Raw genomic sequence first — 55,823 nt, 5'->3', positions numbered from 1 at the left:
AGCAAAAGCGTTAATTGCTCTTGGATTGAGCCCGGAGAAAGTGCAAAAAGAGGTAGAAGCGTTAATTGGACGTGGAACAGAAGCTTCTCAAACTGTACATTATACACCTCGTGCTAAAAAAGTTATTGAATTGTCTATGGATGAAGCGCGTAAGCTAGGACATTCTTACGTTGGAACAGAACATATTTTACTTGGCTTAATCCGTGAAGGTGAAGGTGTAGCGGCACGTGTATTAAATAATTTAGGTGTAAGCCTCAATAAAGCAAGACAACAAGTGTTACAACTTCTTGGAAGTAACGAAGCAAGTTCAGGTCACCAAGGTGGTTCATCGACAAATGCAAATACACCGACACTAGACAGTTTAGCGCGCGACTTAACAGTTGTTGCACGTGAGAATCGTTTGGATCCTGTTATTGGACGTAGTAAAGAAATTCAACGTGTAATTGAAGTGTTAAGCCGTAGAACAAAAAACAATCCAGTGTTAATTGGAGAGCCTGGTGTAGGTAAAACAGCAATTGCTGAAGGGTTAGCACAGCAAATCGTAAATAATGAAGTTCCTGAAACGTTAAGAGATAAGCGTGTTATGACACTAGATATGGGAACAGTGGTAGCTGGGACGAAATATCGTGGTGAGTTTGAAGATCGTTTAAAGAAAGTAATGGATGAAATACGTCAAGCAGGGAATATTATTCTATTTATTGATGAACTTCATACATTAATCGGTGCAGGTGGAGCAGAAGGTGCAATCGATGCATCAAATATTTTAAAACCATCTTTAGCACGCGGAGAATTACAATGTATTGGTGCGACAACTTTAGATGAGTATCGTAAATATATTGAAAAGGATGCAGCTTTAGAGAGACGTTTCCAGCCAATTCATGTTGATGAGCCGAGTCTAGAAGAATCAACTCAAATCTTGAAAGGTTTACGCGATCGTTATGAGGCCCATCACCGTGTGTCTATTACAGATGATGCAATTGATGCAGCTGTGAAACTTTCCGATCGTTATATTACGGATCGTTTCTTACCAGATAAAGCAATTGATTTAATTGATGAAGCTGCTTCAAAGGTTCGCTTACGTTCTTATACAACACCACCAAACTTAAAAGAGCTTGAAGTGAAGCTTGAGGAAATTCGAAAAGAAAAAGATGCGGCTGTACAAAGTCAAGAGTTTGAAAAGGCTGCTTCCTTACGTGATATGGAACAACGCTTACGTGAGAAATTGGAAGATACAAAGCGTCAGTGGAAAGAACAACAAGGAAAAGAAAATTCAGAGGTTACGGTAGAAGATATTGCAAATGTCGTTTCTACATGGACACGTATCCCTGTTTCTAAACTTGCACAAACAGAGACTGATAAATTATTAAACTTAGAATCCATTCTTCATGATCGTGTCATCGGCCAGGATGAAGCGGTAGTGGCTGTAGCGAAAGCTGTTCGTCGTGCAAGAGCAGGACTGAAAGATCCGAAACGTCCAATTGGTTCATTTATTTTCTTAGGACCAACAGGTGTAGGTAAAACAGAATTAGCAAGAGCATTGGCAGAATCTATGTTCGGTGATGAGGATGCAATGATTCGCATTGATATGTCTGAGTATATGGAGAAACATTCAACTTCTCGCTTAGTTGGTTCTCCTCCAGGATATGTTGGGTATGAAGAAGGCGGACAATTAACAGAGAAGGTTCGTCGTAAGCCGTATTCAGTTGTCCTATTAGATGAAGTAGAGAAGGCGCATCCTGATGTATTTAATATTTTACTACAGGTATTGGAAGATGGTCGTTTAACTGATTCTAAAGGACGTACAGTTGACTTCCGTAATACGATTGTTATTATGACGTCTAACGTTGGTGCTGAGGCGTTAAAACGTAACAAACATCTTGGATTTAACGTACAAGATGAAAGCCGTGATTATTCGGATATGAAAGGTAAAGTAATGGATGAGCTGAAAAAGGCATTTCGTCCAGAATTCTTAAACCGTATTGATGAAATTATCGTATTCCATATGCTTGAGAAAAAACATATTCAAGAAATTGTGACTCTTATGGTAAATCAGTTAGTGAATCGCTTAAAAGAACAAGAAATTGAATTGCAATTAACAGAAGGGGCGATTGCAGCTATTGCTGATAAAGGGTTTGATCGTGAATATGGTGCTCGTCCACTACGTAGAGCAATTCAGAAGCATGTAGAGGATAGACTATCGGAAGAACTTTTAAAAGGTGCTATTGAGAAAGGACAAAAAGTTATCTTTGATGTAGAAGGGGAAACATTTGTCATTCATAGTGCTGAAAAGGTAAAATAAGTATAGACAAACTAAGAGGGCTACGAGATAGCCCTCTTTCTTGTACGAGAAGGTCAAATGTTTATAGATGAAAGCGAAGTGAAATATAAAAAGATATGGCTAAAAAGAAAACAAAATTCACATGTCAAGAGTGTGGTTATCAATCACCAAAATATATGGGTAAATGTCCAGGGTGTGGTCAATGGAATTCGCTTGTTGAAGAGATGGAACCAGTTGTATCATCCAGACGCCTAAATTATGCAAATGCAATTCAAACAGAAGTAACAAAACCAAGACGTCTTACAGAAGTAGAAACAAAGTCTGAGGCACGTATTGAAACAAAATTTCAGGAGTTTAACCGTGTACTAGGTGGCGGAATTGTAGATGGATCTTTAGTACTTATTGGTGGGGACCCTGGGATTGGAAAATCAACGTTATTATTACAGATTTCCTCGCAATTAGCAGATGCTTCATATGATGTATTGTATATATCAGGTGAGGAGTCAGCAAAGCAGATTAAACTTCGTGCAGATCGTTTACATGTAAATGGTAGTAATCTATTTGTTGTATCAGAGACAGATTTACAGCGTATTGCAGCACATATTGAAGAGATGAATCCTGCTTTTGTTGTTATTGATTCTATTCAAACGATACATTTACCTGAGGTGACATCAGCTCCTGGTAGTGTGGCGCAAGTACGTGAATGTACAGCAGAATTAATGAAACTTGCAAAAACAAAGGGAATCCCAATTTTCATCGTAGGGCATGTGACAAAAGAAGGTGCAATTGCGGGACCGCGTATGCTAGAACATATGGTCGATGCAGTTCTTTACTTTGAAGGAGATCGACACCATACATATCGTATTTTACGAGCTGTAAAGAATCGTTTTGGTTCTACGAATGAAATGGGTATCTTTGAAATGAAAGAACTTGGCCTTGCAGAAGTCTTAAATCCTTCTGAGATTTTCCTTGAGGAAAGACCAGTTGGAGTTGCAGGTTCAACAGTAGTTGCCTCAATGGAAGGAACAAGACCAGTTTTAGTAGAAATACAGGCATTAATTTCCCCTACTAGTTTTGGAAACCCTCGAAGAATGGCGACAGGAATTGATCATAATCGTGTCTCGCTTATTATGGCGGTACTAGAGAAAAGAACAGGTTTACTATTACAAAATCAAGATGCGTATTTAAAAGTAGCTGGTGGTTTGAAATTAGATGAACCGGCAATTGATTTAGCTGTTGCCTTAAGTATAGCTTCAAGTTTTAGAGATAAATCTACGGCACCAACTGATGCGGTAATAGGAGAAGTTGGATTAACTGGAGAAATAAGAAGAGTATCAAGAATCGAACAACGTGTACAAGAAGCAGCTAAATTAGGATTTCAACGTGCTATCATTCCTAGAAAAAATTTAGGGGGGTGGACAATTCCAGAGGGGATTGAGGTTGTAGGTGTTTCTAATTTAGGAGAAGCGCTTCGTTTGACATTAGGAGGCTAGGCTATGGAAGAAAATAAGCAACGTGTCAAAAGTATAATTAATATTTTACAGCTCGTGGCCCCGGGAACACCACTGCGCGAAGGGATAGATAATGTACTTCGCGCACAAACAGGGGGACTAATTGTTCTTGGGTATAATGAGCAGATTAAAAGCATTGTTGATGGTGGTTTTCATATTAATTGCGCATTCTCTCCTGCTAGTTTATATGAATTAGCAAAAATGGATGGAGCACTTATTTTAAATGAAACTGGAAGTAAAATTTTAATTGCAAACGCACAGTTAGTTCCGGATTCATCTATTGATTCTATTGAAACAGGTATGCGTCACCGAACAGCAGAGCGTGTAGCAAAGCAGACGGGCAGCCTTGTTGTGGCCATTTCACAAAGACGTAATGTAATTACGCTATATCAAGGGAACTTACGTTATACATTAAAAGATATAGGTGTCATTTTAACAAAAGCAAATCAAGCAATTCAAACGCTAGAAAAATATAAGGCTGTATGGAATGACGGCATTACGAATTTGGGCATTCTAGAATTTGAAGAGGTCGTTACAATGTCCGAGGTGGTTCACGTTTTACATAGTGTTGAAATGGTGCTGCGTATAAAAAATGAAATATTGAGCTATATTCATGAGTTAGGAACAGAAGGTAGGTTAATTCGTTTACAGCTTACAGAATTACTAGCTGATTTAGAGGCAGAGGCAGCATTGTTAATTAAAGATTATCACCAGGAGAAAACACAAGACCATCATCAAATCTTGAAAAAGTTACAAGATCTTGCAAATACACAACTTTTAGAGGATAGTGATTTAGTTAAATTACTTGGCTATCCAGGACAAACAAGTTTAGAAGAAAGTGTGACACCTAGAGGGTATCGAATTACAAGCAAGATTTCTCGTGTTCCGCCACTTATTATAGAGAATTTAATTAATCGATTTAAAACATTGCAAGGTGTTTGCCGAGCAACTATTAATGAATTGGATGATGTGGAAGGAATTGGAGAAGTGAGAGCGAAGAAAATACGAGAAGGTCTAAAAAGAATTCAAGAGCATCTCTATATGAGTAGACACAATTAAGAATATTACATTGATTCTATAATATAACGACACTAGAACATTTTTGGTATATGATATGATATATTGGTAAATAAAACTATTTACAAAAAAACACGTCCGCTTTTGCATTCGGCGTTTTGATTAGCGAAACAATGGTTAATAATGAGTAGGAGGTGGTTGGATGTTAAAACGGATTGTACAGCTCTTCTTTTTAGTGATCGGGGGAGCGTTAGGGATTTACTTAATCCCAAAAATTATTAATGTATTAGATATCGGTGCGGTTCCTTTGTTGGAAGGATCGTATGTTCGTGCAATTATTGGTGCAATTATTTTATTTTTAACAACATTTTGGCTTGTAGATTATATTGTTCAACTTATTAAGCATATTGAAGAGGCTCTTGTAAAGGCGCCTGTAGCAGATGTTTTATTTGGTACATTAGGATTAATCTCTGGTCTTATTGTTGCATATTTAATTTTGATACCAATTCGTGAATTTACAATTCCAGTTATTAGTACGGTGTTGCAAGTGTTCTTCACCCTTTTACTTGGATATTTAGGATTCCAAGTAGGATTTAAAAAGAGGAATGAATTGCTAGGATTATTTACATTACCCCAACGCGGAGGTAAGAAGAAAAACAATAGTGAGAATGAAGAGGTAGAGGTCGAAGCGGAAAAATCTACGACTCATTGGAAAATTCTTGATACGAGTGTAATTATTGATGGACGTATTGCAGATATTTGCCAAACAAAGTTTTTAGAAGGAACAATTGTCATTCCGCAATTCGTATTAGAAGAGCTTCAGCATATTGCCGATTCTTCAGATGCTTTAAAGCGTAATCGTGGCCGCAGAGGACTAGACATTTTAAATCGTATTCAAAAGGAGATGCCAATTCCGGTAGAAATTTATGAAGGCGATTTCGATGATATCCAAGAAGTAGATAGCAAGCTTGTAAAGTTGGCAAAAATCACTGGTGGAACTGTAGTAACAAACGATTTCAATTTAAACAAAGTTTCTGAATTACAAGGGGTTACGGTGTTAAACATTAATGATTTAGCTAATGCGATTAAACCAGTCGTACTCCCTGGTGAAGAATTAAGTGTTTATGTTGTGAAAGATGGTAAAGAACAAAATCAAGGTGTTGCATACTTAGATGATGGTACGATGATTGTAGTAGAAGATGGTAGAGAGTATGTGGGTTCACAACTTGACGTACTTGTTACTAGCGTATTACAAACATCGGCTGGTCGTATGATTTTCGCAAAACGTAAATTGCTAGAAAAAGCATTATAAGTAGAGGATTATTAATATGTATACATTAATTATTCCGGCAGCGGGCCAAGGAAAACGAATGGGTGCTGGTAAAAATAAGTTATTTTTACTTATAGATGAAGTACCAATTATTGTGCACACATTGCGTGCTTTTGAAAAAGATAAAGCGTGCAAAAGTATTATTATGGCAATTAACGAAGAGGAACGCCCGTATTTTGAAGAGTTAATGCAGAAGTACCAGATTGAAAAGCACGTACAATTTATTCAGGGTGGAGCCGAAAGACAAGATAGCGTATATAACGCACTTCAGTATGCGAGTGGTGTCGAATATGTTCTTGTGCATGACGGGGCGCGCCCGTTCGTAACGAATAAAGTGATTCGCGATGTATTAACTGCAGCAGAAAAATATGGAGCTTCCATTTGTGCAGTGCCAGTAAAAGATACTGTTAAGAAAGTAGAGCGGGGTGTTGTTGTAGAAACGGTAGAGCGATCTCAACTTAACGCTGTACAAACACCACAAGGATTCTCTGTTTCTCTTTTGCTAGAAGCTCATAGAAGCGCAAAGCAAAGTTGTTTTCTTGGCACAGATGATGCAAGTCTCGTAGAACGTGTTGGGAAGCAAGTAGGTGTAGTAGAGGGGAGTTACTATAATATTAAAGTGACGACTCCGGAAGATCTATTAATTGCTGAAAGTTTCCTACGTGTTCAGAAGAAATAACGTTGATGATGTGTTAATAAAGAAAAGCTCGGCAACAGCCGGGCTTTTCTTTATAAGGATAGCGATATAATATAGAGTCATAAAGCTCAGTAGTTTAGCTTAAGGAGGAAGTAAGGATGTTTCGAATTGGACAAGGTTTTGATGTACATGAATTTGCGGAAGGGCGCCCGTTGATTATCGGTGGAATTACAATTCCACACGAGAAAGGATTAATCGGTCATTCAGATGCAGATGTATTGTTACATACGATTGCTGATGCATGTTTAGGTGCGATTGCAGCAGGAGATATCGGAAAGCATTTTCCTGATACAGACCCAGCTTTTAAAGATGCAGATTCAGCTGTATTGTTACAAAAAGTTTGGGGATTTGTACGTGAACAAGGTTATGAGTTAGGAAATTTAGATTGTACAATTATTGCTCAAAAACCAAAAATGGCACCACATATTGAGAGCATGCGTAAGCGCATTAGTGAACTGTTAGAAACGTCTATCGATAACATTAATGTAAAGGCAACAACAACAGAAAAATTAGGATTTACAGGTAGAGAAGAAGGGATTGCTTCTCAAGCAGTTGTTTTATTACAGAAAAAATAATGGTTTTTAATTCGTAAGATGGATAATCACATTTTTTTGGTGTACAATTATAGAATGTGTTGACATTAAGAATGGAAGGTGTACCAATTATGGAAAAGCAAGTGAGAGTACGCTACGCGCCAAGTCCAACAGGACACTTACATATCGGAAATGCGCGTACGGCATTATTTAATTATTTATTTGCTCGTCATTTAGATGGCAAGTTTATTATTCGTATTGAAGATACTGATGTAAAACGTAACGTGGCTGGTGGAGAAGAAAGCCAATTAAAATACTTGAAATGGCTCGGTATGGACTGGGATGAAGGTGTTGATGTTGGTGGTGAATTTGGACCATATCGCCAAACAGAGCGTTTAGATATTTATAAAAAATTATATGAAGATTTATTAGAGCGTGGTTTAGCTTATAAATGTTATATGACAGAAGAAGAGCTTGAAGCAGAGCGTGAAGGACAAATCGCTCGCGGTGAAACACCTCGTTACGCAGGTAACCACCGTGAATTAACTGCAGAACAAGTGAAAGAATTTGAAGCTGAGGGACGTATTCCAAGTATTCGCTTCCGTGTACCAGCTGATCGTGACTACACATTCAAAGATATTGTAAAAGATGAAGTTGCGTTCCATTCAAATGATTTCGGTGATTTTGTTATTGTGAAAAAAGATGGAATTCCAACTTATAACTTTGCAGTAGCAGTAGATGATCATCTAATGGAAATTACACATGTACTTCGTGGTGATGATCATATTTCAAATACACCGAAACAAATGATGATTTATGAAGCTTTCGGCTGGGATATTCCACAATTCGGTCATATGACTCTAATTGTTAATGAAAGTCGTAAAAAGTTAAGTAAGCGTGATGAATCTATTATTCAATTTATTGAGCAATATAAAGAGCTTGGGTATCTTCCAGAAGCAATCTTTAACTTTATTGCACTACTAGGTTGGTCTCCGGTAGGAGAAGAAGAAATCTTCTCTAAAGATGAGTTTATCAAAATGTTCGATGCAGCTCGTTTATCAAAATCACCTGCATTATTTGATTCTCAAAAACTAAAATGGATGAACAACCAGTATATGAAAAAGCAAGATTTAGATACGGTTGTAGAGTTAAGCTTACCGCATTTAGTGAAAGCTGAACGTGTGGGAGAAACTTTAAGCGAACAAGACCAAGCTTGGATTCGTGATGTAATTGCTTTATACCATGAACAAATGAGTTTTGGAGCTGAAATTGTAGAGCTTTCTGAAATGTTCTTTAAAGATCATGTTGATTATGAAGAAGAAGGACAAGAAGTATTAAATGGTGAACAAGTACCTGAAGTACTTCGTGCATTTGCTGGTCAAATAGAAGCTCTAGAAGCAATGGAGCCAGCAGCAATTAAGGCAGCGATTAAAGCAGTTCAAAAGGAAACAGGACATAAAGGTAAAAATTTATTTATGCCAATCCGTGTTGCAACTACAGGACAAACGCATGGTCCAGAGCTTCCGAATGCTATTGCACTTCTTGGAAAAGAAAAAGTTTTAAATCGTCTTCAAAAAGTAATTGGTTAACATTTTCTAGGTTTAGAAATATAATAAGTATACCTAAAACCTAATAAGGAAAAGCGACGAGAAGGAGAAGTAGAAAATCAGGCTTTTTACAGAGAGAACCACCTTTAGGCTGGGAGTGGTTTATAAGCGGATTTTTGAAATGCCCCTTCGAGTCTTCTGCTGAACAGTGAATTGCTTCGTGGGATGTCTTAGGCCGCAAAGTAAGCAGAAGCGGTGTACACCGTTATCATGGATGAGTTTGAGGCTTTTTTAAGCCTAAACAGAGTGGAACCGCGCTTAAAAGGCGTCTCTGTCAATATGACAGAGACGCCTTTTTTTTTATACCGTGTAAATAGGTATGAATATGGAATTTATCTCCTTATATAAAGAATTAGGGGAGAAGTGATGGGTTAGGGGAGTTAGTTTGCTCGACAAAAAAGCAGCCCATAAAGGGGAGGGAACACCGATGTTTAAGAGGCTTCGGGAAGATATTGAAGTCGTTTTTGAACAGGATCCAGCGGCAAGAGGTTATTTCGAAGTCATTTTAACTTACTCTGGATTACATGCAGTTTGGGCCCATCGAATTGCACATGCTTTTTATAAAAGAAATTTTTTCTTTCTTGCACGTTTTGTTTCACAAGTGAGCCGCTTTTTTACTGGCATTGAGATCCATCCAGGAGCAACTATTGGTCGACGCTTTTTCATAGATCATGGAATGGGAGTTGTAATTGGAGAAACTTGTGAAATTGGTGATAATGTAACGATTTATCAAGGGGTTACATTAGGTGGTACAGGAAAAGAAAAAGGGAAGAGGCACCCAACAATTCAGGATAATGTATTAATTGCGACGGGTGCTAAAGTTCTTGGGTCTATTACTGTGGGAGAGAATTCTAAAATCGGAGCAGGGTCTGTCGTATTAAAAGAAGTTCCTGCACATTCTACAGTTGTAGGTATACCTGGCCGTGTCGTTATTCAAAATGGAGTAAAGATTGGTCAAGAATTAAATCACTCTGACCTTCCAGATCCGATTTTTGATAAATTAAAGGCTATGGAAGTAGAAATTGATAAATTGAAGAAACAATTGGAATTAAAGGTAGAAAGGAAGGATAAAAATGACTATTCACATTTATAATACGTTAACACGTCAAAAAGAAGAGTTTATTCCATTAGAAGAAAATAAGGTAAAGATGTATGTATGCGGACCTACAGTTTATAACTACATTCATATTGGGAATGCAAGACCTCCTATGGTATTCGATACAGTGCGTCGTTATTTAGAATACAAAGGATACGATGTGCAATATGTATCTAACTTTACGGATGTAGATGATAAATTAATTAAAGCGGCAAATGAATTAGGTGAAGATGTACCGACAATTGCTGATCGTTTTGTTGAAGCGTACTTTGAAGATGTAACAGCACTAGGTTGCAAACACGCAACAGTTCATCCTCGTGTAACAGAAAATATGGATATCATTATTGAATTTATTCAAGAACTTGTGAATAAAGGGTATGCATATGAATCAGAGGGTGATGTGTACTTTAAGACGAAGGAATTCGAAGGTTACGGTAAATTATCACATCAACCAATCGCAGATTTACGTCACGGTGCTCGTATTGAGGTAGGGGAAAAGAAACAAGACCCTCTTGATTTTGCTTTATGGAAAGCTGCGAAAGAAGGAGAAATCTTCTGGGAAAGCCCTTGGGGGCAAGGACGTCCAGGATGGCATATTGAATGCTCAGCAATGGCGCGTAAGTACTTAGGGGATACAATTGACATTCATGCTGGTGGTCAAGACTTGGCGTTCCCACATCATGAAAATGAAATTGCGCAGTCAGAGGCATTGACTGGAAAAACGTTTGCACGTTACTGGATGCATAATGGATATATTAATATTAACAATGAGAAGATGTCTAAATCGCTTGGTAACTTTATTTTAGTTCACGATATTATTAAGCAATACGACCCGCAGTTAATTAGATTCTTTATGTTATCAGTACACTATCGTCACCCGATTAACTTTAGTGAAGAGTTATTACAAAGTACGAATAATGGACTGGAAAGAATTAAAACAGCTTATGGAAACTTAAAGCATCGTATGGAGAGTAGTACGGATTTAACGGACCATAATGAGAAATGGTTAGCTGAAATAGAGAAATTCCAGACTGCATTTGAAGAGGCAATGAATGATGACTTTAACACTGCAAATGCAATTACCGAATTATACAACGTAGCAAATCATGCAAATCAATATTTACTTGAAGAGCATACATCTAAAGTTGTAATTGAAGCATACGTAAAACAATTGGAAACGTTATTTGATATTTTAGGATTAGAATTATCAAAAGAAGAATTACTGGATGAAGAAATTGAAGAGCTTATCCAAAAGCGCATTGAAGCTCGTAAAAATCGCGATTTCGCATTGTCTGATCAAATTCGTGACGATTTAAAAGAACGTAATATTATTTTAGAAGATACCGCTCAAGGTACAAGATGGAAAAGAGGATAAGGATGATTGATGCAAAGCAATTAAACAGCTTGGCGTTAGCGTATATGGGTGATGCGGTATATGAACAATATATCCGCTATCACCTCCTTCAAAAAGGAAAAGTTCGCCCTAATCAATTACATCGCTTAGGGACGAGCTTTGTTTCAGCAAAAGCACAGGCGAAAGTTGTTTATCATTTATTAGAGACGGCATTTTTGACAGAGGAAGAAGAGGCGGTATTAAGAAGAGGGCGTAATGCAAATTCAGGTACAGTTCCGAAAAATACGGATGTACAAACATATCGACATAGTACAGCCTTTGAAGCACTAATTGGTTATCATCATTTATTAAATAATCGTGAAAGATTAGATGAAATTGTATATAAGGCAATTGCAGTTTTAGAAGAAAAGGAAGGGGGCACATCATCATGACTAGTGAATATATTATCGGACGTAACCCTGTAATTGAAGCGTTAAGATCAGGGAGAGATATTAATAAAATTTGGATCGCAGAAGGTGCTGCCAAAGGACAAGTACAAATTGTACTAGCGTTAGCGAAAGAAAATAAGATTATTTTACAACATGCACCAAAGAAAAAGTTAGATCAATTAGTTGAGGGTAATCATCAAGGTGTAATTGCTCAAGTAGCTGCATATCAGTATGCAGAGTTAGAAGATTTATTCAAAGTGGCAGAAAAACGTAATGAAGATCCATTCTTCTTAATTTTAGATGAGATTGAAGATCCGCATAACCTAGGTTCTATTATGCGTACTGCTGATGCAACAGGAGCTCATGGAATTATTATTCCGAAGAGAAGAGCTGTGGGACTTACAGCATCAGTTGCGAAAGCATCAACAGGAGCGATTGAATACATTCCTGTTGCGCGCGTAACAAACTTATCTCGTACAATTGATGAATTAAAAGAGCGTGGACTTTGGATTGCTGGTACAGATGCCAAAGGGAAAACGGATTACCGTAATTTAGATGGTACAATGCCGATTGGATTAGTAATTGGTAGTGAAGGAAAAGGTATGAGTCGTATTATTGGTGAAAAATGTGATTTCCTAATCACTCTACCGATGGTGGGGAAAGTTACATCCTTAAATGCTTCAGTAGCCGCAAGTTTGTTAATGTATGAGGTATATCGTAAACGTCACGAAATTGGTAAATAAAAAATGAACGATATTTTAATCGTTGACGGTTACAACATTATCGGAGCTTGGGGAGATTTGAAGAAACTGCGGGATGTAGATTTACAATCATCAAGAGATGCGCTTATTGATAAGATGGCGGATTATCAAGGGTATACAGGCACAAAAGTGATGATAGTCTTTGATGCCTATACAGTCCATGGTATTGAAAAAAAGATGAAACAATCTCGTGTAGAAGTCATATTCACACGAAAGAATCAAACTGCAGACGAAAAGATAGAGCAACTTGCAATAGAGCTTAGAAATATAAATACACAAATATATGTTGCGACTTCTGATTATACAGAACAATGGGTTATATTTGGGCAAGGTGCCCTTCGAAAATCTGCGCGTGAATTAGAGTTGGAAGTACAAGCGATGGAACAACAAGTAAGAAGGCGTACAAAAGACACGAAAGAACAGCAGCCCGCCATGAGAAAGATATTTAGTAAAGATATTACAGAAAAATTAGAAAAATTAAGAAGAGGAGAGCGTTGAAGCATTGACGCTCTTTATCTTTTTACTGTATAATATTGCTAAATAAATAGCGGTCGGAGGGATCAAGGTGGAAGCAGGCTTCGTAAGTATAGGCGACGTTACATTTCGTGATTTAGAGGATGAGGCAATCGTTGAGTTAGTTCGAAAAGGTAATACTGACGCTCTAGAATATTTAATTCACAAGTATAAGAACTTTGTTCGTGCGAAATCAAGATCTTACTTTTTAGTGGGTGCCGATCGAGAAGACATTGTTCAAGAAGGTATGATAGGGTTGTTTAAAGCAATTCGTGATTATAAAGAGGACAAGCTGTCTTCATTCAAAGCATTTGCTGAACTATGTATCACTCGACAAATTATTACCGCTATTAAAACGGCAACAAGACAAAAACATATTCCTTTAAATTCGTATGTGTCTTTAGATAAGCCGATTTACGATGAGGAATCTGATCGAACGTTATTGGATGTTATTTCTGAAGCAAAGGTGACTGATCCTGAAGAGATGATCATTAGCCAGGAAGAATATACAGACATAGAATCAAAAATATCTGAATTATTAAGCGATTTAGAAAGGAAAGTGCTTTCTTTATATTTAGATGGTCGTTCTTATCAAGAGATTTCAGAACAGTTAAACAGGCATGTGAAATCTATTGATAACGCTTTACAACGAGTAAAGAGGAAATTGGAACGATATATGGAAATGAGAGAAAGTACAACTTTAAATTCATAAGAAGTAACAAGTGCTACAGGTGTAAAATAAATCACCTGTTTTCTTTTGTAGAGAGTACAAATGCATGTCATTGACATTGTCTTTTATTGTATGATACATTTTTAGGGACATAATGTTACAAGGTTGGTGTAACTAATGAGGAAAAAAGTTGTACTCTCATGTGAAGAGTGTAAAAATCGAAACTACTCTACTATGAAAGATACGAGCTCAATAGAGCGACTTGAAATAAAAAAGTTTTGTAAAACATGCAATCAGCATACAGTTCACAAGGAAACAAAATAAATAATTGAAATAATACACTGGAGGTCCCGCAGATGCGTTTAACGAACTTTTTCGGCGATGTAGGTCGCGAAATGAAAAAAGTAAGTTGGCCTAAAAAAGATGAATTACTCCGCTCAACAGCGACTGTTGTTGCTACAGTTGTGTTCTTTGCGATTTTCTTCGCAGTAGTTGATATGGGCATTTCTTCTTTAATTCGGTTAATTCTTGGTTAATTCTTGAATAAGAAGCACTTATCCATGATATAATGTTATTTATAAGAACTGTGTAAAAGCCCGGTGAACGGGTTTTTTCATTTGCGCAAAAAAATGTACGTCAGGGAGGGAAGGACGCTCGTCCTAAATGAATGGAAAAAAGTTGGTATGTTGTCCATACTTATTCTGGATATGAAAATAAAGTAAAAGCAAACCTAGAGAAACGTGTAGAATCAATGGGTATGCAAGATAAAATTTTCCGTGTTGTTGTCCCGGAAGAAGTAGAAGTAGAAATGAAAAACGGAAAAGAAAAATTAATGAAAAGAAAAGTGTTCCCAGGTTATGTATTAGTAGAATTAATCATGACTGATGACTCTTGGTATGTTGTACGTAACACGCCAGGTGTAACTGGGTTCGTTGGTTCTTCTGGTTCTGGATCTAAACCATCACCTCTATTAGAAGAGGAAGTTGTTACCATTATGAAACATATGGGCATGGATAACGAAGTGGTTGATTTCGACTTTGAACTTCATGAGACAGTACGTGTAAATGAGGGGCCATTCGCAGATTATACAGGTGCTATTGAAGAAATTGATGTGGAGAAGAAAAAGGTTAGCGTACTTGTGGACATGTTTGGTCGCGAGACTCCAGTTGAACTTGACTTCCATCAAATTGAAAAATTATAAAATGAAACTTGAAATGAATTGTAAAAAGTGATAATATCTTTTAAGTCAGTACGTCTTCGTTATCGGAGACGTTTTTTGAAAGATTTTATCCTTACAGATAAAATATGACGTGGGAGGGCAAATCACTGTCCAATTGACCACATCACGGACTTAAGGAGGTGTGTCTCGTGGCTAAAAAGGTAATTAAAATGGTAAAGCTTCAAATTCCTGCAGGTAAAGCTAACCCAGCTCCACCAGTTGGTCCAGCATTAGGACAAGCAGGTGTTAACATCATGGGCTTCTGTAAAGAGTTTAACGCTCGTACAGCAGATCAAGCTGGTCTTATCATCCCTGTTGAAATTACGGTATTTGAGGACCGTTCATTCACTTTCATTACTAAAACTCCTCCTGCTGCTGTTCTTCTTAAGAAAGTAGCTGGTATTGAGTCTGGTTCTGGTGAACCAAACCGTAATAAAGTGGCAACTGTTAAGCGTGATAAAGTACGCGAAATCGCTGAAACTAAAATGCCTGACCTAAACGCTGCTAGCGTAGAAGCTGCAATGCGTATGGTTGAAGGTACTGCACGCAGTATGGGCATCGTTATCGAAGACTAATTCGATTTGTTTTTAAAAAAGGTTGCGGGTCTGGAATTCCAATTCGCAACCTTTATTATCGTAAATGATTATCGTTTTTAAATAAATGGATGGCGCTCATCCTCAGGTTATACCTGAAAACAGGCGTAAACGTGGGAGGTTATTCCGCTAAAACCACATTCGAGGAGGAAATAAAAATGGCTAAAAGAGGTAAAAAGTACGTAGAAGCTGCAAAGCTTGTTGATCGTGCAGCTGCTTACTCTGCAACAGAAGCAGTAGAATTAGTAAAGAAAACAAACACAGCTAAATTTGATGCAACTGTAGAAGCTGCATTCCGTTTAGGTGTTGACCCTAAGAAAGCTGACCAACAAATCCGTGGTGCAGTTGTTCTTCCACATGGTACTGGTAAAGTACAACGTGTATTAGTATTTGCTAAAGGTGAAAAAGCTAAAGAAGCTGAAGCTGCTGGAGCTGACTTCGTAGGCGATACTGATTACATCGGTAAAATCCAACAAGGTTGGTTCGATTTCGATGTAGTAGTAGCAACTCCTGATATGATGGGTGAAGTTGGTAAACTTGGTCGCGTATTAGGACCTAAAGGTTTAATGCCAAACCCTAAAACTGGAACAGTTACTTTCGATGTAACTAAAGCTGTTAACGAAATCAAAGCTGGTAAAGTTGAATACCGCGTTGATAAAGCTGGTAACATCCACGTTCCAATCGGTAAAGTATCTTTCGAAGATGCTAAATTAGTAGAAAACTTCAAAACAATTGCTGACACTTTACAAAAAGTTAAGCCAGCTGCTGCAAAAGGTACTTACATGAAGAACGTAACAGTTGCTTCTACAATGGGACCTGGCGTACGTGTAGACGTTTCTACATTAGCGTAAATTTTGGAAGTTGACTTCATAAAGAAGTTTTAATATAATCATTTATGTTGTGAATTTAATTAGTGTACCGTAGACAGTAGGTGTCAATAGACTTAATTTCCTACCTAGGTGTTAATATACGAAGCGGAATCTTTTTTCTGTGACTATATGCCTCCATGTCTACAAGTTGGGCATGGAGGTTTTTAGTGCACTTTCGGTACATCTTCTATATAATCTACAGGAGGTGTAATAACATGAGCAAAGTAATCGAAACTAAACAACAAGTTGTAACTGAAATCGCGGACAAACTTCGCGCTAGTAAATCTACAATCGTTGTTGACTACCGTGGTTTAACAGTTTCTGAAGCAACAGAATTACGTAAGCAATTACGTGAAGCTGGCGTTGAGTTCAAAGTTTACAAAAACTCTCTAACTCGTCGTGCTGCAGAATCTGCTGAAATGGCTGAGTTAAATGAATTCTTAACAGGACCAAACGCAATCGCGTTCAGTAACGAGGATGTAGTTGCTCCTGCGAAAGTATTAAACGACTTCGCTAAAGATCATGAAGCTTTAGAAATTAAAGCGGGCGTAATCGAAGGTAAACTTGTAACACTTGATGAGGTTAAAGCAATCGCTACTCTTCCATCACGTGAAGGCTTACTTTCTATGCTTCTTAGCGTTCTTCAAGCTCCAATCCGTAACCTTGCACTTGCTACTAAAGCAGTTGCAGACCAAAAGGAAGAGCAAGGCGCTTAATTTTTTAAAAGATAATTACGTATTATCGATAAAACAATACAAACCTATTTAAGGGAGGATATTTACAATGACTAAAGAACAAATCATTGAAGCAGTTAAATCTATGACTGTATTAGAACTTAACGACTTAGTAAAAGCTATCGAGGAAGAATTCGGCGTAACTGCTGCTGCTCCTGTAGCTGTTGCTGGTGGCGCTGGAGAAGCTGCTGCTGAGAAAACTGAATTTGATGTGGAACTAACTAGCGCTGGTGCACAAAAAATCAAAGTTATCAAAGTTGTTCGTGAAATCACTGGTCTTGGCTTAAAAGAAGCTAAAGAATTAGTTGACAACACTCCAAAAGTAATCAAAGAAGCTGCTGCTAAAGAAGAAGCTGAAGAAATCAAAGCTAAACTTGAAGAAGTTGGCGCTGCTGTAGAAGTTAAGTAATTAACTTTTGATGCTTTAAAAAAAGCTCGCTCTCATGCGAGCTTTTTTTTTAACTGTAAAGAAAAGAGGTGGCCATATGGCAGACCATTATTTTTCTAACGACCCTTCTAGTAAAAGTGATCGCAAGCGATGGGAGTTTGTCCTTCGTGGATCTCGATTTACTTTCTTATCTGACCATGGGGTGTTCTCGAAAAACGAAGTGGACTTTGGTTCCCGTCTTTTAATTGAAGCGTTTCAAATGCCAGATATTAAAGGTAATATATTAGACGTAGGTTGCGGATACGGTCCTATTGGTTTGTCGTTAGCGAAAGAGTTTCAAGGTCGTGAAGTTCACATGGTGGATGTGAATGAGAGGGCACTTGGGCTTGCGAAAGAAAACGCCGCTAATAACAAAATCGAGAATATACGTATTTTTCAAAGTAGCGTCTATGAAAATGTAGATGGTAAGTATGCTGCTATTCTATCTAACCCTCCGATTCGTGCGGGTAAAGATATCGTACATGAGATTTTAGAAAAAGCTGTGGAGTATTTAGTTCCAGGTGGAGAACTTTGGATTGTTATTCAAAAGAAACAAGGTGCACCGTCTGCGCTAAAAAAACTAGAAGAAGTATTTTCTGAAGTTGAGGTTGTAGAAAAGAAAAAAGGATATTATATCATAAAATCAAAAAAACGTTGACGGTTATTTTTGGCTATGTTAACATTATACAATGCCAATATATGATTTTCTGCGTTGAGAAAGATGTATATTTTTGTTTCTCTTGGAAAAGATAGTAAAATCAGCAGATTATGAAACAGAATGATGGTTTTCTTATAGAAGCCATTTTTCTTTTTTGAGCAGGTAGAAAGACTCAACGTATTTATCTTTAAGAGAAAGAGACTACGCTAATAGCAGTAGTTGTATTTATTTGTGATTTTGCACAAATTTTTTTGTGCATTTATAATACTCATGATTTGAGGGGTGAAGCAGTTGACAGGTCAACTAGTTCAATACGGACGCCACCGCCAACGAAGAAGTTATGCCCGTATTAGTGAAGTATTAGAGTTACCAAATCTTATCGAAATTCAAACCTCTTCTTATCAGTGGTTTCTTGATGAGGGTTTGCGAGAAATGTTCCAAGACATTTCTCCGATTGAAGACTTTACGGGAAATCTATCGCTTGAATTTATCGACTACAGCTTAGGTGAACCTAAATACTCTGTAGACGAATGCAAAGAGCGTGATGTGACGTATGCAGCACCACTTCGTGTAAAAGTGCGTCTAATCAACAAGGAAACTGGTGAAGTAAAAGAACAAGATGTGTTCATGGGAGATTTCCCACTCATGACAGAGACTGGAACATTCGTAATTAACGGTGCAGAACGTGTTATCGTTTCCCAGTTAGTTCGCTCTCCAAGCGTATACTATAGTGGCAAAGTGGATAAAAACGGAAAACGTGGTTTTACTGCTACTGTAATTCCAAACCGCGGAGCTTGGTTAGAGTATGAGACAGATGCTAAGGATGTTGTATATGTGCGTATTGACCGTACGCGTAAACTTCCTGTAACTGTTTTGTTACGCGCATTAGGGTTTGGCTCTGATCAAGAAATCACCGAGCTTTTAGGTGATAACGAATACTTAAGCAACACATTAGAAAAAGACAACACAGATAGCACAGAAAAAGCATTGCTTGAAATTTATGAGCGTCTACGTCCTGGTGAACCACCAACAGTAGAAAATGCTAAGAGCTTACTTGTGTCTCGTTTCTTCGATCCAAAGCGCTACGATTTAGCAAATGTAGGTCGCTATAAGATCAACAAGAAGTTACACATTAAAAACAGATTGTTTAATCAACGTTTAGCTGAAACATTAGTGGATCCAGAAACTGGTGAAATTTTAGCGGCAGAAGGAACAATCTTAGATCGTCGTACACTTGATCGCATTTTACCTTACTTAGAGAAAAACATTGGATTCAAAACAGCGAAACCAATGGGTGGAGTGGTAGAAGGCGATGTTGAGCTGCAATCTATTAAGATTTATGCTCCTGAGTCGGAAGGCGAACGCGTAATTAATGTAATTGGTAATGCAAACATTACTCGTGATGTGAAACACATCACACCAGGTGATATCCTTGCTTCTATCAGTTACTTCTTCAACCTACTATACAAAGTAGGGGATACAGATGATATTGACCATTTAGGAAACCGTCGTCTGCGTTCTGTTGGAGAACTATTACAAAATCAATTCCGTATCGGTCTTTCTCGTATGGAACGTGTTGTTCGTGAGAGAATGTCGATCCAAGATACAAATGCAATTACACCACAGGCACTAATTAATATTCGTCCTGTTATTGCATCTATTAAAGAGTTCTTCGGAAGTTCTCAGTTATCTCAGTTTATGGACCAAACAAACCCATTAGCAGAGTTAACTCACAAACGAAGACTATCTGCATTAGGACCTGGTGGTTTAACACGTGAGCGCGCAGGCTTTGAAGTGCGTGACGTTCATTACTCTCACTACGGTCGTATGTGTCCGATTGAAACACCAGAGGGACCAAACATCGGTTTGATTAACTCGTTATCTTCGTTCGCGAAAGTAAATGAGTTTGGTTTCATTGAAACACCATACCGTCGTGTTGACCCAGAAACTGGTCTTGTAACAGGGCATGTTGATTACTTAACAGCAGATGAAGAAGATAACTATGTTGTAGCCCAAGCGAATATGAAATTATCTGACGAAGGTGAATTCCTAAGTGAAGATATCGTAGCTCGTTTCCGTGGTGAAAACATTGTCACAAATAGAGAACGCATCGACTACATGGATGTATCTCCAAAACAAGTAGTGTCGGCAGCGACAGCTTGTATTCCGTTCTTAGAAAACGATGACTCTAACCGCGCACTTATGGGAGCGAACATGCAACGTCAGGCGGTTCCGTTAATGAATCCGGAATCTCCGATTGTAGGTACAGGTATGGAGTACGTATCAGCAAAAGACTCAGGTGCTGCAGTAATCTGTAAACATCCTGGTGTTGTTGAGCGCGTAGAAGCACGTGAAGTTTGGGTACGTCGCTATGTAGAAGTTGACGGTCAAACAGTAAAAGGCGACTTAGATCGCTATAAAATGCAAAAATTCATTCGTTCTAACCAAGGAACTTGTTACAACCAACGTCCAATCGTAAGTGTTGGAAATGAAGTTGTAAAAGGTGAAATCCTTGCGGATGGTCCTTCTATGGAATTAGGTGAACTAGCACTTGGACGTAACGTGCTTGTTGGCTTCATGACTTGGGACGGTTATAACTACGAGGATGCGATCATCATGAGTGAGCGCCTTGTAAAAGATGATGTGTACACTTCTATTCATATTGAAGAATATGAATCAGAAGCTCGTGATACGAAGCTTGGACCAGAAGAAATTACACGTGACATTCCAAACGTTGGGGAAGACGCATTACGTAACCTTGACGAGCGCGGTATCATTCGCGTTGGTGCTGAAGTAAAAGATGGAGATTTACTTGTTGGTAAAGTAACACCTAAAGGTGTAACAGAATTAACAGCTGAAGAACGTCTATTACATGCTATCTTTGGAGAAAAAGCGCGTGAAGTACGTGATACATCACTACGTGTACCACACGGTGGTGGCGGTATTATCTTAGACGTAAAAGTATTCAACCGTGAAGATGGCGATGAATTGCCACCAGGCGTGAATCAACTTGTACGTGCATATATCGTTCAAAAACGTAAAATTTCTGAAGGTGACAAGATGGCCGGACGTCACGGTAACAAAGGTGTTATTTCTCGTATTTTACCAGAAGAAGATATGCCTTACTTACCAGACGGTACGCCAATCGATATCATGTTAAACCCATTAGGGGTACCATCTCGTATGAATATCGGTCAGGTATTAGAGCTTCATCTTGGTATGGCAGCAAGATACCTTGGCATTCACATTGCAACACCAGTATTCGATGGTGCTCGTGAGGAAGATGTTTGGGGCACAATTGAAGAAGCTGGTATGGCAAATGACGCGAAAACAATCCTGTATGACGGACGTACTGGTGAACCATTCGATAACCGCGTATCTGTTGGTGTCATGTATATGATCAAACTTGCGCACATGGTTGACGATAAACTTCATGCTCGTTCTACTGGACCATACTCACTTGTAACGCAGCAACCTCTTGGAGGTAAAGCTCAGTTCGGTGGACAGCGTTTCGGTGAGATGGAGGTTTGGGCACTTGAAGCTTACGGTGCTGCTTATACTCTTCAAGAAATCTTAACAGTGAAGTCTGATGATGTTGTTGGACGTGTTAAGACTTATGAAGCAATTGTTAAAGGCGAAAATGTTCCAGAACCAGGCGTTCCTGAATCATTCAAAGTATTGATTAAAGAGCTGCAAAGTTTAGGTATGGACGTTAAAATGATGTCTAGCGACGATACAGAAATTGAAATGCGTGATACAGAAGATGACGATGATCATCAATCAGCAGATAAATTGAATGTCGAAGTTGAGACAACTAAGGAATAATTGGGATAACCTGTAGACTAAAAGGGAGGTAGGCCCCTTGATAGATGTAAATAACTTTGAATATATGAAGATTGGACTTGCTTCACCTGACAAGATTCGTTCTTGGTCATACGGTGAAGTTAAGAAACCAGAAACTATTAACTATCGTACGTTAAAGCCTGAAAAAGATGGCTTGTTCTGTGAGCGTATTTTCGGACCACAAAAGGACTGGGAATGTCATTGCGGAAAATACAAACGTGTACGTTATAAAGGTGTAGTTTGTGATCGATGTGGCGTTGAAGTAACGCGTGCAAAAGTACGTCGTGAACGCATGGGTCATATCGAATTAGCTGCTCCTGTATCTCATATTTGGTATTTCAAAGGTATCCCGAGCCGCATGGGACTTGTCTTAGACATGTCCCCTCGCGCGCTTGAAGAAGTAATTTATTTCGCTTCTTATGTTGTAACAGAAAGTGGAGATACACCACTTGATAAGAAGCAATTACTTTCTGAAAAAGAATACCGTGCATATCGTGATCGATATGGTAGCACATTCCAAGCTGCTATGGGTGCAGAAGCGATTAAAAAGCTACTACAAGACATCGATTTAGATAAAGAAGTAGACTTCTTAAAAGAAGAATTAAAAACAGCACAAGGACAACGCCGTACTCGTGCTATTAAACGTCTAGAAGTATTAGAAGCATTCCGTAACTCTGGAAATGAACCATCTTGGATGATCTTAGATGTTCTACCAGTAATCCCACCAGAACTACGCCCAATGGTACAGTTAGATGGTGGACGTTTTGCTACTTCTGACTTAAACGACTTATACCGTCGTGTAATTAACCGTAACAATCGTTTAAAACGTCTATTGGACTTAGGTGCACCAAGCATCATCGTTCAAAACGAAAAACGTATGTTACAAGAAGCTGTAGACGCATTAATCGATAATGGTCGTCGTGGCCGTCCAGTTACTGGACCAGGTAACCGTCCATTAAAATCACTATCTCACATGCTTAAAGGTAAACAAGGACGTTTCCGTCAAAACTTATTAGGTAAACGTGTTGACTACTCTGGTCGTTCTGTAATTGTTGTAGGACCGAACTTAAAGATGTATCAATGTGGATTACCAAAAGAAATGGCGCTTGAACTGTTCAAACCTTTCGTAATGAAAGAGTTAGTTGAAAAAGGATTAGCACATAACATTAAGAGTGCGAAACGTAAAATCGAGCGTGTACAACCTGAAGTTTGGGACGTTTTAGAGTCTGTGATTAAAGAACATCCAGTACTTCTAAACCGCGCACCAACACTTCACCGTCTTGGTATCCAGGCGTTTGAACCTACATTAGTAGAAGGTCGCGCAATCCGTCTTCACCCACTTGTATGTACTGCATACAACGCGGACTTTGACGGTGACCAAATGGCCGTTCACGTACCTTTATCATCAGAAGCTCAAGCTGAAGCTCGTCTTCTTATGTTAGCGGCACAAAACATCTTGAACCCGAAAGACGGTAAACCAGTTGTTACTCCATCTCAGGATATGGTATTAGGTAACTATTACTTAACACTTGAGCGTGAAGGTGCAATCGGTGAAGGTATGGTCTTCAAAGATGCAAACGAAGCATTACTTGCATATCAAAATGGATATGTTCATCTTCATACACGTGTTGCAGTAGCTGCAAGTGCAGTAAACAACGCAACATTTACTGAAGAGCAAAAGAGTATGCTTCTATTAACAACAGTTGGTAAATTAATATTTAACGAAATCTTACCAGAGTCGTTCCCTTATATTAATGAACCAACAAATTCAAACCTTGAAAAAGAAACACCAGCGAAATACTTCGTTGAAAAAGGTGCGAACATTAAAGAAATTATTGCTAGTCGCGAAGAAGTGGCGCCATTTAGCAAGAAAATCCTTGGTAACATCATTGCGGAAGTGTTCAAACGTTTCCAAATTACAGAAACGTCTCGCATGCTTGATCGTATGAAAAACTTAGGATTCAAGTACTCTACAAAAGCTGGTATTACAGTTGGGGTATCTGACATTCTTGTATTAGGCGAAAAAGATGAAATTCTCCACGAAGCACAAGCAAAAGTAGATAATGTAATTAAACAATTCCGTCGCGGTTTAATCACGGAAGAAGAACGTTACGATCGTGTTATCTCTATTTGGAGTAATGCAAAAGATGTTATCCAAGGAAAACTGATGAAATCCTTGAATAAACGCAACCCAATCTTCATGATGAGTGACTCAGGTGCCCGTGGTAACGCATCTAACTTTACTCAGCTTGCTGGTATGCGTGGTCTTATGGCCAATCCATCTGGTCGTATCATCGAACTTCCAATCAAATCGAGTTTCCGTGAAGGTTTAACAGTACTTGAGTACTTCATCTCTACGCATGGTGCGCGTAAAGGTCTTGCCGATACAGCACTTAAAACTGCCGATTCTGGTTACTTAACACGTCGTCTTGTTGACGTTGCACAAGATGTAATCGTTCGTGAAGATGATTGTGGAACAGATCGCGGTTTATTAATTGGTGCGATTAAAGAGGGTAATGAAGTTATCGAGTCATTATATGATCGTCTTGTTGGACGTTTTGCAAGAAAAACTGTAAAACATCCTGAAACAGGTGAAGTATTAGTTGCTGAAAATCAATTAATTACTGAAGATATCGCTCATATCGTTGAAAATTCGGGTGTTGAAACTGTAAACATTCGTTCAGCGTTTACGTGTAACACTCGCCACGGTGTATGTAAGAAGTGTTACGGTCGTAACTTAGCAACTGGAACAGACGTAGAAGTAGGAGAAGCGGTAGGTATTATCGCAGCTCAATCTATCGGTGAGCCAGGTACACAGTTAACGATGCGTACATTCCATACAGGTGGGGTTGCCGGAGATGATATCACTCAAGGTTTACCTCGTATCCAAGAGATCTTCGAAGCTCGTAATCCGAAAGGTCAGGCAGTTATCAGTGAAATCGACGGTGTTATCGCAGCGATCAACGACGTTAAAGATCGCCAAGAAGTAGTTGTACAGGGTGAAGTTGAAGCTCGTACGTATGCTATTCCTTACGGTGCTCGTCTGAAAGTAACTCCAGGACAGCCAATTAGCCACGGTAAAGAGTTAACAGAAGGTTCTATTGATCCGAAAGAATTACTAAAAGTAACGGACATTACGGCGGTTCAAGAATACTTATTACGTGAAGTTCAAAAAGTATACCGTATGCAAGGGGTAGAAATTGGTGACAAACACGTAGAAGTAATGGTACGTCAAATGTTACGTAAAGTTCGTGTAAGTGATGCAGGTGAAACAGATGTATTACCAGGAACATTACTAGATATCCATCAGTTTACTGATGCGAATGCTAAGGTCTTACTGCAAGGTAAGCAACCAGCAACAGCTAGACCTGTTCTGCTTGGTATTACAAAAGCTTCACTTGAAACAGATTCATTCTTATCTGCAGCATCGTTCCAAGAAACAACTCGTGTCTTAACTGATGCAGCAATTAAGGGTAAACGCGATGAACTTCTAGGATTAAAAGAAAATGTTATTATCGGTAAACTTGTTCCTGCTGGAACAGGTATGAATCGTTATCGCAAAGTGGATCTTGTAAAAACAACACAAGATGACATGAATGTAGAAAACGATGAGGTTTATGTGGAACAGTAAAATTTTCCGGCATAAATTTTGTATAAAAACAATTAATCTTAGTTGACATTGTATGAGTCAAAATGTTACTATAATCAAGGTTGCTCCTGAACGATGCTTTGGAGGATATTTATATGTCTTATCAAAAAGTATCAACTGCTGAAAATGTAGTCGTTGGTCATAAACGCACATTGGAAGCAATCAAAAATGGTACAGTTAAAGAAGTTGTCATCGCAGAGGATGCTGACATGCGGTTAACCCATGCTATCATTCGTATTGCAATGCAATATAACGTGCCCATAACAAAAGTTGAATCAGTTCGTAAGCTTGGTAAAGCTTCGGGGATTCAAGTGGGAGCTTCAGCAATAGGAATAATAAGTTAAAACTGTTTTTGTGAGGAGAGAGCATTTGCTCTTCCTTGCAAAAACTTTGTTTTCAACTAATAATGAACCACCTGGATATGTGGTCATACAAACATGCGAAGGGAGGATAATCAAATGCCTACTATTAACCAATTAGTGAGAAATGGTCGTACTGATAAAGTATGGAAATCTAAATCACCTGCGTTAAACAAAGGTTTTAACTCTTTAAAGAAAAAATCAACTGATATCTCTGCACCTCAAAAACGTGGTGTATGTACTCGTGTTGGTACAATGACTCCAAAGAAACCTAACTCAGCGTTACGTAAATACGCTCGTGTACGTTTAACAAACGGTATCGAGGTTACAGCTTACATCCCAGGTATCGGTCATAACCTACAAGAGCATAGCGTAGTATTAATTCGCGGTGGTCGTGTAAAGGATTTACCGGGGGTACGTTACCACATCGTTCGTGGTGCGCTTGACACAGCTGGTGTTGACAAACGTATGCAAGGACGTTCTAAATATGGTACTAAGAGACCAAAACCTGCTAAAAAATAATAACTTTAAAATGAAAGGAGGAACTCAATATGCCTCGTAAAGGACCTGTTGCGAAACGTGACGTGTTACCAGATCCAATGTACAATTCGAAGCTAGTAACACGCCTTATCAACAAAATGATGGTTGACGGTAAAAAAGGTAAATCTCAAACAATTCTTTATAATGCGTTCGATATCGTAAACGAACGTACTGGTAAAGAGCCAATGGAAGTATTCGAGCAAGCTCTTAAGAACATCATGCCTGTTCTTGAAGTACGTGCTCGTCGTGTTGGTGGTGCTAACTACCAAGTTCCAGTTGAGGTTCGTCCAGAACGCCGTACAACTTTAGGTCTTCGTTGGTTAGTAAACTACGCTCGTCTTCGTGGTGAAAAAACTATGGAAGAGCGTCTTGCTAACGAAATCTTAGATGCAGCTAACAACGCTGGTGCATCTGTTAAGAAACGTGAAGACACTCATAAAATGGCAGAAGCTAACAAAGCATTTGCTCATTACCGTTGGTAGGATTCAACGTAAAATAAATGTAAGCATAAACCGCTTTATTTGTCGCTTATGGAAGTGTGGAGAGGGAGAATGCCTCTCCCTTTCATCGGGCGCTCGTTTTACATAATGAGAGTACTGGACATACTGACATGTGTAACAATATAAAGTGGCTTTTTTGCTACTTAAAATAAAAAAATCCAATCCATATATGGAAGGAGCAAGACACCAAATGGCAAGAGAGTTCTCTTTAGAAAACACTCGTAATATTGGTATCATGGCTCACATCGATGCTGGTAAAACAACAGCAACTGAGCGTATTCTGTACTACACAGGACGTATTCATAAAATCGGTGAAACTCACGAAGGTGCATCTCAGATGGACTGGATGGAGCAAGAGCAAGAGCGTGGTATCACAATTACTTCTGCTGCAACTACAGCACAATGGAAAGGTCATCGTGTAAACATCATTGATACTCCAGGACACGTAGATTTCACAGTAGAAGTAGAACGTTCTTTACGCGTACTTGATGGTGCTGTAGCAGTACTTGATGCGCAATCTGGTGTAGAACCACAAACAGAAACTGTTTGGCGTCAGGCTACTACTTACGGCGTACCTCGTATCGTATTCGTTAACAAAATGGATAAGATCGGTGCAGATTTCTTATACTCTGTAGGAACAATCCACGATCGTTTACAAGCAAACGCACATCCAATTCAGTTACCAATCGGTGCTGAAGATGAGTTCAATGGTATCATTGACCTTGTTGAAGAGTGTGCTTACATGTACGGTAACGATTTAGGAACAGACATTCAACGTGTTGAAATTCCTGAAGAGCACAAAGAATTAGCTGAAGAATACCGTGGAAAACTTATTGAAGCGGTAGCTGAGCTTGATGAAGAAATGATGATGAAGTACCTAGAAGGTGAAGAAATCACTGTAGAAGAGCTTAAAGCTGGTATCCGTAAGGCTACAACTTCTGTAGAATTCTTCCCAGTAATCTGTGGTTCTGCATTCAAAAACAAAGGTGTTCAAATTCTGTTAGACGCAGTTATCGACTACCTTCCATCTCCACTAGATGTACCTGCTATTAAAGGTACTCTACCGGATACAGATGAAGAAGTAGAACGTAAGTCTAGCGATGAAGAACCATTCGCAGCTTTAGCATTCAAAATCATGACTGACCCTTATGTTGGTAAGTTAACGTTCTTCCGTGTGTACTCTGGTGTGTTAAACTCTGGATCATACGTGAAAAACTCAACTAAAGGTAAGCGTGAGCGTGTAGGTCGTATCCTACAAATGCACGCTAACAGCCGTGAAGAGATTTCAACAGTTTACGCTGGTGATATCGCTGCTGCTGTAGGTTTAAAAGATACTACTACTGGTGATACTCTTTGTGACGAGAAGAGCCTTGTTATCCTTGAGTCTATGGAATTCCCAGAGCCAGTTATCTCTGTAGCTATCGAACCAAAATCTAAAGCTGACCAAGATAAAATGGGTACAGCATTATCTAAGCTTTCTGAAGAAGATCCAACATTCCGTGCTCACACTGACCAAGAAACTGGCCAAACTATCATCGCTGGTATGGGTGAACTTCACCTTGATATCATCGTTGACCGTATGCGTCGTGAATTCAAAGTGGAAGCAAACGTTGGTGCTCCTCAGGTAGCATACCGTGAGACTTTCCGCGCTGCTGCGAAAGTTGAAGGGAAGTTCGCTCGTCAATCTGGTGGTCGTGGACAATTCGGTCACGTTTGGATTGAGTTTGAACCTAACGAAGAAGGTAAAGGATTCGAATTCGAAAACAAGATCGTCGGTGGTGTAGTTCCTCGTGAATACATCCCAGCTGTTGGAGCAGGTCTTGAAGATGCACTTAAAAATGGTGTACTAGCTGGTTATCCACTAGTTGACATTAAAGCTGCATTAGTTGACGGATCTTACCATGATGTCGATTCATCTGAGATGGCGTTCAAAATCGCTGCATCTATGGCACTTAAAGCTGCGGTTTCTAAATGTAGCCCAGTAATTCTTGAGCCAATGATGAAAGTTGAAGTTGTAATTCCTGAAGAGTACATGGGTGACATTATGGGTGACGTAACATCTCGTCGTGGACGTGTAGAAGGTATGGAAGCTCGCGGTAACGCACAAGTTGTTCGCGCTATGGTTCCACTTTCTGAAATGTTCGGTTATGCAACGTCATTACGTTCTAACACTCAAGGACGCGGAACATTCTCTATGGTGTTTGACCACTATGAAGAAGTACCAAAGTCTGTTTCTGAAGAAATTATCAAAAAAAATAAAGGTGAATAATTGATTTTTATCGATTGTTCAAGTATAACTACTTATGTAAGCTTAGAAAGTGGGACGTAAGTTTCACTTTCTAGTCTAAATATAAAATAACCTATATAAACTAAGGAGGAATTTAGAATGGCTAAAGCTAAATTCGAACGTTCTAAACCCCATGTTAACATCGGTACAATCGGCCACGTTGACCATGGTAAAACTACATTAACTGCTGCGATCACTACAGTTCTTGCAAAAGCTGGTGGTGCTGAAGCACGCGGATACGATCAAATCGATGCTGCTCCAGAAGAAAGAGAGCGCGGTATCACAATCTCAACTGCACACGTTGAGTACGAAACTGAAACTCGTCACTATGCACACGTTGACTGCCCAGGTCACGCTGACTATGTTAAAAACATGATCACTGGTGCTGCTCAAATGGACGGCGGTATCTTAGTAGTATCTGCTGCTGATGGCCCAATGCCTCAAACACGTGAGCACATCCTTCTTTCTCGTCAAGTAGGTGTTCCTTACATCGTTGTATTCTTAAACAAATGCGACATGGTAGATGACGAAGAATTATTAGAATTAGTAGAAATGGAAGTTCGCGACCTATTATCTGAATACGGATTCCCAGGCGACGACATTCCTGTAATCAAAGGTTCTGCTCTTAAAGCTCTTCAAGGAGAAGCTGATTGGGAAGCAAAAATCATTGAATTAATGGCTGAAGTTGATGCTTACATCCCAACTCCAGAACGTGAAACTGACAAACCATTCTTAATGCCTGTAGAGGACGTATTCTCTATCACAGGTCGTGGTACAGTTGCTACAGGTCGTGTTGAGCGCGGTATCGTTAAAGTTGGTGACGTAGTAGAAATCATCGGTCTTGCTGAAGAAAATGCTTCTACAACTGTAACTGGTGTAGAGATGTTCCGTAAACTTCTTGACCAAGCTCAAGCTGGAGACAACATCGGTGCTTTACTTCGTGGGGTTGCTCGTGAAGACATCCAACGTGGACAAGTACTTGCAAAAAGCGGTTCTGTAAAAGCTCACGCTAAATTCAAAGCTGAAGTTTTCGTATTATCTAAAGAAGAAGGTGGACGTCACACTCCATTCTTCGCTAACTACCGTCCTCAGTTCTACTTCCGTACAACTGACGTAACTGGTATCATCCAATTACCAGAAGGTACTGAAATGGTAATGCCTGGTGACAACATCGAAATGACTATCGAACTTATCGCTCCAATCGCTATCGAAGAGGGAACTAAATTCTCTATTCGTGAAGGTGGACGTACAGTAGGTTACGGTGTAGTTGCTACTATCGTTGAGTAATCTTAACTGATATAAAAAAACCTAAGGGATTTTCCCTTAGGTTTTTTGTTTGCGTTTATATAAGGGAGAAGAGAGTGTTTTTTTTGTTTTGACGAGTTTCTTCTATAGTATATAAAAACAACAAAAGATAATCCAGAAACTGTAAAATGAATTCTGTTAGATGAAAACTTGAAATTCTTTAAAGTGCCATGTATAATAGCAAAAGTAGAGAAAAGCGGATGCAAACAAAAAGATGCTTGCATCTAGACGAATAACATTGTATAATAGACAATGTTGGTCTTTGACTGCGATGAAGTGGAAGGTTGCTGACACACCCGGCCGCTTTGCCATGGCATGGTGTGGGGAAATTTCCATGGAGAAGGTCTATTTTAGAAATAGGCGAACGAAGGAGGGAAAATAATGGCAAAAGAAAAAATTCGTATCCGTTTAAAAGCTTACGATCACCGTATTCTTGATCAGTCAGCTGAGAAAATTGTAGAAACAGCTAAGCGTTCTGGGGCAACAGTTTCTGGTCCGATCCCATTACCAACTGAAAAAACTGTTTACACAATTCTTCGTGCTGTTCATAAGTACAAAGATTCTCGTGAGCAATTCGAAATGCGCACGCACAAACGTCTAATCGACATCGTGAGTCCTACTCCACAAACAGTAGATTCATTAATGCGTTTAGACTTACCATCTGGTGTAGATATCGAAATCAAACTATAATTTATATAACTTAAAAATGTAGGAGGTGTAACTCATGACCAAAGGAATCTTAGGAAGAAAGATCGGTATGACTCAAGTATTTGCTGAGAACGGTGAGTTAATCCCAGTAACAGTTATCGCTGCTAATCCAAACGTTGTTCTTCAAAAGAAAACAACTGAAACTGATGGCTACAATGCAATCCAGTTAGGATTTGAAGATAAACGTGAAAAGTTAACTAACAAACCTGAACAAGGCCACACTGCTAAAGCATCTACAACTCCTAAGCGCTTCATTCGCGAAATCCGCGATGCAGACGTGGACGGATTAGAGGTTGGTCAAGAGGTAAAAGTTGACGTATTCGCTACAGGTGAAATCGTTGATGTAACAGGAATTTCTAAAGGTAAAGGTTTCCAAGGTGTTATCAAACGCCACGGACAATCTCGCGGACCTATGTCTCATGGTTCTCGCTATCACCGTCGTCCAGGTTCAATGGGCCCAGTTGCTCCGAACCGTGTATTCAAAGGCAAAAAACTTGCTGGACGTATGGGTGGAGACCAAGTTACTATCCAAAACTTAGAAATCGTTCAAGTTGACACTGAGCGCAACTTATTACTAGTAAAAGGTAACGTTCCAGGTGCTAAGAAATCTCTTGTAGTTGTTCAAGGCGCTGTGAAGGTTAGCAAATAATTCACAATAGGAAGGAGGAATTCCAATGCCAAAAGTTACTGTATATAACCAAACTGGTTCACAGGTTGGTGAAATCGAATTAGCTGAAGCTATTTTCGGTATCGAACCAAATGAAGCTGTACTTTTCGAAGCTGTAATGATGCAACGTGCATCTTTACGTCAAGGTACACACAAAGTAAAAACTCGCTCTGAAGTTCGCGGTGGTGGTCGTAAACCATGGCGTCAAAAAGGAACTGGACGTGCTCGTCAAGGGTCTATCCGCTCTCCTCAATGGCGTGGTGGTGGTACGGTATTCGGACCTACACCAAGAAGCTATGCGTACAAACTTCCTAAGAAAGTTCGTCGTTTAGCAATCAAATCTGCATTAGCTACTAAAGTAGTTGAGAACAACATTGTAGTTCTTGAAGACCTAGTGTTAAATGCACCAAAAACAAAAGATATGCTAGCAGTACTTAAAGGATTAACTGTTGAGAAGAAAGCTCTTATCGTAACTGCTGATGCAAACGAATCTGTAGAGTTATCTGCTCGCAATATCCCTGGAGTAACAGTAATCACTGCTGATGGCGTAAACGTTTTAGACGTGCTTCATCATGATAAGCTAATCATGACAAAAGCGGCAGTGGAAAAAGTAGAGGAGGTGCTTGCATAATGAGAGATCCTCGTGATATCATTAAGCGCCCAGTTATCACTGAACGTTCTATGGAAATGATGGCTGAAAAAAAATACACGTTCGATGTGGACGTTAAATCTAATAAAACAGAAGTTAAAGATGCTCTTGAAGCGATCTTTGGTGTTAAAGTAGAAAAAGTGAACATCATGAACTACAAGCCGAAAGCAAAACGCGTTGGTCGTCACGCTGGTTTTACTAGCCGTCGTCGTAAAGCAATCGTTAAGCTAACTGCTGACAGCAAAGAAATCGAAATCTTCCAAGGCGTTTAATTCTTACTAAAGAAGGAGGGAAATTGAGATGGGAATCAAAAAGTATAATCCAACTACTAACGGTCGTCGTAATATGACTACGAATGATTTCGCTGAAATCACGACTGATAGACCCGAAAAGTCATTACTTGCTCCTTTAAGCAAGAAGGCTGGTCGTAATAACCAAGGTAAAATCACTGTACGTCATCAAGGTGGCGGACATAAGCGTCAATACCGTATCATCGACTTTAAGCGTAACAAAGATGGAATTCCAGGACGCGTTGCTACGATCGAATACGATCCAAACCGCTCTGCGAATATCGCATTAATTAACTACGTTGACGGTGAAAAACGTTACATTCTTGCTCCTAAATCTTTAGAAGTAGGTATGGAAGTTATGTCTGGCCCAGAAGCTGACATTAAAATCGGTAACGCATTACCATTAATCAACATTCCAGTAGGTACTGTTGTTCATAACATCGAGCTTAAGCCTGGTCGTGGCGGACAATTAGTTCGTTCTGCTGGTACATCTGCTCAAGTACTTGGTAAAGAAGGTAAATACGTACTTGTACGTTTAACTTCTGGTGAAGTACGTCTTGTATTATCTGCTTGTCGCGCTTCAATCGGTCAAGTAGGTAACGAACAACACGAACTTATCAAAATCGGTAAAGCAGGTCGCTCTCGCTGGTTAGGTAAACGCCCAACAGTTCGTGGTTCTGTAATGAACCCGGTTGATCACCCACACGGTGGTGGTGAAGGACGTTCTCCAATCGGACGTAAGTCTCCAATGTCTCCATGGGGTAAACCAACTCTTGGATTCAAGACTCGTAAGAAAAACAAAGCGTCTGACAAATTCATCGTTCGTCGTCGTAAAAAATAATGGGATTGTAGTACGGTTCATTTCTAGAACCGTACGCCAATCACGAAGGGAGGCACCAAAATGGCTCGTAGCTTAAAAAAAGGACCATTTGTCGATGATCACTTAATGAGCAAAATGGAAAAATTAGTTGCATCTGAGCAAAAACAAGTTGTTAAAACTTGGTCTCGCCGTTCAACAATCTTCCCTCAGTTCATCGGACACACAATCGCTGTATATGATGGTCGTAAACACGTACCTGTGTACATCACTGAGGATATGGTTGGCCATAAGTTAGGTGAATTCGCACCAACTCGTACGTACAAAGGTCACCTTGCTGACGATAAGAAAACTAGAAGATAATGAGAGGAGGCACTTCAATGCAAGCTAAAGCAGTAGCGAGAACAGTTCGTATTGCTCCTCGTAAAGTTCGTTTAGTAGTAGACTTAATCCGAGGTAAGCAAGTGGGTGAAGCGATTGCTATCCTTAACCACACACCAAAAACTGCTTCTCCAGTTGTAGAAAAAGTTTTAAAATCTGCAATCGCAAATGCAGAGCACAATTATGAGATGGACATTAACAACCTAGTTGTTGAAAAAGTTTTCGTTGACGAAGGTCCAACGTTAAAACGTTTCCGTCCACGTGCAATGGGTCGTGCAAGCCAAATTAACAAACGCACAAGCCACATCACAGTTGTGGTATCAGAAAAGAAGGAGGGATAATCGATGGGTCAAAAGGTTAATCCAATTGGTCTTCGTGTCGGCGTTATCCGTGACTGGGAATCTCGTTGGTTCGCTGAGAAAGATTACGCTACATTATTACATGAAGACATCAAAATCCGTGAGTACATTAATGTACGCTTAAAAGATTCTGCTGTTGCTAAAGTAGAAATCGAACGTGCAGCAAATCGTGTAAATGTTACAATTCACACTGCAAAACCTGGTATGGTAATTGGTAAAGGTGGTACTGAAGTTGAAGCACTTCGTAAAGCTCTTAACCAATTAACAGGCAAGCGTGTACACATCAACATTTTAGAAGTTAAGAGAGCTGATCTTAACGCTAAATTAGTAGGCGAAAACATCGCTCGTCAATTAGAAAACCGTGTATCATTCCGTCGTGCACAAAAGCAAGTTATTCAACGTGCTATGCGTGCAGGTGCTAAAGGTATTAAAACACAGGTTTCTGGTCGTCTTGGCGGAGCTGATATCGCTCGTGCAGAATCTTACAGTGAAGGAACTGTTCCACTTCATACACTTCGCGCTGATATTGACTATGCAGCAGTTGAAGCTGATACAACATACGGTAAATTAGGCGTAAAAGTATGGATCTACCGTGGAGAAGTCCTTCCTACAAAAAAGAAAGCTTCTGAGGAAGGAGGAAAATAATATGTTAATGCCAAAACGCGTAAAATATCGTAGAGAGCATCGTGGTAAAATGCGTGGTCGTGCTAAAGGTGGAACTGAAATTGCTTTCGGTGAATTCGGTTTACAAGCACAAGCTGCTTCATGGATTACAAACCGTCAAATCGAAGCTGCTCGTCGTGCAATGACTCGTTACATGAAACGTGGCGGTAAAGTATGGATTAAAATTTTCCCTTCTAAACCTTACACTGCAAAACCTCTAGAAGTACGTATGGGTTCCGGTAAAGGGGCACCAGAAGGCTGGGTAGCAGTAGTAAAACCTGGGAAAATTATGTTCGAAATCGCGGGTGTATCTGAAGAGGTAGCACGCGAAGCATTACGTCTTGCAGCTCACAAGTTACCTGTGAAATGTAAATTCGTAAAACGTGAAGAAAATGGTGGTGAATCTAATGAAAACTAATGATATTCGTGAATTAACCACTGCCGAAATCGAAACAAAAGTTAAAGCTTTAAAGGAAGAGTTGTTTAATCTTCGCTTCCAACTTGCTACAGGACAATTAGAGAATCCAACTCGCATTCGTGAAGTGCGTAAAGCAATTGCTCGTATGAAAACTGTAGTTCGTGAAAGAGAGATCGGAATTAATCGATAAATTGAGGGGAGGTTTGCATAGTGAGCGAACGTAACCAACGCAAAGTTTATACTGGTCGTGTAGTGTCTGACAAAATGGACAAAACGATTACAGTTTTAGTTGAAACTTACAAAACTCATTCCTTGTACGGAAAACGTGTTAAGTATTCTAAGAAGTACAAAGCCCATGATGAGCAAAACCAAGCGAAACTTGGCGATATCGTTAAAATCATGGAAACTCGCCCGCTTTCTGCTACTAAGCGTTTCCGTTTAGTTGAAATCGTTGAAGAAGCGGTTATTATCTAAATAGACGAATCGGAATTTTTAGTCCGAAGGGAGGTTTCATAACATGATCCAACAAGAATCTCGTTTGAAAGTTGCTGACAACTCTGGTGCACGTGAACTTTTAACAATTAAAGTATTAGGCGGCTCTGGTCGTAAATATGCTAACATTGGTGACATTATCGTTGCTACGGTAAAACAAGCAACACCAGGTGGCGTTGTTAAAAAAGGTGACGTTGTTAAAGCAGTAGTGGTACGTACGAAGAGCGGAGCTCGTCGTCCGGACGGTTCTTACATCAAATTTGATGAAAACGCAGCGGTTATCATTAAAGACGATAAGAGCCCACGTGGTACTCGTATCTTCGGACCAGTAGCTCGTGAATTACGTGATAGCAACTTCATGAAGATCGTTTCTTTAGCTCCAGAAGTTCTATAATTTAAGGTATTGCCTTGCTAAGGAGGTGCAGAATTAAGATGCATGTAAAAAAAGGTGATAAAGTACAGGTAATCACTGGTAAAGACAAAGGAAAACAAGGCGTTATCCTTGTGGCTTTCCCAAAGCAAAACCGTGTTATCGTTGAGGGTGTCAATATCGTTAAGAAGCACTCTAAGCCATCTCAATTAAATCCACAAGGTGGAATTATTACTAAAGAAGCACCTATTCACGTTTCTAACGTTATGATTTTAGATCCGAAAACAGGTGAACCTACTCGTGTAGGCTTCAAAGTAGAAGATGGTAAAAAAGTTCGTATTGCAAAAAAATCTGGTGAATTATTAGATAAATAATTTTCTTAAGAAAGGAGGTCACTTCATTGAATCGCCTTAAAGAGAAGTTCCAAAAGGAAATTACTCCTGCTCTAGTGAGCAAGTTTAACTATAAATCTGTAATGCAGGTACCAAAAATCGAAAAGATCGTAATCAACACTGGTGTTGGTGACGCGGTATCTAACTCAAAAGCGTTAGACAACGCAGTAGAAGAATTAACACAAATCACAGGTCAAAAACCTGTTGTAACTCGTGCTAAAAAATCAATCGCTGGTTTCCGTCTTCGTGAAGGTATGCCAATCGGTGCGAAAGTAACTTTACGCGGCGAGCAAATGTATGAGTTCTTCGACAAATTAGTATCAGTTTCTTTACCACGTGTACGTGATTTCCGTGGTGTTTCTAAGAAATCATTCGATGGTCGTGGAAACTATACATTAGGTGTTAAAGAGCAACTTATTTTCCCTGAGATTGATTATGATAAAGTAAGCAAAGTCCGCGGTATGGACATCGTAATCGTTACTACAGCGAAAACTGATGAAGAAGCTCGTGAACTTTTAACACAATTCGGTATGCCATTCCAAAAATAATGGAAGCCAACGCTAAGTAGAGGAGGCGAAAACGTGGCTAAAAAATCTATGATAGCGAAACAAAAGCGTACTCCTAAGTTTAAAGTACAAGAGTATACACGTTGCGAACGCTGCGGTCGTCCGCATTCTGTATACCGCAAATTTAAACTTTGCCGTATTTGTTTCCGTGAACTTGCATATAAAGGTCAAATTCCTGGTGTTAAAAAAGCTAGTTGGTAAAACCCACAAATGGGAAGGAGGTAAAACACATGGTGATGACAGATCCAATTGCAGACATGCTTACTCGCATCCGTAATGCGAACATGGTACGTCATGAGAAATTAGAGGTTCCTGCTTCTAAAATCAAAAAAGAGATCGCTGAACTTTTAAAACGTGAAGGTTTCATTCGTGATGTAGAATACATCGAGGATAACAAACAAGGTATCCTTCGTATTTTCCTGAAATATGGTGCAAACAATGAACGTGTAATCACTGGATTAAAACGTATCAGTAAACCTGGCTTACGCGTTTACGCTAAAGCTGACGAAGTACCACGTGTACTTAACGGATTAGGTATCGCTCTTGTTTCTACATCTAAGGGAGTAATGACAGACAAAGACGCTCGTCAATTACAAACTGGTGGAGAAGTAGTAGCATACGTTTGGTAATATATATTTAAAACGAACGGAGGTGTGACCACATGTCTCGTATTGGTAAAAAGATTCTTGAAATCCCTGCAGGTGTTACTATTACAGTTGCAGAAGACAATACTATAACAGTAAAAGGCCCTAAAGGTGAATTAACTCGTACTTTCAATGCTGATATGCTTATCAAAATTGAAGAGAATACATTAACAGTTGAGCGTCCATCTGAACAGAAGGAACACCGTGCATTACACGGTACAACTCGTGCTTTAATCGGAAACATGGTTGAAGGTGTAACTGAAGGTTTCGCACGCGGACTTGAATTAGTCGGTGTTGGTTACCGTGCTCAAAAACAAGGTGATAAACTTGTATTAAGCGTAGGTTATTCTCATCCAGTAGAAATGACTCCGGAAGCAGGTCTTGAAGTTGAAGTACCTGCACCAACTAAGATCGTAATTAAAGGTATCGACAAGCAACGTGTTGGCGAATTCGCTGCTAACATCCGTGCTGTACGTGCTCCTGAGCCTTACAAAGGTAAAGGTATTCGTTACGAAGGCGAAGTTGTTCGTCGTAAAGAAGGTAAAACTGCTAAGTAAACCCGTTAGGTGAGAGAAAGGAGTGACAAGAATGATCACTAAAGCTGATAAAAATGCGACTCGTAAGAAAAGACATGCACGTGTACGTGCTAAACTTACTGGTACTGCAGAGCGTCCACGTTTAAACGTGTTCCGTTCTAACCAACATATTTACGCTCAAGTTATTGATGATGTGAATGGTGTAACGTTAGTAAGTGCATCTACTCTTGATAAAGACCTTGCTCTTAACGGTACTAGCAATATTGAAGCTGCTACGAAAGTTGGAGAATCAGTTGCTAAGCGTGCTGTAGAGAAAGGCGTTAAAGAAGTAGTATTTGATCGCGGTGGTTACTTATACCATGGCCGTGTTAAAGCTCTAGCTGAAGCTGCTCGTGAGGCTGGATTACAATTTTAATGGTCAAAGGAGGGAAAATTGATGCATCGCATTGACCCAAGTAAATTAGAACTTGAAGAACGTGTAGTTACGATAAATCGTGTCGCGAAAGTTGTTAAGGGTGGTCGTCGTTTCCGCTTTGCTGCACTAGTTGTAGTTGGCGATAAAAACGGTCATGTTGGATTCGGTACTGGTAAAGCACAAGAGGTACCAGACGCAATCCGTAAAGCTATCGAAGACGCTAAGAAAAACTTAATCGCTGTACCATTAGTTGGTACAACAATTCCACACACAATCAACGGTCATTTTGGCGCTGGTGAAGTATTCTTAAAACCTGCTGCTGAGGGTACTGGTGTTATTGCTGGTGGACCTGTTCGTGCGGTCCTTGAATTAGCTGGTGTACAAGATATTCTTTCGAAATCTCTTGGTTCTAACACACCAATCAACATGATTCGCGCTACTGTGAACGGATTAAGCGAACTTAAGCGCGCTGAAGATGTTGCAAAATTACGCGGTAAATCTGTAGAAGAGCTACTAGGTTAAGGAGGGAAAACAAATGGCGAAAAAGTTAGAAATTACCCTCACTCGTAGTGTAATTGGTCGTCCACAAGATCAACGTGCGACGGTAGAAGCTTTAGGTCTTAAAAAGTTGAATTCAACTGTAGTTAAGGAAGAAACTCCTGCTATTCTTGGTATGATCAACAAAGTTTCTCACCTTGTAACTGTAAAAGAAGCTTAAGGATAACTCATTAATATAAGGAGGTGCCTGGGAATGAAACTTCATGAATTAAAACCTGCAGAAGGTTCTCGTAAAGTACGTAACCGTGTCGGTCGTGGTATCGGTTCTGGTAACGGTAAAACTGCTGGTAAAGGTCATAAAGGACAAAACGCACGTTCTGGCGGCGGTGTTCGTCTTGGCTTCGAAGGTGGTCAAACTCCATTATTCCGTCGTTTACCAAAACGCGGCTTCACAAACATTAACCGTAAAGAGTTTGCTATTGTAAACTTATCAACGTTAAATCGTTTTGAAGATGGTACAGAAGTAACACCTGAATTATTGCTGGAAACTGGCGTTATCAGCAAGTTAAACGACGGTGTTAAAGTTCTTGCAAGCGGAGCAGTAGAGAAAAAACTAACTGTTAAAGCGCACAAGTTCTCTTCAAGTGCTAAAGAAGCAATTGAAGCAGCTGGCGGATCAGTTGAGGTGATCTAATGTTTCGTACAATCTCCAACTTTATGCGCGTTGCTGAGATAAGACGTAAAATATTATTCACTTTAGCGATGTTAATCGTATTCAGGATTGGCACGTTTATCCCCGTGCCATTTACAAATGGAGACGTACTGAAGGCACAAGATCAATTAAATGCTTTAGGTATTCTAAATACATTTGGCGGTGGAGCCTTGAAAAACTTCTCCATCTTTGCGATGGGAATCATGCCGTATATTACAGCATCCATCATCGTGCAATTATTGCAGATGGATGTTGTTCCTAAATTTTCGGAATGGTCGAAGCAAGGTGAAATGGGCCGTCGTAAATTAACGCAATTCACGCGTTACTTTACAATTGTTCTTGCGTTTATTCAGGGGTTTGGTATGTCAATCGGTTTTAACGGTATGGTAGGTGGACAATTAATTTTGAATCCAGGTTGGAGCACTTATTTATACATTGCTACGGTACTGACTGCTGGTACTGCATTTTTAATGTGGTTAGGTGAACAGATTACAGCTAAAGGTGTAGGTAATGGTATTTCCATCCTTATCTTTGGCGGTATTGCCGCGGCGATCCCAAGTGTTATATCTCAAGTGTATCAGCAACAGTTTCAAAATATCGGAGATCAATTGTTCATGAGTATCGTTAAAGTTGCATTGATTTTACTAGCTGTGCTAGCAGTTATTGTGGGTGTTATTTTCATTCAACAGGCTGTTAGAAAGATCCCAATTCAATATGCGAAGCGTGTAACAGGAGGAAATGGTGGTTATGCTGGAGCACAAAACACACATTTACCGCTTAAGGTAAATAGTGCTGGTGTTATTCCAGTAATTTTTGCTGTTTCATTCTTAATTACGCCTCCGACTATTGCACAGTTCTTCCCGAAACATGATGTATCGCAGTGGATTATTGCAAACTTTAACTATTCTCACCCAGTGGGAATGATCATATATGTTGCGCTCATTGTAGCCTTCACATATTTCTATGCATTTGTTCAGGTTAATCCAGAGCAAATGTCAGAGAATCTAAACAAGCAAGGTGGATATGTTCCAGGTATTCGTCCGGGTAAGAATACGGAACAATATCTAACAAAAATCTTGTATCGTTTGACCTTTGTAGGATCAATTTTCCTAGCAGCGATTGCAATCTTACCAGTTATCTTTACGAAATTGGGAAATCTTCCTCCATCTGCACAGATCGGTGGAACGAGTATGTTAATCGTTGTCGGCGTTGCTTTAGAAACAATGAAGCAGCTAGAAAGCCAACTGGTAAAACGCCATTACAAAGGGTTTATCAAGCAGTGAGTAAGTGGGAAGAATTGTCTTCCCTACATGCTCATGTACTCTGAGGGGGAACAAGGATGAACTTAATTTTAATGGGGCTTCCTGGTGCTGGTAAAGGTACACAAGCCGAACAGATTGTTGCCAAGTATAACATCCCTCACATTTCAACAGGAGACATGTTCCGTGCAGCTATGAAGGCTGAAACTGAAATGGGTCTACAAGCAAAATCTTTTATTGATAAAGGTGCACTTGTTCCAGATGAAGTTACAATCGGAATCGTTCGTGAACGTTTAAGTCAAGACGACTGCGTAAGAGGTTTCTTACTAGACGGTTTCCCACGAACTGTTGCACAAGCATCAGCTCTTGAAGAAATTATGAAAGATCTTGGCAAAAAAATCGACTATGTTTTAAACATTAATGTGGATTCAGGGTTGTTATTAAAACGCCTTACAGGCCGTCGCATTTGTAAAGAGTGCGGTGCGACTTACCACTTAGAATTCAATCCACCAGCAAAAGCTGATGTGTGCGATAAATGTGGTGGCGAATTATATCAACGCTCTGATGACAATGAAGAAACTGTAGCAAATCGTTTAGATGTAAATATTAAGCAAACAAAACCTTTGCTTGATTTCTACGAAGAGCTTGGTTACTTACAAAGCATTAATGGTGAGCAAGATATCAATAAAGTATTTGCTGATATCGATGTTCTCATCGGAGGCTTAGCGTAATGATAATCTGCAAAACTCCTCGCGAGATAGAAATCATGCGAGAAGCTGGCAGGATCGTTGCTTTGACTCATCAAGAGTTGAAACAGCACATTACTCCAGGAATTACAACGAAAGAGCTCGATCAAATAGCGGAAAAGACGATTCAAAAATATGGTGCTACGCCATCTTTTAAAGGATACAACGGATTTCCGGGGAGCATATGTGCTTCTGTAAATGAAGAGCTTGTACACGGAATTCCAGGGAAGCGCAAGCTCAAAGAGGGCGATATCATCAGTATCGATATTGGTGCGAAATACAATGGGTACCATGGAGATTCTGCATGGACGTATCCAGTTGGAAACATTTCTGAATCTGTTCAAAAGCTACTTGATGTCACAGAAAAATCGTTGTATCTTGGTCTAGAACAAGTAAAACCAGGCGAGAGATTATCAAATATCTCACATGCGGTTCAAACCCATGCTGAAGAGAATGGATTCTCGATCGTTAGGGAGTATGTTGGTCACGGAATCGGGCAAGACTTACATGAGGACCCTCAAATCCCGCACTATGGTCCACCAAATAGAGGCCCTAGATTAAAGCCGGGAATGGTCATCTGTGTTGAGCCGATGGTGAATCAAGGAAGACGATATGTAAAAACACTATCTGATGACTGGACAGTGGTAACGGTAGATGGTAAATGGTGTGCCCATTTTGAGCACACGATTGCTCTTACAGAAGCAGGATACGAAATCCTTACCACTTTATAAGTAGCTGGCTCTCCGGGATTTCAGAGCAGTGTAAAATGTTACTGATTTGAAGAAGGGAGAACTATTGAATGGCTAAAGATGATGTAATTGAAGTCGAAGGTACCGTTCTTGAAACGTTGCCAAATGCTATGTTCAAAGTAGAATTAGAGAATGGGCATGTCGTATTGGCTCACGTTTCTGGTAAAATCCGTATGAACTTCATTCGTATTTTACCAGGAGACAAAGTTACGGTAGAATTATCTCCGTACGATTTAAATCGTGGTCGTATTACGTACCGTTTTAAATAATATAGCACTCCGTAATCTTTAAGGAGGTTCGAGACATGAAAGTAAGACCGTCAGTTAAACCAATCTGCGAAAAATGTAAAGTTATTCGTAGACGTGGAAAAGTAATGGTTATTTGTGAAAACCCTAAACATAAACAAAAACAAGGTTAATCAGAAGGAGGTGCATTCGTAATGGCACGTATCGCAGGTGTAGATATTCCTCGAGACAAACGCGTTGTTATTTCTTTAACTTACGTATTCGGCATTGGTCGCACAACTGCTGAAAAAATTCTTGCTGAAGCAGGTATTTCTGAAGAAACACGAGTTCGTGATTTAACGGAAGACGAATTAGGACGTATCCGTGATATCATCGATCGTATTAAAGTTGAGGGAGACCTTCGTCGTGAAGTATCTCTTAACATTAAACGTCTAATGGAGATCGGTTCTTACCGTGGTCTTCGTCACCGTCGTGGCTTACCAGTTCGTGGTCAAAATTCTAAAAACAATGCTCGTACACGTAAAGGTCCACGTCGTACAGTAGCAAATAAAAAGAAATAATAAGTAAAGGAGGTTGAACTAACAATGGCACGTAAAACAAACACTCGTAAAAAACGTGTGAAAAAGAATATTGAAGCTGGTATAGCTCATATTCGTTCTACTTTCAACAACACAATCGTAACTCTTACAGATACTCACGGTAACGCACTTTCTTGGTCTAGTGCTGGTGCACTTGGTTTCCGTGGATCTCGTAAATCTACTCCATTCGCTGCGCAAATGGCTGCTGAAACTGCTGCTAAAGCTGCAATGGAACACGGTTTAAAAACTTTAGAGGTTACTGTTAAAGGTCCTGGTGCTGGTCGTGAAGCTGCAATTCGTGCTCTTCAAGCTGCAGGTCTAGAAGTAACAGCAATTAGAGATGTTACTCCAGTTCCTCATAATGGATGTCGTCCACCAAAACGTCGTCGTGTGTAATTTTTCTGTATAGAATTTTCCCTTTTGTCTATAATGGATATGATGCATTATCGAGAAATTTCGTACAGAAACATCGCTTGTTGTGCACAATCGGGAACTGCCTAAGGGGGACTTTCGGTTAGACAGGGGTTGTACCTTTGTTTAACCGGGGTTTCGACGTTTTGAAGGAGGGTTTAGTTAATGATTGAAATCGAAAAGCCGAAAATCGAAACGGTTGAACTTAACGAAGATGCTAAATATGGTAAATTCGTAATTGAACCGCTTGAGCGTGGATATGGTACTACGTTGGGTAACTCCTTACGTCGTATTCTTTTATCTTCACTCCCTGGTGCCGCTGTTACTGCTATCCAAATCGATGGCGTATTACATGAATTTTCAACAGTTGAGGGCGTAGTAGAAGACGTTACAACGATCATCTTAAACTTGAAAAAGTTAGCTCTTAAAATCTACTCTGAAGAAGAGAAGACGTTGGAAATTGATGTGCAGGGCGAAGGTATTGTCACAGCTGCTGATATTACTCACGATAGTGATGTAGAAATCTTAAATCCAGATTTACACATTGCAACGTTAGCAAAAGATGCGCATTTCCGCGTGCGTTTAACTGCAAAGCGTGGCCGTGGGTATACGCCAGCTGATGCAAATAAAAGCGAAGATCAACCAATAGGAGTAATTCCTATTGATTCTATTTATACTCCAGTATCACGTGTGACTTACCAAGTGGAAAAGACACGTGTCGGACAAGTGGCTAATTATGATAAGCTTACGCTTGATGTATGGACGGATGGAAGCATCGGGCCAAAAGAAGCTATCTCTTTAGGTGCCAAAATCTTAACTGAGCATTTAAATATCTTTGTTGGTTTAACTGATGAAGCACAAAATGCTGAGATTATGGTTGAGAAGGAAGAAGATCAAAAAGAGAAAGTTCTTGAGATGACTATCGAGGAACTAGATCTTTCTGTTCGTTCTTATAATTGCCTTAAACGTGCAGGAATTAATACTGTACAAGAGCTTGCGAACAAAACAGAAGAAGATATGATGAAAGTTCGTAACTTAGGACGTAAATCCTTAGAAGAAGTTAAACATAAACTTGAAGAATTAGGTTTAGGTTTACGTAAAGACGACTGAGGATTTAAACCCATCAACAAAGGAGGGAACTACGAATGGCATACAGAAAATTAGGCCGTACAAGTGCGCAACGTAAAGCTATGTTACGTGACTTAGCTACTGATTTAATTATCAACGAGCGCATCCAAACGACAGAAACTCGTGCAAAAGAACTTCGTTCTGTAGTGGAAAAAATGATCACTTTAGGTAAACGCGGAGATCTTCATGCTCGTCGTCAAGCAGCAGCTTTCATTCGCAATGAAGTAGCTAACGCTGAGACTGGTCAAGATGCACTTCAAAAATTATTCGCTGATGTAGCTCCACGCTATGCTGAGCGCCAAGGCGGATACACTCGTATTGCAAAAATTGGTCCACGTCGCGGAGACGCAGCACCAATGGTAATTATCGAGTTAGTATAATGATAATTAAAAGGGCAGGACAGTTCTTTTCAAGAAACTGGTCATGGCCCTTTTTTTTAAATATAAAAATAGGCTAACTTGGCGAAGGAAAGGGTGCCTTGTATTGAAAAAAGAGAAACTTCGGACAGAAAATATATCCTTTCAATATCCTGGGGCAGCCACTTATGCATTAAAAGATGTTTCATTTTCCTTATATGAGGGAGAATGGGTATCTGTTATTGGACAAAACGGTTCAGGGAAGTCTACACTTGCAAAATTATTGAATGGTTTGTTTTTGCCAGAAGCAGGAACTATTACAGTAAATGATACAATGGTTTTATCAGAGGAAACGGTATGGGATGTTCGAAAACAAATTGGGATGGTATTTCAAAACCCAGATAATCAATTTGTTGGAACGACAGTGCAAGACGACGTTGTTTTTGGCTTAGAGAATATCGGAATGCCAAGAGAACAGATGGTAGAAAGATTAGATCAGGCTCTCAAACTTGTCCGTATGGAAGATTTTCTTAATGATGAGCCTCATTCGTTATCTGGTGGGCAAAAACAGCGAGTGGCAATAGCAGGCGTTTTAGCACTTCAGCCATCTATTTTAATATTAGATGAAGCATCGTCAATGCTAGACCCCCAAGGGAGACGTGAAGTAGTAGAAACGGTTAGACAACTTGTTAATCAAAAAGGTATTACCGTGTTATCAATTACGCACGATTTAGAAGAAGCGGCACAATCAGACCGTGTCATTATTTTAAATAAGGGAGAGATATTAGAGGAAGGGACTCCAGAACAAATTTTCAAATCCTCTCATATGCTCCAAGAAATTGGATTAGATGTACCATTTTCAGTGAAAATAGCAGAATTATTAAAAAGAAATGAAATTCTCTTGCAAAATACGCATCTTACAATGGAAAGCTTGGTGAACGAACTTTGGAGATTACATTCCAAAAAGTAGAACATCGTTATCAATATAAAACTCCATTTGAAAGACGCGCACTTTATGATGTAGACGTGTCGTTTCCAAGTGGGGGTTATTATGCCATTATCGGTCATACTGGTTCAGGTAAGTCGACGATGATTCAACATTTAAATGGTTTATTGCAGCCGACAAATGGTACAGTTCAAATTGGTGAACATTTGATTTCGGCAGGAAAGAAAGAAAAAAAGCTAAAGCCACTACGTAAAAAAGTAGGGGTTGTCTTTCAATTCCCAGAACATCAGTTGTTTGAAGAGACTGTGGAGAAAGATATTTGTTTCGGCCCTACTAATTTTGGAGTATCTGTAGACGAAGCAAGGCAAAAGGCTAGAAAGGCAATTGAACTTGTAGGGCTAGAACCGGAACTGTTAACACGTTCTCCGTTCGAATTAAGTGGTGGACAAATGAGACGTGTTGCTATAGCGGGTGTACTGGCGATGGAACCTGAAGTGCTTGTATTAGATGAACCTACAGCAGGACTAGATCCAAAAGGGCAGAACGAACTTATGGAGATGTTTTATAAGCTGCACAAGGAGAAGGGTCTTACAGTTATCCTTGTAACGCATAATATGGAGGATGCTGCTCAGTATGCGGAGCAGATTGTAGTTATGCATAAAGGAACGGTCTTTTTGCAAGGAAGTGCAGAGGAAGTATTTTCACATGCTGATGAACTAGAGAAAATTGGTGTGGATCTTCCTATGTCATTAAAGTATAAACGTGCAATTGAAGAGAAGTTTGGTATTTTAATTCCAAAGGCTACCTTATCTTTAGAGGATCTTACTCATGAAGTTGTACAGGTGTTACGAAAAGGTGGTCATGAATCATGCAGCAGTTGATTATTGGGAGATATATCCCGGGGAATTCACTTATTCATCAACTTGATCCACGTACGAAGCTGCTGATTGTCTTTTTATATGTATTTGTTGTTTTCTTAGCAAATAATGCGATTTCATATGGATTTTTATTTTTATATGCACTCATTGCTTTATTTTTTGCAAAAGTGCCGATTCGTTATGTACTTTCGGGCTTAAAACCAATTTTATGGATTTTTCTTTTTACATTTTTCCTGCATATTTTTACAAATAAAGAGGGGGATGTACTATTCCAGCTTGGTTGGTTTTCGATATATGAAAAAGGATTAGAGCAAGGGATATACATTTCTGTACGATTCTTCGTTATTATTTTAATGACGACATTATTAACGTTAACGACGACACCTATTGAAATTACAGATGGTTTGGAGACGTTATTAAAGCCGTTGAAGCGTATAAAGGTTCCTGTTCATGAAATCGCATTAATGATGTCAATTTCTCTTCGTTTTATCCCGACATTAATGGATGAAACGAGTAAAATAATGAAAGCACAAGCGTCACGTGGTATTGATTTTGCCGGGGGACCGATAAAAGATAGAATGAAAGCTATTATTTCACTGCTCGTTCCTCTGTTTATCAGTGCTTTTAAGCGTGCAGAGGACTTAGCCATTGCGATGGAAGCTCGTGGATATCAAAGTGGTGAAGGACGTACTAAATTTAGGCAACTACGCTGGAAAACAAGCGATACAGTAACGATTGTCAGCTTATTTTGTTTAGCTTGTATTTTGGCATGGGTGCGATCGTAATGGAGAATAGAGAAATGGATAGAATAAAATGTACGGTTGCATATGATGGCATGCATTTTTGTGGTTATCAAATTCAGCCGAACCATCGTACTGTTCAACAGGAGATAGAAAAAGCATTGCAGAAATTGCATAAGGGAGAACTTGTTCGTGTTCAGGCATCTGGTAGAACAGATTCTACAGTTCATGCAAAAGGACAAGTAATACACTTTGATACCCCTTTGTCTCTTGAAGAGTGGCAATGGAGTAATGCTTTAAACACAATGTTGCCAGATGATATTGTTATAAGGCAAGTAGAGAAAAAAACAGAAGAATTTCATGCACGTTACGGTGTTGAGAAAAAAGAATATCGTTATCGTGTATTATTATCAAAGACTGCGGATGTATTCCGTAGAAATTACGTATATCAATATCCATACCCGCTCGAAATCAACTCTATAAGAAAAGCAATTCCTTATTTTATTGGAACGCATGATTTCACTTCTTTTTGTTCGGCAAAAACTGACAAAAAAGATAAAGTGCGAACAATTTATGAAATTGAGTTAATTGAACAAGATGATGAAATAATTTTTCGTTTTGTAGGTAATGGATTTTTATATAATATGGTCAGAATTATTGTTGGTACGTTACTTAGCATAGGACAAGGAAAGCTTGATCCTGATAGCATTCCAGAGATTTTAGCGAAACAAAATCGTCAGTTTGCTGGAAAGATGGCTCCAGGTCATGGGCTTTACTTATGGGAGGTAAACTATAACAACTAATCCTGGTGTAACATTTGCTTGACATTAGAAACTCAAAAGTATATCATAACATATGGTATTGTTTCTAAAACCACGATTAGCCCCGGAAGGAAATCGTGTTTAAGATAAACAATAGATTTTTTCTATGGAAAAGATAACGAGGAGGGAAACACATGCGTACGACTTTTATGGCAAAAGCTAACGAAGTTGAGCGTAAATGGTATGTGGTTGATGCTGAAGGTCAAACTTTAGGTCGCCTTGCTAGTGAAGTAGCATCCATTTTACGTGGTAAAAACAAACCTACATTTACACCACACGTTGACACGGGTGATCATGTAATTATTATTAACGCTGAGAAAATTCATTTAACAGGTAATAAATTAAACGATAAAATTTACTACCGTCACACTAACCACCCAGGTGGACTTAAGCAAAGAACAGCTCTTGAAATGCGTACAAACTACCCTGTACAAATGTTAGAGCTTGCAATTAAAGGCATGCTTCCAAAAGGACGCTTAGGCCGTCAAGTTTCTAAGAAACTTAACGTGTATGCTGGAGCAGAGCATCCACACCAAGCACAAAAACCAGAAGTTTACGAACTTCGCGGATAATTAATTAAAGGAGGGCTTACTTTGGCACAGGTTCAATACTATGGTACTGGACGTCGTAAGAGTTCAGTAGCGCGCGTACGCCTAGTTCCAGGCGAAGGACGCGTTATCATTAACGGTCGTGATTTTGAAAACTATATCCCATTTGCTGCATTACGTGAAGTAGTGAAACAACCTCTAGTTGCAACAGAAACTTTAGGTAACTACGATGTACTTGTAAACGTAAATGGTGGTGGATACACTGGTCAAGCTGGTGCTATTCGTCACGGTATTTCTCGCGCTTTATTAAAAGCTGATCCAGAATACCGTCTAACACTAAAACGTGCAGGTCTATTAACTCGTGACGCACGTATGAAAGAGCGTAAAAAATACGGTCTTAAAGGCGCACGTCGTGCACCTCAGTTCTCAAAACGTTAATTTTTGCGAACTACAAACCCCAACCATTTTGGTTGGGGTTTTTTTATGTTTCATTCCTCTTTTGCAATTTTTATAGCTTGGAATATTTTAGTGCTACCGCCGCGCGTATGCTTCTTCTTTAGAAGTTTAGACTAATACGTATTAGGGAGGTTTATAAGTACTATGAATGTCATTGTCAGCTTACAAGAAAAACAAAAAGAAAAGCAGTTAAAATACGAGCGGAAGATGTTGCGGGAATTATCATTAAAAACATTGCGTTCAAATATTCGTGATGCCTTTCAAATGCAAGAGCTTCATCGTCAGTATGAAGATTACTGTATTGAATTAGGGATAGAATCTTATTTATTAGGAGCGAGATACAGTAAATTTGGTTATTATGGTGAATCATTTTTTGATGTGAAATATAGAGCTTTAGAAGAAGAACAACAATTAACTGAAACGCTATTTCAATTTTTAACGAGTATGACTATGCGAGAAATAAAGTTGAAAGATGAGGAATTACTTTTTGAATCTTGTCAGCAGTTTATAGGATTGTGGTGGCAAGAAGGGTATGAAAAAGGTGAAAGAAGATATCGATTAAAGCTTCATTAAGACAAGCATAAACTTTCCTCTTGTCCCATATAAGTAATTAGAGGGACTAGCTGGAGGAGGAAAGGTATGAAGAGAATTCGAATTATCTCTTTTGCACTCGCTGCGGTTGTATTATTTTTTTTAGTCAAACAAGAATTTCAAATTACAAAATCGTGGCGTGCTTGGAATTTACCCTTATCAGGGAAAGTAATCGTATTAGATGCTGGGCATGGTGGACCAGATGGAGGGGCTGTTGGTGGAAAGGATATTATAGAAAAGGATATTACGCTTGAAATTACAAAAAAGGTACAAGACTATTTACAAGAACAAGGTGCACTAGTTATTTTAACGCGTGAGGGAGATTATGATTTAGCTAACAAAGATACAAAGTCATATAGCAGACGTAAAGCAGAGGATTTAAAAAAACGTGTAGAAATCATCAATAAACCTGATGTAGACTTTTTTGCAAGTATTCATTTAAATGCTTTAACTAGTAGTGGATCGAAAGGCGCACAAACGTTCTATTACCGTTCTTCAATTGAAAATGAACGTGCTGCAAAATTTATACAGGCTGAATTGAGAACAAGTTTAGAGAACACGAATCGTTCTGCTAAGACTATTTCGCATGTGTATTTATTAAAGTATTCTAAAACACCAGGTGCTTTAATTGAAGCTGGCTTTTTATCGAATGTGAACGAAAGGTATATGTTAAATTCGGAGAAATATCAGCAAAAGTTAGCAGCTGCAATATACCGTGGTATATTACGTTATTTCACGGAAAAAGGAAATCCTCCAGAATAAGGAGGATTTTTTTGAGCTTCTCTCGTTAACGAAGTTTTCGGAAAATATGTTATACTGGAAATGTAAACGCATTTATTTCAAGAATAAGCAGAGATAAATTCAATTAACATTACGTTATTTTTCATACAGGGGGCTGGGCTAATTATGGTAACGAAAGAGCAAGTGGTTGAAGCGTTAGAAGGGATTGTAGATCCGTTTTTACATAAAACATTAAAAGAAACAAGTGCAATTAAAGAGGTAACAGTCAAGCCAGAGAAGGAACATGTGAGTGTCAAAATTGCAATCGTAAAAACCGGTACAGCGGAACAAATGCAGTTGCAGTCTGGAATTGTAAAGTTAGTAAAAGAACTTGGGGCAGCAACAGTTGGACTTCGTTTTGCAGAATTTACAGAAGAGGAATTAGCTCAGTTTGCACCGGAACAACAAGAAGAGCAAAGTGAATCTTTATTGTCACCTAATTCAAAAACAACATTCTTAGCAGTAGCGAGTGGAAAAGGTGGCGTGGGAAAATCAACTGTTTCCGTTAACCTTGCAGTTGCTTTAGCTCGTTTAGGAAAAAAAGTTGGTATTATCGATGCGGACATTTACGGTTTTAGTGTGCCAGACATGATGGGGATAGAAAAACGTCCTATCGTAAGAGGTGACAAAATAATTCCGGTGGAACGTTTAGGTGTAAAGGTAATCTCAATGGGCTTCTTTGTAGAGGATAATGCACCAGTTATTTGGAGAGGACCTATGCTTGGGAAAATGTTAAACCACTTCTTCACAGAAGTAGAATGGGGCGATCTAGATTATTTAGTACTAGATTTGCCACCAGGCACAGGTGATGTTGCGTTAGATGTGCACTCAATGTTGCCATCTTGCAAAGAGATTATTGTAACGACGCCTCATCCAACAGCTGCGTTTGTAGCAGCACGTGCTGGAGCGATGGCATTGCGCACTGAACATAGTATTCTTGGTGTTGTTGAGAATATGGCATATTTTGAAAGTAAGGTAACTGGTGAGAAAGAATATGTATTTGGAAAAGGCGGGGGAGATAAGTTAGCTACCGAATTACAAACGAATGTTCTTGGTCGCATTCCGCTACAACAACCCGATTGGAATAAAGAAGACTTTGCTCCTTCAGTATATGAAGATACACATACAACGGGCATTATTTATAGTAAAATAGCTGAAACAGTAATTGATAAAACAGCTGTTACACAAAAATAAAGTGAAACTTTAATCAGTGGGGTTCACCTGTTACTGACAACAATAAGGCTTTTGTTGTTAGTAAACCTTTCGCTTAACTAGAGGGGGCCATTTTGTCTGTTAATAGTAAGATAAAGTAATAACGAGTGAACAATGTATACATTGTTCACTCGTTATTATAGTTATTATTTTTTACTGTTCTTCCTTCTTTTCGCCTTGAGAACCACCGTCACCGCCTGCTTCTTTCTTACCAGATCCGCCTTTTTCAGCTTTTTGCACACCTTTACTAATGATATCAATCATCTTGGCTTGGAAGAGTGGACTTTCAGCAGTTTCTGTTAGTACTTGTTGTAGATATTGACGGTATTCTTTACTCTTCATTGTTTGTAACATTATTTTTTCTACTTCAGGATTTTTCATAATTTCTATAACGCCTGCTTGGTATTCAGGGTCTTTTAGTAAGGTTTTCATTAATTGAGTTTGTTCTTTCCCCATACTTTTAGCAAACTTTGATGAGAACTCAGGATCTTTAAAGAGCTTTTCCCAGAATTGTTGCCCTTTATCGGATACCATGGCATCTTCAATCGTTTTCTTTACTACTGTTTCATCTAGTATGAGTGCTTGTTTCATTTTTTCATCAGTTAATACATCTTGAATAGCTTTCTTACCTTGATCTGTTTTTAAAATATCAACAATCATTTTTTTTGTTTGATCGTAATCTAGTTCGGATTTCGTTTCTTTTCCTTGTGCGCATGCTGCAAGTGCGATAAGTAGAAAAGAAGAAACGAAAATGAATAGCATCCGTTTCATAAGTTGGAACTCCTTTCAGCACAGTTCTCTCTTTTTAATATAAATATCTTTAAGGAATTTATACATGAACATGGCTAGCTTTTTGAAATTGTCATTGATACAATTTAATTAGAAATATAAGGATAATGGGGGATGTGTTGTGAATAGCCGCAAGTGGGTACGACTATTTTTAACGACGTTGTTTCTTGGTGGGATTAGCACAGTTATTATTGGTTTTGTTTTGGAGTGGGACAAGTACAATAAATTTTTTCAAAATTTCGACGGTAAGGAGATTTTAGCAGTATCTTTCTGGCTGATGGGTGTAGGATTTATTTTTAGTGTTATAAGTCAAATGGGATTCTTTGCATATTTAACAATCCACCGTTTTGGACTAGGGATGTTTCGCTCATCTTCTTTATGGAATGCAGTCCAGCTCTTCTTTATTGCATTCGTATTATTTGATTTTGTGTATTTAAGATCTGTACTTATTGCAAATGGGGAAGTCTCGTTAGGGAATAACATACTTGTTGCTGGAATATTATTTGTGTTTGGAGCAATTGTTGCTTATGTAAAAAGTAAAGAAACAAATAAAAAAGCATTTGTGCCAGCTCTGTTCTTTATGGTTGTTGTAACAATCCTTGAATGGGTACCGGCGCTTCGGATTAATGATACAGATTGGCTATATTTAATGGTTATACCGCTATTGTTATGTAATGCGTATCAATTACTTGTATTACATCGTTTAATCGGAAAAACAAGTAAATCAGCTTAATAGAGAGAGGTTTTATACACCAGCAGTTATAATGCTGGAAATGGTATGATTAAAAAAGCTCTACCACCTTCTTGAAAGGTAGTAGAGCTTTTTATGCGTGAAGGGTAGTTGGGAAGAAGCTACTTCACATCTTCACTTTTCGTACTTGTGTTGGAAATAAGTTGTGACACGGATATTTGCTCATATCCATCACTTTTTATTTTTTGCAGGAGCAGCGGTAAAGCTCTATTTGTTTGAAGGGCAGAATCGGATGCGTGTAATAAGACGATATCTCCACCCTTCAAATTATTAGAGACAGTGGAAACGATGTTATTTACACCTGGGTTTTTCCAATCGTTTGAATTATTACTCCAATGCACGACGGTGTATCCAAGTGATTCTGCGATTTTAAGGGTTGCTTTGTTAAATTCGCCACTAGGTGGACGTAACAGCTTGACTTGTTTTACACCAAGTTTCGTAAAAACATCTTGTGCTCGTAAAAGGTCTCGCCTTATTTCATTTGTCTCTAGAGAAGTATAGGATGTGTAATTGTACCCCATACTACCGATTTCGTGCCCATCTTTCATGATTCGCTCTACAATATCGGGGTGTCTTTCGGCCCATGCAGCAGAAAGGAAGAAGGTTGCATTCTTAATTTCTCTTTCTTTAAGAGTATCTAGGATTGGAATTGCTTTTTTGTCTCCCCAACTAATATCAAACGTAAATGCAACTTGCTTTTTAGCGGTGTCTCCTTTGTAAATTACTTTAGGGCCTGTAGCAGTTGAAAAAGCAGATTCATGTGAATATGTTTTTAAAAAGAGTAGCCATGCTGTAAATAAGGACAGTATCACTATTAAGCTAATGTGTTTAAAATTTCTCTTACTCGTAATAAAAAAGAAAAACATAATATTACGCCCCTTTGTCCAATCCTTTTCAGTTACATATATGCTGTAAATATAAAAAAGAGAACAAAGGATTAACATCGTAAGTAGTGGATATAATGGATGATAGGATTGTGATAATTGAAAATGAGCGGAACGTTTATTGTTGCGTAAGGAATTATTGAGGTGATTGTTTGCTTGGGCTGATGTTGACAAAAGAAGAAAGAAAAGAAATGGAATACATATTGAAGAGAGAATTAGAGGAACTTTTATTTGATTTTGAAGATGAGCGTATTCATGAAGTTGTAAAAAAAGCCATGGAAGAAAGATATAAAATCATTTTCTGTTTATTCCGGAGAGTAGCTAACACAGAAGAATGTATTCGTTATGTAAGAAAAAGAATTTTTTATTAAAAAGTGTTGACGCTAATGGTTTATATATGGTAAATTAATAACCGTCGCTGATGCAGAAACGCAGAAAACGACAAAAAAGAAATTAAAAAACTTAGTTGACATTGAAAAATGAAGATGTTAACATAAGGAAGTCGCAAATGAGCGACCAAGTAGTTCTTTGAAAACTGAACGAAACAAACAACGTGAAACGTCAATTTTTATTTTAGATGCTAGACAAACTAACTTTATT

General features: G+C 39.0%; 71 protein-coding genes and 2 other annotated features (1 of these 73 running past the window's edge). Of the genes, 69 read left to right on the top strand and 2 right to left on the bottom strand.

The window, feature by feature from the left end:
* The 67 genes from clpC to CGQ22_RS28445 all read left to right on the top strand — a co-directional run.
* Positions 1-2,299, top strand: the 3' portion of a protein-coding gene (clpC, locus tag CGQ22_RS28780) for an ATP-dependent protease ATP-binding subunit ClpC (RefSeq protein ID WP_000971184.1). Its footprint begins 137 nt before the window's first position; only the last 2,299 of its 2,436 coding nucleotides appear in the window; the start codon falls outside the window, past its left edge; its stop codon occupies positions 2,297-2,299.
* A 95-nt stretch (positions 2,300-2,394) separates the two neighbouring features.
* Positions 2,395-3,771 carry a DNA repair protein RadA gene (radA, locus tag CGQ22_RS28775; protein ID WP_001085202.1) on the top strand — a complete coding sequence of 459 codons (1,377 nt, stop codon included), beginning with the start codon at positions 2,395-2,397 and terminating at the stop codon, positions 3,769-3,771.
* Positions 3,772-3,774: 3 nt separating this feature from the next.
* Positions 3,775-4,848, top strand: a complete 1,074-nt coding sequence (gene disA, locus CGQ22_RS28770) for a DNA integrity scanning diadenylate cyclase DisA (RefSeq protein WP_000392158.1) — start codon at positions 3,775-3,777, stop codon at positions 4,846-4,848.
* Between the two features lie 160 nt (positions 4,849-5,008).
* Positions 5,009-6,118, top strand: coding sequence for a PIN/TRAM domain-containing protein (locus tag CGQ22_RS28765; RefSeq protein WP_000919677.1), 1,110 nt, complete (start codon positions 5,009-5,011; stop codon positions 6,116-6,118).
* 16 nt (positions 6,119-6,134) lie between these two features.
* Positions 6,135-6,815, top strand: a complete 681-nt coding sequence (gene ispD, locus CGQ22_RS28760; protein ID WP_000288285.1) for a 2-C-methyl-D-erythritol 4-phosphate cytidylyltransferase — start codon at positions 6,135-6,137, stop codon at positions 6,813-6,815.
* Positions 6,816-6,931: 116 nt separating this feature from the next.
* Positions 6,932-7,408, top strand: coding sequence for a 2-C-methyl-D-erythritol 2,4-cyclodiphosphate synthase (ispF, locus tag CGQ22_RS28755; RefSeq protein WP_000488392.1), 477 nt, complete (start codon positions 6,932-6,934; stop codon positions 7,406-7,408).
* A gap of 89 nt (positions 7,409-7,497) precedes the next feature.
* Positions 7,498-8,955: a glutamate--tRNA ligase gene (gltX, locus tag CGQ22_RS28750; RefSeq protein WP_000415141.1), complete on the top strand. Its 1,458-nt coding sequence runs from the start codon at positions 7,498-7,500 to the stop codon at positions 8,953-8,955.
* A 47-nt stretch (positions 8,956-9,002) separates the two neighbouring features.
* Positions 9,003-9,249, top strand: a binding site (T-box leader).
* A 151-nt stretch (positions 9,250-9,400) separates the two neighbouring features.
* The gene (gene cysE / locus CGQ22_RS28745) at positions 9,401-10,066 is read left to right on the top strand and encodes a serine O-acetyltransferase (RefSeq protein ID WP_000476496.1); all 666 of its coding nucleotides are present in this window, start codon (positions 9,401-9,403) and stop codon (positions 10,064-10,066) included.
* Positions 10,047-11,444: a cysteine--tRNA ligase gene (gene cysS / locus CGQ22_RS28740; protein ID WP_000152251.1), complete on the top strand. Its 1,398-nt coding sequence runs from the start codon at positions 10,047-10,049 to the stop codon at positions 11,442-11,444. The genes cysE and cysS overlap by 20 nt, the downstream gene beginning before the upstream one ends.
* 2 nt (positions 11,445-11,446) lie before the next feature.
* Positions 11,447-11,854 (top strand): Mini-ribonuclease 3, encoded by a 408-nt coding sequence (locus CGQ22_RS28735; RefSeq protein WP_000564261.1) that lies wholly within the window; start codon positions 11,447-11,449, stop codon positions 11,852-11,854.
* Positions 11,851-12,594 carry a 23S rRNA (guanosine(2251)-2'-O)-methyltransferase RlmB gene (gene rlmB / locus CGQ22_RS28730; protein ID WP_000200237.1) on the top strand — a complete coding sequence of 248 codons (744 nt, stop codon included), beginning with the start codon at positions 11,851-11,853 and terminating at the stop codon, positions 12,592-12,594. The genes CGQ22_RS28735 and rlmB overlap by 4 nt, the downstream gene beginning before the upstream one ends.
* A gap of 3 nt (positions 12,595-12,597) precedes the next feature.
* On the top strand, positions 12,598-13,110 hold the full coding sequence (locus CGQ22_RS28725; RefSeq protein ID WP_000997886.1) for an NYN domain-containing protein: 513 nt from the start codon (positions 12,598-12,600) through the stop codon (positions 13,108-13,110).
* A gap of 67 nt (positions 13,111-13,177) precedes the next feature.
* Positions 13,178-13,837, top strand: coding sequence for an RNA polymerase factor sigma-70 (locus CGQ22_RS28720; protein ID WP_000387193.1), 660 nt, complete (start codon positions 13,178-13,180; stop codon positions 13,835-13,837).
* 135 nt (positions 13,838-13,972) lie between these two features.
* Positions 13,973-14,119 carry a 50S ribosomal protein L33 gene (gene rpmG, locus CGQ22_RS28715; protein ID WP_014481927.1) on the top strand — a complete coding sequence of 49 codons (147 nt, stop codon included), beginning with the start codon at positions 13,973-13,975 and terminating at the stop codon, positions 14,117-14,119.
* A gap of 32 nt (positions 14,120-14,151) precedes the next feature.
* Entirely contained in the window at positions 14,152-14,331 is a 180-nt protein-coding gene (gene secE / locus CGQ22_RS28710; RefSeq protein WP_001241323.1) for a preprotein translocase subunit SecE, read from the top strand.
* A gap of 131 nt (positions 14,332-14,462) precedes the next feature.
* The gene (gene nusG, locus CGQ22_RS28705) at positions 14,463-14,996 is read left to right on the top strand and encodes a transcription termination/antitermination protein NusG (protein WP_000415794.1); all 534 of its coding nucleotides are present in this window, start codon (positions 14,463-14,465) and stop codon (positions 14,994-14,996) included.
* A gap of 167 nt (positions 14,997-15,163) precedes the next feature.
* On the top strand, positions 15,164-15,589 hold the full coding sequence (rplK, locus tag CGQ22_RS28700; RefSeq protein WP_001085872.1) for a 50S ribosomal protein L11: 426 nt from the start codon (positions 15,164-15,166) through the stop codon (positions 15,587-15,589).
* A 176-nt stretch (positions 15,590-15,765) separates the two neighbouring features.
* Complete coding sequence (rplA, locus tag CGQ22_RS28695) at positions 15,766-16,458, top strand: 50S ribosomal protein L1 (protein ID WP_001987630.1); 693 nt, start codon at positions 15,766-15,768, stop codon at positions 16,456-16,458.
* A 49-nt stretch (positions 16,459-16,507) separates the two neighbouring features.
* Positions 16,508-16,652 (top strand) — a sequence feature (ribosomal protein L10 leader region).
* A gap of 39 nt (positions 16,653-16,691) precedes the next feature.
* Complete coding sequence (rplJ, locus tag CGQ22_RS28690; RefSeq protein WP_000048716.1) at positions 16,692-17,192, top strand: 50S ribosomal protein L10; 501 nt, start codon at positions 16,692-16,694, stop codon at positions 17,190-17,192.
* Between the two features lie 67 nt (positions 17,193-17,259).
* Positions 17,260-17,619, top strand: a complete 360-nt coding sequence (gene rplL, locus CGQ22_RS28685) for a 50S ribosomal protein L7/L12 (RefSeq protein WP_000159736.1) — start codon at positions 17,260-17,262, stop codon at positions 17,617-17,619.
* 76 nt (positions 17,620-17,695) lie between these two features.
* Positions 17,696-18,295 (top strand): class I SAM-dependent methyltransferase, encoded by a 600-nt coding sequence (locus CGQ22_RS28680; RefSeq protein ID WP_000763289.1) that lies wholly within the window; start codon positions 17,696-17,698, stop codon positions 18,293-18,295.
* 291 nt (positions 18,296-18,586) lie between these two features.
* Entirely contained in the window at positions 18,587-22,120 is a 3,534-nt protein-coding gene (gene rpoB, locus CGQ22_RS28675; protein WP_000147553.1) for a DNA-directed RNA polymerase subunit beta, read from the top strand.
* A 37-nt stretch (positions 22,121-22,157) separates the two neighbouring features.
* On the top strand, positions 22,158-25,769 hold the full coding sequence (gene rpoC, locus CGQ22_RS28670) for a DNA-directed RNA polymerase subunit beta' (protein WP_000567939.1): 3,612 nt from the start codon (positions 22,158-22,160) through the stop codon (positions 25,767-25,769).
* A gap of 113 nt (positions 25,770-25,882) precedes the next feature.
* A complete protein-coding gene (locus CGQ22_RS28665; RefSeq protein ID WP_000121836.1) occupies positions 25,883-26,131 on the top strand; it encodes a 50S ribosomal protein L7ae-like protein in 249 nt (82 codons plus the stop codon).
* Between the two features lie 114 nt (positions 26,132-26,245).
* Complete coding sequence (gene rpsL / locus CGQ22_RS28660; protein WP_001142341.1) at positions 26,246-26,668, top strand: 30S ribosomal protein S12; 423 nt, start codon at positions 26,246-26,248, stop codon at positions 26,666-26,668.
* 29 nt (positions 26,669-26,697) lie between these two features.
* On the top strand, positions 26,698-27,168 hold the full coding sequence (gene rpsG / locus CGQ22_RS28655) for a 30S ribosomal protein S7 (protein WP_001137491.1): 471 nt from the start codon (positions 26,698-26,700) through the stop codon (positions 27,166-27,168).
* A 208-nt stretch (positions 27,169-27,376) separates the two neighbouring features.
* Positions 27,377-29,455 (top strand): elongation factor G, encoded by a 2,079-nt coding sequence (gene fusA / locus CGQ22_RS28650; RefSeq protein ID WP_000090370.1) that lies wholly within the window; start codon positions 27,377-27,379, stop codon positions 29,453-29,455.
* Between the two features lie 117 nt (positions 29,456-29,572).
* On the top strand, positions 29,573-30,760 hold the full coding sequence (tuf, locus tag CGQ22_RS28645; RefSeq protein ID WP_001029614.1) for an elongation factor Tu: 1,188 nt from the start codon (positions 29,573-29,575) through the stop codon (positions 30,758-30,760).
* Between the two features lie 399 nt (positions 30,761-31,159).
* Positions 31,160-31,468, top strand: coding sequence for a 30S ribosomal protein S10 (gene rpsJ, locus CGQ22_RS28635; RefSeq protein ID WP_001040596.1), 309 nt, complete (start codon positions 31,160-31,162; stop codon positions 31,466-31,468).
* A 34-nt stretch (positions 31,469-31,502) separates the two neighbouring features.
* Positions 31,503-32,135, top strand: a complete 633-nt coding sequence (gene rplC, locus CGQ22_RS28630) for a 50S ribosomal protein L3 (RefSeq protein WP_000160207.1) — start codon at positions 31,503-31,505, stop codon at positions 32,133-32,135.
* Between the two features lie 25 nt (positions 32,136-32,160).
* Positions 32,161-32,784: a 50S ribosomal protein L4 gene (rplD, locus tag CGQ22_RS28625; protein ID WP_001127258.1), complete on the top strand. Its 624-nt coding sequence runs from the start codon at positions 32,161-32,163 to the stop codon at positions 32,782-32,784.
* Positions 32,784-33,074, top strand: coding sequence for a 50S ribosomal protein L23 (rplW, locus tag CGQ22_RS28620; protein ID WP_001205558.1), 291 nt, complete (start codon positions 32,784-32,786; stop codon positions 33,072-33,074). The genes rplD and rplW overlap by 1 nt, the downstream gene beginning before the upstream one ends.
* Before the next feature lie 28 nt (positions 33,075-33,102).
* On the top strand, positions 33,103-33,933 hold the full coding sequence (rplB, locus tag CGQ22_RS28615) for a 50S ribosomal protein L2 (protein ID WP_000511583.1): 831 nt from the start codon (positions 33,103-33,105) through the stop codon (positions 33,931-33,933).
* A gap of 60 nt (positions 33,934-33,993) precedes the next feature.
* Positions 33,994-34,272, top strand: coding sequence for a 30S ribosomal protein S19 (gene rpsS, locus CGQ22_RS28610; protein ID WP_000124454.1), 279 nt, complete (start codon positions 33,994-33,996; stop codon positions 34,270-34,272).
* Positions 34,273-34,289: 17 nt separating this feature from the next.
* The gene (gene rplV / locus CGQ22_RS28605; RefSeq protein WP_001148024.1) at positions 34,290-34,631 is read left to right on the top strand and encodes a 50S ribosomal protein L22; all 342 of its coding nucleotides are present in this window, start codon (positions 34,290-34,292) and stop codon (positions 34,629-34,631) included.
* Between the two features lie 3 nt (positions 34,632-34,634).
* Positions 34,635-35,294 carry a 30S ribosomal protein S3 gene (rpsC, locus tag CGQ22_RS28600; RefSeq protein ID WP_000529956.1) on the top strand — a complete coding sequence of 220 codons (660 nt, stop codon included), beginning with the start codon at positions 34,635-34,637 and terminating at the stop codon, positions 35,292-35,294.
* 1 nt (position 35,295) lies between these two features.
* Complete coding sequence (gene rplP / locus CGQ22_RS28595; RefSeq protein ID WP_000928969.1) at positions 35,296-35,730, top strand: 50S ribosomal protein L16; 435 nt, start codon at positions 35,296-35,298, stop codon at positions 35,728-35,730.
* Positions 35,720-35,920 (top strand): 50S ribosomal protein L29, encoded by a 201-nt coding sequence (gene rpmC / locus CGQ22_RS28590; RefSeq protein ID WP_000855718.1) that lies wholly within the window; start codon positions 35,720-35,722, stop codon positions 35,918-35,920. Before rplP ends, rpmC begins: the two co-directional genes overlap by 11 nt.
* A gap of 20 nt (positions 35,921-35,940) precedes the next feature.
* Positions 35,941-36,204 (top strand): 30S ribosomal protein S17, encoded by a 264-nt coding sequence (rpsQ, locus tag CGQ22_RS28585; RefSeq protein ID WP_000004106.1) that lies wholly within the window; start codon positions 35,941-35,943, stop codon positions 36,202-36,204.
* A gap of 43 nt (positions 36,205-36,247) precedes the next feature.
* Positions 36,248-36,616 carry a 50S ribosomal protein L14 gene (rplN, locus tag CGQ22_RS28580; RefSeq protein WP_000615912.1) on the top strand — a complete coding sequence of 123 codons (369 nt, stop codon included), beginning with the start codon at positions 36,248-36,250 and terminating at the stop codon, positions 36,614-36,616.
* A gap of 38 nt (positions 36,617-36,654) precedes the next feature.
* Complete coding sequence (gene rplX / locus CGQ22_RS28575; protein WP_000558200.1) at positions 36,655-36,966, top strand: 50S ribosomal protein L24; 312 nt, start codon at positions 36,655-36,657, stop codon at positions 36,964-36,966.
* Between the two features lie 26 nt (positions 36,967-36,992).
* Positions 36,993-37,532, top strand: coding sequence for a 50S ribosomal protein L5 (rplE, locus tag CGQ22_RS28570; protein ID WP_001080831.1), 540 nt, complete (start codon positions 36,993-36,995; stop codon positions 37,530-37,532).
* Between the two features lie 33 nt (positions 37,533-37,565).
* The gene (rpsN, locus tag CGQ22_RS28565) at positions 37,566-37,751 is read left to right on the top strand and encodes a 30S ribosomal protein S14 (protein WP_001085700.1); all 186 of its coding nucleotides are present in this window, start codon (positions 37,566-37,568) and stop codon (positions 37,749-37,751) included.
* Between the two features lie 29 nt (positions 37,752-37,780).
* Complete coding sequence (rpsH, locus tag CGQ22_RS28560; protein WP_000245511.1) at positions 37,781-38,179, top strand: 30S ribosomal protein S8; 399 nt, start codon at positions 37,781-37,783, stop codon at positions 38,177-38,179.
* 32 nt (positions 38,180-38,211) lie between these two features.
* The gene (gene rplF / locus CGQ22_RS28555) at positions 38,212-38,751 is read left to right on the top strand and encodes a 50S ribosomal protein L6 (protein WP_089149680.1); all 540 of its coding nucleotides are present in this window, start codon (positions 38,212-38,214) and stop codon (positions 38,749-38,751) included.
* 31 nt (positions 38,752-38,782) lie between these two features.
* A complete protein-coding gene (rplR, locus tag CGQ22_RS28550; protein WP_000628816.1) occupies positions 38,783-39,145 on the top strand; it encodes a 50S ribosomal protein L18 in 363 nt (120 codons plus the stop codon).
* A 21-nt stretch (positions 39,146-39,166) separates the two neighbouring features.
* Positions 39,167-39,667 (top strand): 30S ribosomal protein S5, encoded by a 501-nt coding sequence (gene rpsE, locus CGQ22_RS28545; RefSeq protein WP_000554646.1) that lies wholly within the window; start codon positions 39,167-39,169, stop codon positions 39,665-39,667.
* Between the two features lie 13 nt (positions 39,668-39,680).
* A complete protein-coding gene (gene rpmD, locus CGQ22_RS28540) occupies positions 39,681-39,863 on the top strand; it encodes a 50S ribosomal protein L30 (protein ID WP_001085234.1) in 183 nt (60 codons plus the stop codon).
* Positions 39,864-39,896: 33 nt separating this feature from the next.
* The gene (rplO, locus tag CGQ22_RS28535) at positions 39,897-40,337 is read left to right on the top strand and encodes a 50S ribosomal protein L15 (protein ID WP_000766081.1); all 441 of its coding nucleotides are present in this window, start codon (positions 39,897-39,899) and stop codon (positions 40,335-40,337) included.
* A complete protein-coding gene (gene secY / locus CGQ22_RS28530) occupies positions 40,337-41,638 on the top strand; it encodes a preprotein translocase subunit SecY (RefSeq protein WP_000490117.1) in 1,302 nt (433 codons plus the stop codon). Before rplO ends, secY begins: the two co-directional genes overlap by 1 nt.
* A 56-nt stretch (positions 41,639-41,694) precedes the next feature.
* Positions 41,695-42,345 carry an adenylate kinase gene (locus tag CGQ22_RS28525; RefSeq protein ID WP_001048989.1) on the top strand — a complete coding sequence of 217 codons (651 nt, stop codon included), beginning with the start codon at positions 41,695-41,697 and terminating at the stop codon, positions 42,343-42,345.
* On the top strand, positions 42,345-43,091 hold the full coding sequence (gene map / locus CGQ22_RS28520; protein WP_000582539.1) for a type I methionyl aminopeptidase: 747 nt from the start codon (positions 42,345-42,347) through the stop codon (positions 43,089-43,091). Before CGQ22_RS28525 ends, map begins: the two co-directional genes overlap by 1 nt.
* A 68-nt stretch (positions 43,092-43,159) precedes the next feature.
* On the top strand, positions 43,160-43,378 hold the full coding sequence (gene infA / locus CGQ22_RS28515; protein ID WP_001029884.1) for a translation initiation factor IF-1: 219 nt from the start codon (positions 43,160-43,162) through the stop codon (positions 43,376-43,378).
* A 35-nt stretch (positions 43,379-43,413) separates the two neighbouring features.
* Positions 43,414-43,527, top strand: a complete 114-nt coding sequence (rpmJ, locus tag CGQ22_RS28510) for a 50S ribosomal protein L36 (RefSeq protein WP_000868344.1) — start codon at positions 43,414-43,416, stop codon at positions 43,525-43,527.
* Between the two features lie 21 nt (positions 43,528-43,548).
* Positions 43,549-43,914, top strand: a complete 366-nt coding sequence (rpsM, locus tag CGQ22_RS28505; RefSeq protein WP_000090788.1) for a 30S ribosomal protein S13 — start codon at positions 43,549-43,551, stop codon at positions 43,912-43,914.
* A gap of 24 nt (positions 43,915-43,938) precedes the next feature.
* Complete coding sequence (gene rpsK, locus CGQ22_RS28500; RefSeq protein WP_000101798.1) at positions 43,939-44,328, top strand: 30S ribosomal protein S11; 390 nt, start codon at positions 43,939-43,941, stop codon at positions 44,326-44,328.
* Positions 44,329-44,508: 180 nt separating this feature from the next.
* Positions 44,509-45,453, top strand: a complete 945-nt coding sequence (locus CGQ22_RS28495) for a DNA-directed RNA polymerase subunit alpha (protein ID WP_000569643.1) — start codon at positions 44,509-44,511, stop codon at positions 45,451-45,453.
* 35 nt (positions 45,454-45,488) lie between these two features.
* The gene (gene rplQ, locus CGQ22_RS28490) at positions 45,489-45,851 is read left to right on the top strand and encodes a 50S ribosomal protein L17 (protein ID WP_000331490.1); all 363 of its coding nucleotides are present in this window, start codon (positions 45,489-45,491) and stop codon (positions 45,849-45,851) included.
* Positions 45,852-45,954: 103 nt separating this feature from the next.
* Positions 45,955-46,797: an energy-coupling factor ABC transporter ATP-binding protein gene (locus tag CGQ22_RS28485; RefSeq protein ID WP_139032696.1), complete on the top strand. Its 843-nt coding sequence runs from the start codon at positions 45,955-45,957 to the stop codon at positions 46,795-46,797.
* Positions 46,773-47,654 carry an energy-coupling factor ABC transporter ATP-binding protein gene (locus CGQ22_RS28480; RefSeq protein WP_089149678.1) on the top strand — a complete coding sequence of 294 codons (882 nt, stop codon included), beginning with the start codon at positions 46,773-46,775 and terminating at the stop codon, positions 47,652-47,654. The genes CGQ22_RS28485 and CGQ22_RS28480 overlap by 25 nt, the downstream gene beginning before the upstream one ends.
* Positions 47,642-48,436: an energy-coupling factor transporter transmembrane component T family protein gene (locus CGQ22_RS28475; RefSeq protein ID WP_001186526.1), complete on the top strand. Its 795-nt coding sequence runs from the start codon at positions 47,642-47,644 to the stop codon at positions 48,434-48,436. Before CGQ22_RS28480 ends, CGQ22_RS28475 begins: the two co-directional genes overlap by 13 nt.
* A 14-nt stretch (positions 48,437-48,450) precedes the next feature.
* On the top strand, positions 48,451-49,194 hold the full coding sequence (gene truA / locus CGQ22_RS28470; RefSeq protein WP_002163816.1) for a tRNA pseudouridine(38-40) synthase TruA: 744 nt from the start codon (positions 48,451-48,453) through the stop codon (positions 49,192-49,194).
* A 152-nt stretch (positions 49,195-49,346) separates the two neighbouring features.
* On the top strand, positions 49,347-49,784 hold the full coding sequence (rplM, locus tag CGQ22_RS28465; RefSeq protein ID WP_001260793.1) for a 50S ribosomal protein L13: 438 nt from the start codon (positions 49,347-49,349) through the stop codon (positions 49,782-49,784).
* 21 nt (positions 49,785-49,805) lie between these two features.
* Positions 49,806-50,198 (top strand): 30S ribosomal protein S9, encoded by a 393-nt coding sequence (rpsI, locus tag CGQ22_RS28460; RefSeq protein ID WP_000079986.1) that lies wholly within the window; start codon positions 49,806-49,808, stop codon positions 50,196-50,198.
* 162 nt (positions 50,199-50,360) lie between these two features.
* Complete coding sequence (locus CGQ22_RS28455; protein WP_001101005.1) at positions 50,361-50,789, top strand: DUF2521 family protein; 429 nt, start codon at positions 50,361-50,363, stop codon at positions 50,787-50,789.
* A gap of 66 nt (positions 50,790-50,855) precedes the next feature.
* Complete coding sequence (cwlD, locus tag CGQ22_RS28450; RefSeq protein ID WP_000822438.1) at positions 50,856-51,569, top strand: N-acetylmuramoyl-L-alanine amidase CwlD; 714 nt, start codon at positions 50,856-50,858, stop codon at positions 51,567-51,569.
* 144 nt (positions 51,570-51,713) lie between these two features.
* Complete coding sequence (locus tag CGQ22_RS28445) at positions 51,714-52,781, top strand: Mrp/NBP35 family ATP-binding protein (protein WP_000256632.1); 1,068 nt, start codon at positions 51,714-51,716, stop codon at positions 52,779-52,781.
* A 171-nt stretch (positions 52,782-52,952) separates the two neighbouring features.
* Here CGQ22_RS28445 and gerD read toward each other — a convergent pair whose 3' ends face one another.
* The gene (gene gerD / locus CGQ22_RS28440) at positions 52,953-53,570 is read right to left on the bottom strand and encodes a spore germination lipoprotein GerD (RefSeq protein WP_000827292.1); all 618 of its coding nucleotides are present in this window, start codon (positions 53,568-53,570) and stop codon (positions 52,953-52,955) included.
* A gap of 139 nt (positions 53,571-53,709) precedes the next feature.
* Between gerD and kbaA the strand changes: the two genes are divergently transcribed.
* On the top strand, positions 53,710-54,321 hold the full coding sequence (kbaA, locus tag CGQ22_RS28435) for a KinB signaling pathway activation protein KbaA (protein ID WP_001088526.1): 612 nt from the start codon (positions 53,710-53,712) through the stop codon (positions 54,319-54,321).
* Positions 54,322-54,440: 119 nt separating this feature from the next.
* On the opposite strand, the gene pdaB is transcribed toward kbaA, so the two are convergent.
* Entirely contained in the window at positions 54,441-55,205 is a 765-nt protein-coding gene (gene pdaB / locus CGQ22_RS28430) for a polysaccharide deacetylase family sporulation protein PdaB (RefSeq protein WP_000464705.1), read from the bottom strand.
* Between the two features lie 170 nt (positions 55,206-55,375).
* Between pdaB and CGQ22_RS28425 the strand changes: the two genes are divergently transcribed.
* Positions 55,376-55,594, top strand: a complete 219-nt coding sequence (locus tag CGQ22_RS28425) for a hypothetical protein (protein ID WP_000901147.1) — start codon at positions 55,376-55,378, stop codon at positions 55,592-55,594.
* The last annotated feature ends 229 nt before the right edge of the window (positions 55,595-55,823 follow it).

Source organism: Bacillus sp. M13(2017) (assembly GCF_002218325.1).
Classification (GTDB): domain Bacteria; phylum Bacillota; class Bacilli; order Bacillales; family Bacillaceae_G; genus Bacillus_A; species Bacillus_A thuringiensis_K.
Note: the sequence above shows the minus strand (reverse complement) of the source record. Positions and strands in the feature narration are given on the sequence as shown.

What these genes read in the sequence shown, in the direction of transcription:
- radA (WP_001085202.1), top strand. Translation starts at nt 2,395, where the DNA reads ATGGCTAAAAAGAAAACAAAATTCACATGTCAAGAGTGTGGTTATCAA.
- disA (WP_000392158.1), top strand. Translation starts at nt 3,775, where the DNA reads ATGGAAGAAAATAAGCAACGTGTCAAAAGTATAATTAATATTTTACAG.
- CGQ22_RS28765 (WP_000919677.1), top strand. Translation starts at nt 5,009, where the DNA reads ATGTTAAAACGGATTGTACAGCTCTTCTTTTTAGTGATCGGGGGAGCG.
- ispD (WP_000288285.1), top strand. Translation starts at nt 6,135, where the DNA reads ATGTATACATTAATTATTCCGGCAGCGGGCCAAGGAAAACGAATGGGT.
- ispF (WP_000488392.1), top strand. Translation starts at nt 6,932, where the DNA reads ATGTTTCGAATTGGACAAGGTTTTGATGTACATGAATTTGCGGAAGGG.
- gltX (WP_000415141.1), top strand. Translation starts at nt 7,498, where the DNA reads ATGGAAAAGCAAGTGAGAGTACGCTACGCGCCAAGTCCAACAGGACAC.
- cysE (WP_000476496.1), top strand. Translation starts at nt 9,401, where the DNA reads ATGTTTAAGAGGCTTCGGGAAGATATTGAAGTCGTTTTTGAACAGGAT.
- cysS (WP_000152251.1), top strand. Translation starts at nt 10,047, where the DNA reads ATGACTATTCACATTTATAATACGTTAACACGTCAAAAAGAAGAGTTT.
- CGQ22_RS28735 (WP_000564261.1), top strand. Translation starts at nt 11,447, where the DNA reads ATGATTGATGCAAAGCAATTAAACAGCTTGGCGTTAGCGTATATGGGT.
- rlmB (WP_000200237.1), top strand. Translation starts at nt 11,851, where the DNA reads ATGACTAGTGAATATATTATCGGACGTAACCCTGTAATTGAAGCGTTA.
- CGQ22_RS28725 (WP_000997886.1), top strand. Translation starts at nt 12,598, where the DNA reads ATGAACGATATTTTAATCGTTGACGGTTACAACATTATCGGAGCTTGG.
- rpmG (WP_014481927.1), top strand. Translation starts at nt 13,973, where the DNA reads ATGAGGAAAAAAGTTGTACTCTCATGTGAAGAGTGTAAAAATCGAAAC.
- secE (WP_001241323.1), top strand. Translation starts at nt 14,152, where the DNA reads ATGCGTTTAACGAACTTTTTCGGCGATGTAGGTCGCGAAATGAAAAAA.
- nusG (WP_000415794.1), top strand. Translation starts at nt 14,463, where the DNA reads ATGGAAAAAAGTTGGTATGTTGTCCATACTTATTCTGGATATGAAAAT.
- rplA (WP_001987630.1), top strand. Translation starts at nt 15,766, where the DNA reads ATGGCTAAAAGAGGTAAAAAGTACGTAGAAGCTGCAAAGCTTGTTGAT.
- rplJ (WP_000048716.1), top strand. Translation starts at nt 16,692, where the DNA reads ATGAGCAAAGTAATCGAAACTAAACAACAAGTTGTAACTGAAATCGCG.
- rplL (WP_000159736.1), top strand. Translation starts at nt 17,260, where the DNA reads ATGACTAAAGAACAAATCATTGAAGCAGTTAAATCTATGACTGTATTA.
- CGQ22_RS28680 (WP_000763289.1), top strand. Translation starts at nt 17,696, where the DNA reads ATGGCAGACCATTATTTTTCTAACGACCCTTCTAGTAAAAGTGATCGC.
- CGQ22_RS28665 (WP_000121836.1), top strand. Translation starts at nt 25,883, where the DNA reads ATGTCTTATCAAAAAGTATCAACTGCTGAAAATGTAGTCGTTGGTCAT.
- rpsL (WP_001142341.1), top strand. Translation starts at nt 26,246, where the DNA reads ATGCCTACTATTAACCAATTAGTGAGAAATGGTCGTACTGATAAAGTA.
- rpsG (WP_001137491.1), top strand. Translation starts at nt 26,698, where the DNA reads ATGCCTCGTAAAGGACCTGTTGCGAAACGTGACGTGTTACCAGATCCA.
- fusA (WP_000090370.1), top strand. Translation starts at nt 27,377, where the DNA reads ATGGCAAGAGAGTTCTCTTTAGAAAACACTCGTAATATTGGTATCATG.
- tuf (WP_001029614.1), top strand. Translation starts at nt 29,573, where the DNA reads ATGGCTAAAGCTAAATTCGAACGTTCTAAACCCCATGTTAACATCGGT.
- rpsJ (WP_001040596.1), top strand. Translation starts at nt 31,160, where the DNA reads ATGGCAAAAGAAAAAATTCGTATCCGTTTAAAAGCTTACGATCACCGT.
- rplC (WP_000160207.1), top strand. Translation starts at nt 31,503, where the DNA reads ATGACCAAAGGAATCTTAGGAAGAAAGATCGGTATGACTCAAGTATTT.
- rplD (WP_001127258.1), top strand. Translation starts at nt 32,161, where the DNA reads ATGCCAAAAGTTACTGTATATAACCAAACTGGTTCACAGGTTGGTGAA.
- rplW (WP_001205558.1), top strand. Translation starts at nt 32,784, where the DNA reads ATGAGAGATCCTCGTGATATCATTAAGCGCCCAGTTATCACTGAACGT.
- rplB (WP_000511583.1), top strand. Translation starts at nt 33,103, where the DNA reads ATGGGAATCAAAAAGTATAATCCAACTACTAACGGTCGTCGTAATATG.
- rpsS (WP_000124454.1), top strand. Translation starts at nt 33,994, where the DNA reads ATGGCTCGTAGCTTAAAAAAAGGACCATTTGTCGATGATCACTTAATG.
- rplV (WP_001148024.1), top strand. Translation starts at nt 34,290, where the DNA reads ATGCAAGCTAAAGCAGTAGCGAGAACAGTTCGTATTGCTCCTCGTAAA.
- rpsC (WP_000529956.1), top strand. Translation starts at nt 34,635, where the DNA reads ATGGGTCAAAAGGTTAATCCAATTGGTCTTCGTGTCGGCGTTATCCGT.
- rplP (WP_000928969.1), top strand. Translation starts at nt 35,296, where the DNA reads ATGTTAATGCCAAAACGCGTAAAATATCGTAGAGAGCATCGTGGTAAA.
- rpmC (WP_000855718.1), top strand. Translation starts at nt 35,720, where the DNA reads ATGAAAACTAATGATATTCGTGAATTAACCACTGCCGAAATCGAAACA.
- rplN (WP_000615912.1), top strand. Translation starts at nt 36,248, where the DNA reads ATGATCCAACAAGAATCTCGTTTGAAAGTTGCTGACAACTCTGGTGCA.
- rplX (WP_000558200.1), top strand. Translation starts at nt 36,655, where the DNA reads ATGCATGTAAAAAAAGGTGATAAAGTACAGGTAATCACTGGTAAAGAC.
- rpsH (WP_000245511.1), top strand. Translation starts at nt 37,781, where the DNA reads ATGGTGATGACAGATCCAATTGCAGACATGCTTACTCGCATCCGTAAT.
- rplF (WP_089149680.1), top strand. Translation starts at nt 38,212, where the DNA reads ATGTCTCGTATTGGTAAAAAGATTCTTGAAATCCCTGCAGGTGTTACT.
- rplR (WP_000628816.1), top strand. Translation starts at nt 38,783, where the DNA reads ATGATCACTAAAGCTGATAAAAATGCGACTCGTAAGAAAAGACATGCA.
- rpsE (WP_000554646.1), top strand. Translation starts at nt 39,167, where the DNA reads ATGCATCGCATTGACCCAAGTAAATTAGAACTTGAAGAACGTGTAGTT.
- rpmD (WP_001085234.1), top strand. Translation starts at nt 39,681, where the DNA reads ATGGCGAAAAAGTTAGAAATTACCCTCACTCGTAGTGTAATTGGTCGT.
- rplO (WP_000766081.1), top strand. Translation starts at nt 39,897, where the DNA reads ATGAAACTTCATGAATTAAAACCTGCAGAAGGTTCTCGTAAAGTACGT.
- secY (WP_000490117.1), top strand. Translation starts at nt 40,337, where the DNA reads ATGTTTCGTACAATCTCCAACTTTATGCGCGTTGCTGAGATAAGACGT.
- CGQ22_RS28525 (WP_001048989.1), top strand. Translation starts at nt 41,695, where the DNA reads ATGAACTTAATTTTAATGGGGCTTCCTGGTGCTGGTAAAGGTACACAA.
- map (WP_000582539.1), top strand. Translation starts at nt 42,345, where the DNA reads ATGATAATCTGCAAAACTCCTCGCGAGATAGAAATCATGCGAGAAGCT.
- infA (WP_001029884.1), top strand. Translation starts at nt 43,160, where the DNA reads ATGGCTAAAGATGATGTAATTGAAGTCGAAGGTACCGTTCTTGAAACG.
- rpmJ (WP_000868344.1), top strand. Translation starts at nt 43,414, where the DNA reads ATGAAAGTAAGACCGTCAGTTAAACCAATCTGCGAAAAATGTAAAGTT.
- rpsM (WP_000090788.1), top strand. Translation starts at nt 43,549, where the DNA reads ATGGCACGTATCGCAGGTGTAGATATTCCTCGAGACAAACGCGTTGTT.
- rpsK (WP_000101798.1), top strand. Translation starts at nt 43,939, where the DNA reads ATGGCACGTAAAACAAACACTCGTAAAAAACGTGTGAAAAAGAATATT.
- CGQ22_RS28495 (WP_000569643.1), top strand. Translation starts at nt 44,509, where the DNA reads ATGATTGAAATCGAAAAGCCGAAAATCGAAACGGTTGAACTTAACGAA.
- rplQ (WP_000331490.1), top strand. Translation starts at nt 45,489, where the DNA reads ATGGCATACAGAAAATTAGGCCGTACAAGTGCGCAACGTAAAGCTATG.
- CGQ22_RS28475 (WP_001186526.1), top strand. Translation starts at nt 47,642, where the DNA reads ATGCAGCAGTTGATTATTGGGAGATATATCCCGGGGAATTCACTTATT.
- truA (WP_002163816.1), top strand. Translation starts at nt 48,451, where the DNA reads ATGGATAGAATAAAATGTACGGTTGCATATGATGGCATGCATTTTTGT.
- rplM (WP_001260793.1), top strand. Translation starts at nt 49,347, where the DNA reads ATGCGTACGACTTTTATGGCAAAAGCTAACGAAGTTGAGCGTAAATGG.
- CGQ22_RS28455 (WP_001101005.1), top strand. Translation starts at nt 50,361, where the DNA reads ATGAATGTCATTGTCAGCTTACAAGAAAAACAAAAAGAAAAGCAGTTA.
- cwlD (WP_000822438.1), top strand. Translation starts at nt 50,856, where the DNA reads ATGAAGAGAATTCGAATTATCTCTTTTGCACTCGCTGCGGTTGTATTA.
- CGQ22_RS28445 (WP_000256632.1), top strand. Translation starts at nt 51,714, where the DNA reads ATGGTAACGAAAGAGCAAGTGGTTGAAGCGTTAGAAGGGATTGTAGAT.
- gerD (WP_000827292.1), bottom strand. Translation starts at nt 53,570, where the DNA reads ATGAAACGGATGCTATTCATTTTCGTTTCTTCTTTTCTACTTATCGCA.
- pdaB (WP_000464705.1), bottom strand. Translation starts at nt 55,205, where the DNA reads ATGTTTTTCTTTTTTATTACGAGTAAGAGAAATTTTAAACACATTAGC.